The organism is Silanimonas lenta DSM 16282, assembly GCF_000429065.1.
In the GTDB taxonomy this organism is placed as follows: Bacteria; Pseudomonadota; Gammaproteobacteria; order Xanthomonadales; family Xanthomonadaceae; genus Silanimonas; species Silanimonas lenta.
Window position 1 is genome coordinate 164,321 of the sequence record NZ_AUBD01000005.1, and the last position, 56,543, is coordinate 220,863.

The window sequence follows — 56,543 nt, forward strand, 5'->3', positions numbered from 1 at the left end:
GTGACCTCGCTGATGCTGCCGGTGGCCTCGCGGCTCTCCGGCCGCACCGGCATCGCACTGGCCCGCCTGCTGCTGCCGATCGCCGCCGCCATCATCATGGGCGGCACCCTCACCATGGTGGGCAGCTCGCCGCTGATCCTGCTCAACGACCTGCTGGCCGCCGCCAACCGCAACCTGCCGCCGGGCGCGGCCGCGCTCCACCCGCTGCCGATGCTGGCGCCGCTGCCGATCGGCCTGCTGCTGGTGGCGGCCGGACTGGCCTACTGGCACTTCGGCGCCCGCCGCTGGCTGCCGGAGGAGGACGCCAAGGGCGTGGCCCCGGGCCGCACCGACAGCTACTTTGCCCAGACCTACGGCATCAGCGGCGAGCTGTGGGAGCTCACCCTCACCGCCGAAAGCCCGCTGGTGGGCAGCTCGGTGGCCGAGGCCGAGCAGCAGCCCGATGCCCCGCTGCTGCTGGCGCTCGCCGCCAACAACGAGACCCGCCTCGCCCCGCCGGGCGACGAACGCCTCTGGGTGGGCAGCGTGATCGGGGTGATGGGCGAGCGCCAGGCCATCCACGATTACGCCCAGCGCAACCTGCTGCGGGTCTCGAGCCGCCTCAGGCACTTCGCCGATCTCTTCAACCCGGCGCGCGCCGGCATCTCCGAGGCGGTGATCCCGCCGACCTCGCGCTTCATCGGCCGCCCGCCGGAGGAACTGCGGCTGCGCAAGCGCGCCGGCATCAGCCTTCTTGCGATCAACCGCGAGGGCCAGGTCTGGCGCGAGAACCTGCGCCGCATCCCGCTCAAGGCCGGCGACATGCTGGTGTTCCACAGCATCTGGTCGGACCTGGCGCAGGCGGCGGAATCGCGGGATTTCGTGGTGGTCACCGACTATCCCAAGGCCGAGCAGCGGCCGCACAAGCTGTGGTGGGCGGTGGGCATCTTCGTGGCCACCATGCTGCTCGCCTTCAGCACCCTGGTGCCGGTGCCGCTGGCCCTGATGACCGGCGCCACCGCCCTGCTGGTGACTGGGGTGCTGGACATGGACGAGGCCTACCAGGCCATCAGCTGGAAGACGGTGTTCCTGATGGCCTGCCTGATCCCGCTGGGCTGGGCCATGGACTCGACCGGCGCCGCGAACTGGGTGGCCCAGCACACCCTCGCCCGACTCGGCGAGGGCACCCCGGTCTGGGCCCTGGAGTTCGCGCTGGGCCTGCTCACCGCGCTGTTCGGGCTGGTGGTGGGCAATGTGGGAGCCACCGTCATCATGGTGCCGATGGCAATCAACCTCGCGCTGGCCGGCGGCGGCAGCCCGGCGAGCTTCGCCCTGATTGCCGCGCTCTCGGCCTCGAACAATTTCCTCTCCGCCTCGAACCCGGTGCTGGCCATGGTGACCGGCCCGGCCGGCTACACCCCGCGCGACTACCTGCGCACCGGCCTGCCGCTGATGCTCGTCTACCTCGTGATCGTGGTGGCGGCGGTGAACGTGCTGGAGCGCTTTTTCTGGCCGGGGTGACGAAAGCGCGAAGAACCGTGCTAGGGTCGGCGCATCGCCCGCTTCACGCGGCTGTCACGGAACGCCCATGGCCCGGCCCGGCCCCGACAGGCTCCGCCGTCTCGAGCTCGCCCTGCTCGGGCTCGGCGCGCTCGCCTCGGCCGCCCTGCTTCTGGTGAAGGCCTGCGGCGGGCTTGCGCCGCTCGCCGGGCGGATGGAGCTGCCCGGCGTGCAGCTCACCCTGTACGCCGCGAAACTGGCCCTGACCGAAACCGCCCTGCTCGCGCCCTACCTGGTGCTCGGCCTGCTGGGCCGGGCCCTGCTGCGGGAAACCCGGCAGCGGCGCTACCGCTGGGCCGGGCTGCTGCTCTCGGCGGTGGCCAGCCTGGGCGTGGTGGCCATGCTGGCGGCTGGCCTGGTGGCGATCGACCTCGAGGATGCGCTGGACCGCCTGGTGGCCGGGGTGGTGCCGGCCCTGGTGCTGCTGGCCGGCTGTGCCCTGGGCTACGGCGCGCTCATCTGGCGGGCCCAGCACGCCCGGCTGGAACCCTTCAGCGCCCCGGAACCCTGACCCGCCAGCCCTCCGGCACCGGGCGCACCTCGAGGGCGGCAAGCGCCCCGCCGCGGCCCGGCCCGTCCACGCAGGCCCCGTCCTCGAGGCGGATCTGGGCGCCGTGGGCGGCGCAGACCAGGCGGTTCGCCTGGCGCAGGAACTTCCCCGGCACGTAATCCAGCCGCCGCCCGGCATGCGGGCAGGCGTTGTGCCAGACCCGAAGCTCGGCCCCGCGCCTCAAGGCGATCACCGGGCAGGAACCGTCCGCCGCCGGCAGCTCGAGGGCCACCGGCTGGTCCTCCGGCACGCTGGCCGGCTCGATTAACACTTCGCTTACGTCCGCCCCCATGGCTCCGTCCATACTCCGCAGCCCGCCCATTGTCGCATTCCTGACATGCACGGTTTCTTCGCCCGCTTCCACCGCTTCCGCCCCAGCCGGCCGCGCCACCCGCTGCTGCGCCTGCTGCTGGCCGTACTCGGCATCGCCCTCTTGATGCTGCTGGTGCTGGGCGGGGTGCTCGTGGGCCTCGGCATGCTGGCCTTCCGCGCAATGCAGTCGCTGCTGCGCCGCCGTGCCGCCGCGAAGCCGGCCGGTTCGGTGCTCGAGGGCGAGTACCGGGTGGTCGAAGCCCGCAGCCTGCCCCAGGCCCGGTGAGCGCCCTGGCCTTCCCGGCGCCGGCGCTGCCCTGCCTGCCGGTTCTCGGCGGCCAGGCGGGCTTCCCGGTGCACCGTATCTACTGCGTGGGCCGCAACTTCGCCGACCACGCCCGTGAGATGGGCGCCCCGGTGGAGCGCGGCACGCCGACGATCTTCATGAAGCCGGCCGATGCCGCCTGGCTGGCCGCCGACGTGCCCTACCCGCCCGGCACCGCCGACCTGCACCACGAGGTGGAGATGGTGCTGGCCCTGGGCCGCGACGCCGGGGGGCCGATCCGCCGCGAGGAAGCCCTGGAATTCGTGTACGCCCATGGCGTGGGCCTCGATCTCACCCGCCGCGACCTGCAGGCGGTAGCGAAGGAGAAGCGCCTGCCCTGGGACGTGGCCAAGGGCTTCGATGCCTCGGCCCCGGTCTCGCCCCTGCGCCCGGTGGCAGGCCATGGCCACCCGGGGCCGGACACCGTGCTGTCGCTGGAAGTGAACGGCGAGCTGCGGCAGCGCTCGACGCTGGGCGAGATGCTGTTCGGCGTCGAGGACATCCTCGTGCACCTCTCCGGCCTGTTCCGGCTGCGCGCGGGCGATCTCGTGTTCATGGGCACCCCGGCCGGAGTGGCGGCCCTGCAGCGTGGCGACCGCTTCCACGCCCGGCTGGAAGGCGTGGCCGAGCTCGCCGGCCGCATCGTCTGAGCAAACTGCCCGGGCGGCACGCGTCGCCCGGCTGGCCCACCCGCGGCGCAATCGCTACCCTCGCCCAGGCGCCCCGCAAGGCGCTTCCCTTCCCGCACGAGGACACCCCATGGGCATGCTGTCGGAGTTCAAGGAATTCGCCATGCGCGGCAACGTCGTCGACCTCGCGGTCGGCGTGGTGATCGGCGCCGCCTTCGGCAAGATCGTCTCCAGCCTGGTCAGCGACGTGATCATGCCGCCGATCGGCTGGCTCATCGGCAACATCGATTTTTCCGAGCTCGAATGGGTGCTGCAGGCGGCCGGTACCGCCGCCGACGGCAGCGAGATCGCCGCGGTCTCGATCAAGTACGGCCTGTTCCTGAATGCCGTGGTGCAGTTCACCATCGTGGCCTTCGCCATCTTCCTCGTGGTCAAGGCGATCAACCGCCTGCGCAATGCCACACCGCCGGCCCCGGCCGCTCCGCCCGAGCCGAGCGAGGAAGTGAAGCTGCTCTCCGAGATCCGCGATGCGCTGAAGGCGAAGTAAGCGCGATGCGGTGCGCCCTCCGCTCCCTGTGCGGCGGCCTGCTGCTGGCCGGCCTGCCGCTCTTCGCCCCCGCCCTGCCCACCGCGGAGGCGGCGAGCGGCCTCGATGAGGCCGCGCTGCGCACCGCCGAAGCCCTGCGCGATCGGGCGCTGGCGGGCAGCCCGGCCTTCGCCCTCGCCGAGGAGATCACCCTGATCGGGCCGCGGCTGGCCGGCACCGAGGCCGACCACCGCGCCGTGCGCTGGGCCGAGGCGCGGATGCGGGCCCTGGGCTTCGACCGCGTGGCGTTGCAGGAGGTGCAGTTCCCCTTCTGGCAGCGCGGTTACGAGCACGGCGAAATCGTGGCCCCCGCGCCGCAGCCGCTCGCTCTCACCCTGCTCGGCGGCTCGGTGGGCACCGGCGGCCGGCCGCTGGAGGCCGAGGTGGTGGCCTTCGACAGCCTGGCCGCACTGGAGGCCGCGCCAGAGGGCAGCCTGGACGGCAAGATCGCCTTCATTGCCTACCGCATGGGTCGGGCGCGCGATGGCGCCGGCTATGGCCCGGCGGTGGGCGCGCGCTCGAACGGCGCCTCGGTGGCGGCCCGCAAGGGCGCGGTGGCCCTGCTGATCCGCTCCATCGGCACCTCCAGCCGACGCTTCGCCCATACCGGGCAGATGCGCTATGCCGAGGGCGTGCCGAAGATCCCGGCCGCGGCGCTCTCCAGCCCCGATGCCGACCAGCTGCTGCGCCTGCTGGCCCGCGGCGAGGCGGTGCGGGTGCGCCTCGACCTGGTGGCCGGCGTCGGCGGCACGGGCCGCAGCTGGAACGTGATCGGCGACGTGCTGGGCCGCGAGCGCCCGGACGAATTCGTGGTCATCGGCGGCCACCTCGATTCCTGGGACCAGGGCACCGGCGCGCTGGACGATGCCGCCGGCGTGGCCATCACCCTGGCCGCCGGTGCCGCCATCGCCGCCCTGCCCGAGCGCCCGCGCCGCAGCGTGCGGGTGATCGCCTGGGCCAGCGAGGAGAACGGCCTCTGGGGCGCGCGCGAGTACGCCCGCAGCGTGGGCAGCCGCTGGCCCGGCCACCAGGTGGCGGCGGAAAGCGATTTCGGCGCCGGGCGCATCTATGCCCTGCGCGCCGGGGCGGCGCCCGAGGCCTGGCCGGTGCTGCGCGCCATCGGCGGGGTGCTCTCGCCGCTCGGCATCGCGGTGGAGGAGACCGGCGGCGGTCCCGGGCCGGATGTCGGGCCGCTGGTGGCGCTCGGCGTGCCCTGGGCGCAGCTGGCGCAGGACGGCAGCGACTACTTCGATTTCCACCACACCCCGGACGACACCCTCGACAAGCTCGAGCCGGCGGCGCTCGACCAGCAGGTGGCGGCCTATGCGGCCTTCGCCTACCTCGCGGCCGAGACCTCGGTGGACTTTGGCGAGGCGCCGAAGACCGCGCCATCGCCGCCCCCGGCGGCTTCGCGCTGAGGCCCCAAGGCCTTCAGCGCCGGGCGCGCAGGGCCCAGAGCCCGTAGAAGCCGAGCTCGGGGGCGAAGCTGCGCACCCATTCGGCGCGGCGGAAGCCGGCCTCGCGCAGGGCCCCGAGCAGGTCCCAGCCGAAGTGGTAGTAGCAGAGTACGCCGCCGGAGACCGGATCGCCGTGGATCTCCGGCGGCAGCAGGTGCTCCACGCTGCCGTCGGCGCGCAGGCGCGCCCGCACGAGGGTCTCGGCCTCGGTTTCGAGGAAGGGCACGGTGAGCACCAGTCGCCCGCCCGGCACCAGCACGCGGGCGAACTCGCGCAGCGCGGCGCGGTAGTCGGGCACGTGCTCCAGCACGTCGAAGCTGCCGATGGCATCCAGCGAGCCATCGGCATCGGGCAGGCGGGTGACGTCGGCCTCGACGAGCTCGCCCTTCCCGCCCAGGGCATGGAACCAGCCGGTGAGGCGCTGTCGGCGCCCGGCGTCCAGCCCGAACTCGCTGCCGCGGGCGTGGGCGTAGCGCTGCTGCAGCCAGACGAAGCCCGGCGAGGCCTGCTCGGTGAGGTAGAGCCGCGCCGTGGCCGGATCGAGGCCCTCCACCAGCAGGCCGAGGGCCTGGCGCATGCGGGCGTTGAGCCGGCAGGCCGCGCAGGCCAGGCCCTCCCGCACATCGAAGCTGGAGGGCGCGGCAGGATCGCCGAAACGGGTGAGGATGCCGCAGCAGGCGCAGAGACCGGACAGGCCCTGCCCGCTGGCGGCGGCCGGTAGCTGCTGGGCCATCCGCCACTGCGCCTTCAGCCGCTCATGTGCCTCGCCCTCGCGGACCGCCATGAAGGCCGCGTGGGAGTCCCAGGCCTCGGCGGGAAGGGCGGCCCCGGGCCCGAGGCCGGGCACCGGCGTGCCCGGGACGAAGGCACGCCGCAGCCGCCCGGCGAAACGCGCGAGGCGCATAAAGCGCCTCATCGCAGCAGCGGGGTGTCGAGCACGGCGGAAGGCCGGCCGGTGAGCTCGCGCACCACCTCCGCGAGGTCCTCGCGCGAGACGGTGCGGATCTCCACCAGGCGCCGCATCACGTCGTCCAGCGACTTCTCGCCGCGGCTGCGCTGCTGGATCTCGCGGTCGAGGGCGCGGAACAGGGTGACGGCGCGGGCGGTGACCGGCCCGGCCGAGCGGTCGCCGAGCAGGCTCTTCACGTTGCGGCCATGGTTCTCCATCCAGGCAAAAGCGCGGTCGCGGCGGTTGTCGCTGAGCAGGCCGGCGCGGTGCATCAGGGTGATGGAGTAGAACTCGGCCGTGCCCTCGGCGATCCAGTCATCGCCCTCGGCGCCGCGGATGCGGGTGACCATGTGCACCAGCTCGTGCACCAGGGTAGAGGTGCCGTTCTCGCTGATCAGCGGCCGGGAGGAATGCACGTAGAGCGAGCGCGGGCCGGAAAGGCCGCCGCGCCACATCGGATCGCCGGCGCTGACGATCAGCACCTTCTCCGGCAGTGTGCCGAAGGCGCGCTCCATCTCCGGAGCCACGAGATTGATGAAGGCCAGCGCCTCGTTGCGCCGCACGGGGCCTTCGCGCGGGCCGGCGATGCTCACCTCCATGCCGCTCGCCACCTCGCGGCGGGTACCCACGGCACCGGCGATCATCCAGCCCACCGGGCGCTCGAAGCGGCGTTCGGGGTTCTCGACGATGAATTCGCGGCGGTCGCGGCCATGCGGATAGGGCGTGTCGACATTGGTCCAGCCCTCGGGCAGGTCGAAGCGCAGCACGGTGCGCGATTCGGCACCGCCCGGAGCCACCACGCGGGCGGCGGGGAAGAGGTTGTCGCCGCGCACGATGACCCAGTCGCGGGTCAGGCGGGCGTCGTAGCCGCCGCCGCGGCGCTGGCGGTTCACCACATGCTCCCAGTGCAGGGTGGAGGGCCGCCGGGCATCCGGAGTCCAGGTCCAGGTGCGACCCTTGCGCTCGAGCGTACCGCCCTCGGCGCGCAGGGCGCGGTAACGCTCCGGGTCGAGGTCCATGCGCAGGCGGCTGATGCGGCCGGTGCGCGGCGTGTGGGTCAGGCTGACCAGCGCCACGCCGCGGGCCGGCGCGAAGCCCGCCCGGTATTCGAGGTCGTAGACCGGTGGCGCCTCGCCGGCAATGGCGCGGCCAGAGCCGGCGAGGAGGACGAGCAGGCCCAGCAGCAGGGCGACGAGGCAGGAAAACGATCGGTTCGGCATCGGCTTTGCGGGTCGGGCGGCGGGCCCCATCGGGCGCCCCGGCGCGGAAGCCCGAGTATGCCAAGGCTCAGCGGCGGCGCCGTTGCCACTCCGCGAGGAAGACCGCCGTGGCCGAGGCCACGTTCAGACTTTCCACCCGGCCGCTGCCGGGAATGCCCACCCGTGCCTCGCAGGCGGCGGCAAGCACGGGGTCGAGGCCCTCGCCCTCGGCGCCCAGCACCCAGACGCAGCGTTCCGGCAGGGCGGCGCGGTAGAGGTCCTCGCCTCCGCGCACCACGGTGGCGAAGAGCTGGAAGCCCTGGGCGCGCAGCAACGGCACGGCCTCGTCGGCCGTGCCGAGGCGCACCAGCCCGACGGCCTCGGCGCCGCCCTCGGCCACCCGCGCGGCCGCGCCGGAGAGCGTGAGCGGCGAGTCCTTCGGCAGCAGCACCGCCGGCGCCCCGAAATGCGCCGCCGAACGCAGGATGGCGCCGAAGTTGTGCGGGTTGCCCACGCCATCCAGCCACAGCAGCTGGCAGGGACCCGCGGGCAGGCCGGCGAGGAAGGCCGCCAGCGTGGCCTCGGGGCGGCGGCGCACGGCCATCACCACGCCCTCGTGGTGGCGGGTGCCGGCCAGCCGGTCGAGGTCGTCTTCCTCCACCACGGTGTAGCCACGACGCTGGGCCACGCACCAGGCCAGGAGCTCGCGCAGTTCGCCCATGCGCGAGCCGAGCAGCCAGAGCTTGCGCAGGTCTTGCGGGCGGGCGGCGAAGGCAGCCTTGCAGGCATTCAGCCCGAACAGGCGCAACTCGTCCTCGGCGCGCGGCGGCCGCACGCCGCCCTGCCCGCCCCGGGAGGCCGGCCTCATGCCTGGGCCTCGGCGTCCGGGTGCAGGGTTTCCAGCCGCTCCAGCTCGCGGGTGCGAGCCTGAGGCGCCGTGGTGTAGGGCGCCACCCGCAGGTAGAGCGCGGGGATGACGTAGAGGGTGAGGAAGGTGGAGAGCACCACGCCGAACACCACCACGATGCCGATGGCATTGCGCGAGGCCGAGCCGGCGCCGGTACCGAGCATCAGCGGCAGGGCGCCGGCGGCGGTGGCGATCGAGGTCATCAGGATCGGCCGCAGGCGGATCGAGGCGGCGTCGAGGATGGCGCGCCGCACCTCGCGGCCCTCGTCACGCAGCTGGTTGGCGAACTCGACGATCAGGATGCCGTTCTTCGCCGCCAGCCCCACCAGCATGATCAGGCCGATCTGGCTGAACAGGTTGAGGCTGGCTCCCGGCCCCCAGAAGCCGGCCGCCGAGACCAGGCTCATGGCGAACAGCCCGAGCAGGGCGCCGAGCACCGCCAGCGGCACGGTGAGCATGATGACGAAGGGATGGGCGAAGCTCTCGAACTGCGCAGCCAGCACGAGGTAGACGATGAGCAGGGCCATGGCGAAGGCGAACAGCACGGCCCGGCCGCTTTCGCGGGCCTCACGGGCCTCGCCCTTGAAATCGACCTGGGCATTCGGCGGCAGCACCCGGCGCGCCGTCTCCTCGATCCAGGCGGTGGCCTCGCCCATGGTGTAGCCGGGCGCCAGCGAGGCCGAGAGGGTGATGGCACGCAGGCGGTTGAAGCGGTTGAAGCTGCCCGGCTCGGCCAGCTCGCGCACGGTGACCAGCGAGGCCAGGGGCACCAGCTGGCCGCTGGCGCTGCGCACGAAGAGCCCCTCCATGGCCGCCGGCGAGGCGCGGTCCTCGCCGCGGGCCTGGACGATCACGTCGTACTCCTCGCCGCCATCGACGAAGGTGCCCACGCGCCGCGACCCCATCATGATCTCGAGGGTCCGGCCGATCTCCTGCACCGACACCCCGAGTGCCGCGGCGCGCTCGCGGTTGATGTCGATACGCAGCTGGGGCCGGGTCTCCTTGAAATCGGAATCGGCGCCGAACAGCTTCGGGTTGGCCTCGATCTCGGCCAGCAGGGCATCGCGCCACTGCGCCAGCTCGGCGTAGTCGGGGCCGCCCAGCACCACCTGCAGGGCCTGGCCGCCACGCGAGCGGGTCAGGCCGGAGCGGGCCACCGGCCGCGAAGTGACGCCGGGCACCACGGCGAGCTGGCCGCGCACCGCATCGACCACCTCGTTGGTGGTCACGTCGCGCTGGTTCCAGGGCTGCATCAGCACGATGGCGTTGGCCGTGTGCATGTCCTCGTTGCCGCCGCCGAAGCCGCCCGGCACGCGGGCGATCACCCGGTGGATGGCGCCCCCCTCACGGGCGTTGTCGAGCAGGATGGCCTCGACCTGCTTCATCTGTTCTACGGTGTAGTCGAAACCCGCGCCCTCCGGCGCCGAGACCTGCACGAAGAAGCTGCCCCGGTCCTCGGGCGGCGCCAGTTCGGAAGGCACCAGGCGCAGCAGCACCAGCACCAGCACCACCGCGGCCACCACCACGCCGGCGAAGGTCCAGGTGCGGTCGACCATGCGCTCCAGCGAGCGCCGGTAGGCCGCGGTCACCCGAGCGAGCAGGGCGTCCACCCGGGACGCAAAGCCCCCGCTGCGCGGCTGGTGCGGCTCCAGCAGCAGTGAGCACATCATCGGCGTCAGGGTCAGGGCCACGAAGGCCGAGATCACGATGGCGCCGGCCAGGGCCACGGCCAGCTCGCGGAACAGCCGGCCGTTGTTGCCCTCGAGGAAGGCCATCGGCACGAACACCGCCACCAGCACCGCGGTGGTGGCGATCACCGCGAAGGCCACCTGGCGGGTGCCGCGGGTGGCGGCCACGATGCGCGGCTCGCCCATGTCCACCCGGCGCTGGCAGTTCTCCAGCACCACGATGGCGTCGTCCACCACGAGGCCGATCGAGAGCACGATGGCGAGCAGGGTGAGCAGGTTGATCGAGTAGCCGAAGGCCCAGAGGGCGATGAAGGCGGCGGTAAGGCAGACCGGCAGGGTCACCGCCGGCACCAGGGCGGCACGCACGCTGCCGAGGAAGGCCCAGATCACCAGCAGCACCAGCACCAGGGCCTCGGCCACCGTCTTCCAGACCTGGAACACCGCCACCTCGATGAACTGGGTGGAGTCGAAGGCCACCCCGAGGCGGATGTCCTCCGGCAGCCCGGCGGAAATCGCATCGACCTCGGCGCGCACTGCCTTGGCCACGTCGATGGAGTTGGCGGTGGAGGTCTTGATGATCTGGAAACCGACCTGCGGCTCGCCATTGCCGCGGAACCAGGCCCGGCGCTCGGCGGCCTCGCGGTTCACCGTGGCCACGTCGCCGAGCCGCACCGGGCGGCCATCGCCCCCCCGGGCCACCACCATGGCCGCGAAGTCTTCCGGCGTCTGGTAGGCCCGCGACATGCGCAGGATGAAGTCGCGGGTGGTGGATTCCAGACGGCCGGCCGGCAGCTCGACGTTCTCGCGCCGCAGCGCCGCCTCGATGTCGTTCACCGTGAGCCCGCGCGCCGCCATGGCGCTGCGGTCGAGCCAGATGCGCATGGCATAGCGCTGGCCGCCGCCGAGGCGCACGCTGGCCACGCCCGGGATGCTGGCGAAGCGGTCGACGAGATAGCGCTCGGCGTAGTCGGTGAGTTCGAGGATGTCGCGGTTCGGCGAGGCCACGAACAGGAACATGATCGGCTCGGCATCGGCCGACTGCTTCGCCACCTGCGGCGGATCGGCATCCACCGGCAGGCGGTTGGCCACGCGCGAGACTGCATCGCGCACGTCATTGGTGGCCGACTCGATGTCGCGGCTGAGGTTGAATTCGAGGTTCACGTCCGAGCGGCCGTTGCGCGAGGAGCTCTCGATGAGATCGACGCCCTCGATGCCGGCCACCGCATCCTCGATGATCTGGGTGACGCTGCTCTCCACCACCGCGGCCGAGGCGCCAGGGTAGTTGGTCTGCACCGAGACCACCGGCGGGTCGATGTCCGGCAGCTCGCGCAGGGTGAGGCGAGAGAAGGCGATCAGACCCAGCACGATGAGCAACAGGCTCATCACCGTGGCCAGTACCGGACGGCGGATGCAGAGCTCGGACAGGACCATGGGAATGCCTCAGGCGCCGGCCGGGGAACCGGGCGTGGTGCCAGCACGCAGGGCGGCAGCGGCCTCCACCGCCGGCCTGGCCTCGGCCACCCGCTGGCCCGGGCGCAGCTTCTGGGTGCCGTCCACCACGATGCGGTCGCCGGCCGACAGCCCTTCGGCGATCGCCACGCGGCCCGGCTCGCGCCCCCCCAGCACCACGTTGACGCGCTCCACGGTGCCGTCCTCCTTCACCCGGAACACGAAACTCTGGCTGCCGGCCTGCTGCACCGCGATCTCGGGCACCGCCAGTACCGGGCGCTCCTCCTGCAGCACGGTCACGGTGAGCAGCATGCCGGGCAGCAGCTTGCCCTCGGGGTTCTCAATGGCGGCGCGCACGTTCACCGAGCGGGTGGCCACGTCCACCCGCGAGTCCACGCTGATGACGCGGCCGGTGAACACCTCGCCGCGCCAGGCGTCGCTGCGCGCCTCCACCACCAGGCCCTCGCGCAGTTTCGAGAGCTGCACCTCGGGCACGGCGAAATCGACCTGCATGGTGTCGACGGCATCCAGGGTGGTGATGACGGTTCCCGGGCCGAGCAACTGCCCCGGACTGACCTCGCGCAGGCCGAGCACGCCGGCGAAGGGGGCGACGATGGCGCGGTCGGAGACCCGCGAGATGGCGAGCTGCACCCGGGCCTGCGCGGCGTCGCGGGCGGCGCGCTGGGCGTCGAGCTGGCTCGTGGGGATCAGGCGCTCGGCGGCCAGCTGGCGCTGGCGCTCGAACTGGCGCTGCGCCTCGGCATAGGCGGTGCGGGCGGCGTCGAGTTCGGCCACATCGCCCCCCACGTCGAGCTCCACCAGCACCTGCCCGGCCTCCACCCGCTGGCCGCTCTCGAAGCGCACCCGCCGCACCCGCTCGGACAGCTTGGAGGTGATGGCGATCGACTCGCTGGCGCGGGCCGTGCCGATGGCCTCGAGGCGCTCGATCCAGGGCGACTCGACGACCACGGTGGTGGTGACCACCGCCGGCGGGCCACCCGGCCCGCCCCCGGGGGCGCTCCCGCCCGAACCGCCGCAGGCGGCGAGCAGCAGGCTGGCAAGGAAGAGACAGGAACGGGCGAGGCGGGGTGCGCGAGGGATCATCCGGGGTCCTTGGTCCGTGGCCCGGCCGTCCGGGCCGGCGGGCATGGCAGCGCAGAGGATGCGTGAAGGCGTGTCAGCGTCGCATGGATGGGCGTCCCAGCTTTGCAACGCAGCATTCCCCTGCGCCGAAACGACGACGCCGGCCCGCAGGCCGGCGTCGGGAGCAGGCGCTGGCCCGGAGGATCAGCCCTGCCACTCGCCGAGGGCGGCGAGGCCGTTCTCCCTGGCGCGGGCATACACCGTCTTCTGCGCCTCGGCCACGTTGTTCACCGGGTCCTTGGCCCAGATCTTCAGCGCGGCGGCCTGCATGGCGCGGCCATAGCTGAAGGACAGCGGCCAGGGATTGCCTTCGAGCTGGTTCATCTCATTGAGGTGGCGGGTGGCCTGCTCGTCGCTCTGGCCGCCGGAGAGGAACACGATGCCCGGCAGGGTGGCCGGCACGGTGGCCTTCAGGCAGTGCACCGTCTGCGCCGCTACCTCCTCGGCATCGGCCTGCTCCGGACAGTCCTTACCGGAGATCACCATGCTGGCCTTCAGGATGCAGCCCTCCAGCATCACGTTGTGCTCGTACAGGGCGGCGAACAGGCTGCGCAGCACGGCTTCCGTCACGTCGTAGCAGGTATCGATGTCATGGTCGCCGTCCATCAACACCTCCGGCTCCACCATCGGCACGATGCCGGCCTCCTGGCAGAGCGCGGCATAGCGCGCCAGGGCATGGGCGTTCGAGTCGATACAGGTGCCGGTGGGAATGTCCTCGCCGATGGTGATCACGGCGCGCCACTTGGCGAACTTCGCCCCCAGCTTGACGTACTCGGCCAGGCGCTCGCGCAGGCCGTCGAGGCCCTCGGTGACGAGCTCGCCCGGGCAGCCGGCCAGCGGCTTGGCGCCGGTGTCCACCTTGATGCCGGGCAGGATGCCGGCGTCCATCATGATCTTGGTGAAGGGCACGCCGTCCCGGGTGCTCTGGCGGATCGTCTCGTCGTAGAGGATGGCGCCGGAGATGTAATCGGAGAGGTTCGGCGTGGTGAGGAGCATCTCGCGGTAGGCGCGGCGGTTCTCCTCGGTGTTCTCCACCCCCACCGAGGCGAAGCGCTTGGCGATGGTGGCGGTGGATTCGTCGATGGCGATGATGCCCTTGCCCGGGGCGACCATGGCCTGGGCGATGTCGGCAAGTTCTTCGATGCTCATTGCGGGGGCTCGGCGGGGGTGGAAAGCCCCGGATTATAGCCGAGGCCCCGGCCCCGGCCGCCCACAGGGCCTCAGAGCTCGCCCAGCCCCTCGACGTGCCCGCCCTCGCCGATCTCCAGCAGGCGCAGGGTGTTGGTGGCGCCGCGGCGCTCCATGGAATCGCCGTTGGTGACGATGATGCGGTCGCCCACCGCCAGCAGGCCGAGATCATGCAGCTGCTTTGCGGCGCTGCGGGCCGCCACCCCGGGCGAGAGCCCGCGGGTATCGAAATGGATCGGGTAGACGTCGCGCATCAGCGACATCTTGCGCCGCGCCTCGTCGAAGCGGCTGAGCGCGAACACCGGCGAGGCGGCGCGGTAGCGCGAGAGGTAGCGCGCCGTGCCGCCAGACTCGGTGAGCGCCACGATGGCCTTGAGCTCGATGTGCTCGGTGAGGAACATCGCCGCCATGGCGATCGCCTCGTCGGCGCGGGTGAGGCCGCGGCGCGCCGCCTCGAAATCGGTGTCGTGGCGGAACTGGCGCTCGGCCCCGAGGCAGATCTGCGCCATCGCCTCCACCGCCTTCACCGGGTACTGCCCGCTCGCCGTCTCGGCCGAGAGCATCACCGCGTCGGTGCCGTCGATCACCGAGTTGGCCACGTCCAGCACCTCGGCACGGGTCGGGATCGGGTTGTCCACCATCGACTGCAGCATCTGGGTGGCGGTGATCACCAGCCGGTTGCGGGCCACGGCCTCGCGGATGATGGTCTTCTGCAGGCCGGGCAGTTCGGCGTAGCCGATCTCCACCCCGAGGTCGCCGCGCGCCACCATCACGATCTCGGCCGCCTCGACGATCTCGACGAGGTTGTCGATCGCCTCGGCGCGCTCGATCTTGGCCACGATCTGCGCCTCCGAACCGGCCTCGCGGGCAAGGCGGCGGGCCAGTTCCACGTCCTCGGCGGAACGGCAGAAGGAAACGGCGATGAAATCCACCCCGAGCCGGGCCGCAGTGCGGATATGCGCACGGTCCTCCTCGGTGAGTGCCCCGAGGCTGAGGCCGCCGCCCAGGCGGTTCAGGCCCTTGCGGTCGGAGAGCACCCCATCGGTGAGCACCTCGGTATGTACCACCTCGCCCTCCACCCGCCGCACGCGCAGGGCGATCAGGCCGTCGTCGAGCAGCAGGGTGTCACCGGGCCCCACGTCGCCGGGCAGGCCAAGGTAGCTGCACCCCACCTGCGTGGCGTCGCCGGCCGGCGCGTCGGCCCGGCAGACCAGGGCGAAGCCCTGCCCCGTCTTCAGCGACACCCTCCCCTCGGCGAAGCGCTCGATGCGGATCTTCGGCCCCGGCAGGTCGGCCAGTACCCCGATCTCGCGCCCGGTACGGGCCGCCACCGCCCGTACCGCGGCAATGCGCCGGGCGTGCTGGTCGGCGTTGCCGTGGGAGAAGTTGAGGCGCACCGCGTTCACCCCGGCATCGAGCAGGGCCTCGATGACGCCGGGGGCGTCGGTGGCCGGGCCGAGGGTGGCGAGGATCTTGGTGCGGCGCAGCGCCTGGCTCATGGGAAGCGGGATCGAAAAGGACACGGCTACGCTAGCAGAGCGGCGTAACGGGCGGGGATGCAGACGTTTGCAGGGCTGTGGGCACCGCCCGCGGGCTGCCGCTTCGCACCAAGGGGACCGCGACGGGAGAGCCTGCCTCGTGCGGGCGGCGGTTGTGGGCGAGCCTGCCTGCCGCGTGCGGCCCTTCTCTGGGGCGCCTGCCTCGTGCGGACGCGGGGTTCAGCCCCCCCGCGCCTCGAGCGCCGCCACCGCCGGCAGGGTCTTGCCCTCGAGGAACTCGAGGAAGGCGCCGCCACCGGTCGAGATGTAGCCCACGTCGCCGGCCACGCCGTACTTGTCGATGGCCGCCAGGGTGTCGCCGCCGCCGGCGATCGAGAAGGCGCTGGAGGCGGCGATGGCCCGGGCCAGGGCCTCGGTGCCCTTGCCGAAGGCATCGAACTCGAACACCCCCACCGGCCCGTTCCACACCACCGTGCCGGCCCGGGCGATCAGGTCGGCGTAGCGGGCGGCGGTCCTGGGGCCGATGTCGAGGATCATGTCGCCAGGCTGGACCTCGGCCACGCCGCGCACGCTGGCCGGGGCGTCGGCGGCGAAGGCCGGGGCCACCACCACGTCCTCCGGCAGCGGGATCGAGGCGCCGCGGGCCTCGGCCTTGGCCACGATGGCCCGGGCAGTATCGAGCAGGTCCGTCTCCACCAGCGACTTGCCCACCGGGTGGCCGGCGGCGGCGATGAAGGTGTTGGCGATGCCGCCGCCGACGATCAGCTGGTCGACCTTCTCCACGAGGTTGCCCAGCAGCTCCAGCTTGGTGCTGACCTTGGAGCCGGCGACGATGGCGAGCAGCGGGCGCGCCGGGTGCGCCAGGGCACGGGCCAGCGCGTCGAGCTCGGCCATCAGCAAAGGCCCGCCGGCGGCGATCTTCGCCGCGCGGATCACCCCGTGGGTGGAGGCCTGGGCGCGGTGCGCGGTGCCGAAGGCATCCATCACGAACACGTCGCAGAGCGCGGCGTACTTCGCCGCCAGCGCCGGGTCGTCCTTGGCCTCACCGACGTTCATCCGGCAGTTCTCCAGCAGCACCACCTCGCCGGGCCGCACGGCCACGCCGTCCACCCAGTCGCGCACCAGCGGCACCGGCCGGCCGAGATGGACCGAGAGCCGCTCGGCCACTGGAGCCAGCGAATCCTCGGCGCTCCACTGCCCTTCCTTCGGGCGGCCGAGGTGCGACATCACCATCACCGCCGCCCCCTGCTCCAGGGCCCGCCGCAGTGTCGGCAAGGAGGCGGTGATGCGCTGCTCCGAGCTCACCCGGCCATCCTCGATCGGCACATTGAGGTCCTGGCGGATCAGCACCCGCTGGTCCTTGAGGTCGAGGTCGGTCATGCGAAGGATGGCCATGGCGTCTCCGGGTTGGGATGGGGGTTGGGGGGCGCATTGTCGCACCCGGGGCGCGCGGCTAGCATGGCTGCATGGACGGGAAATCCACGCGCCCCCCCACCCTGGACGACGCCCTCGCGGCTCTACGCCGCGGCGAGCCGATCGGCCTGCCCACCGAAACCGTCTATGGCCTCGCCGCCGATGCCCACGATCCGGTGGCGGTACGGCGCATCTACGCGCTGAAGGGCCGGCCCTCCGACCATCCCTTGATCGTGCACGTGGCCGATGCGCTGGCCGCCTCGCGCTGGGCCGGCGACTGGCCGGAGGCCGCCGAGGCCCTGGCCGAGGCCTTCTGGCCCGGCCCGCTCACCCTGATCCTGCCGCGCGCCGCCAACGTGCCCGACGAGGTGACCGGCGGCCAGGACACCGTGGGCCTGCGGGTGCCCGCGCATCCGGTGGCGCAGGCCCTGCTCAGGGCCTTCGAGGGCGGCGTGGCCGCCCCGTCGGCCAATCGCTTCGGCCACATCAGTCCCACCACTGCCCAGCACGTGCGCGACGAATTCGGCGATGCCGTGCCGGTGGTGCTGGATGGCGGCGAGTGCGAGATCGGCCTGGAGAGCACCATCGTCGATCTCTCCGGCGAAACCCCGCGCATCCTGCGCCCGGGCAAGATCAGCCGCCCCGAGATCGAGGCCATCATCGGCCCGGTGGCCGAGGGAGCCGACGGCGACAGCCCGCGCGCCTCCGGCACCCTGGCCTCGCACTATGCGCCGCGGGCGCAGGTGGAGGTGCTGGCCCGCGCTCCGCTGGTGGCGCGCTACAAGGAACTGCAGAAACGCGGCCAGCGGGTGGCCGCCCTGCTGCGCGGCCAGCCCTTCAAGGACATCGAAGGCGAGGTGCTGCCCGCCGACCTCGCCGGCTATGGCCACGCCCTCTACGCCGCGCTGCGGAGGCTCGATGCCCGCGGCTTCGAGGTACTGCTGGCCGAACTGCCGCCACATACCGCGGCCTGGGCGGCGGTGAACGACCGCCTGCGCCGCGCCTCGGCGCCGCGCGACGCCGACGGCACCTGAGCCGGGCCCGGGCGCCTCATTCCGCCCGCAGGCAGACCTCGGCCCGGCTGAGCCGCCGCAGCGCGGACCGTCGCTGCCGGTGCTCCCAGGTATCGAACAGCACCCACTCCACCGGCCGCCACAGGGCCACCCAACCGAGGATCAGCAGGCCCTCGCGCAGGACCTGGGCCATCTCGCTCGTCTCGACCTCGAACAGCCGGCGCAGGCCAAGGGCGGCCAGCAGCACTCCGAGCCCCAGCACCATCGCCACGCGGTGCACCCGGCCGCGGGCGATCCGGCGGCGCTCGGCCCGCTCCCACAGCCAGCCGAAATGGGCATGGATCGCGGCGGCCACCTCCGGCTGGCGATCGACCAGGGCCGCGGGCACGGTGATGCGCACCCGCAGGGCCGCATCGCCCGGCGCATCCTCGGCGCATTCCAGCAGGTAGGCCTCGGCGGCGCGGTCGAGCGCCTTGTCGCGGAACGGCGCCGGGTCGAGCCCGTCGTAGAGCTGCTCCAGGCGGTCGAGGCGGATCTCGATGTCGGCCATGCCGGCGATGCTGGGGCGCGTTTCCGGAAAAGGGAAGGGGCGGTCCGTGCCCCCTGAAAAAGGAAGGGCCGGTCGGCGACCGGCCCTCCGTCCGCGCGCCGCGGCAGGCGGCTTACTTCGCCGCCATCAGCGCCAGGGTGGTGTCCAGCATGCGGTTGCTGAAGCCCCACTCGTTGTCGTACCAGCTGAGCACCTTCACCAGGGTGCCGCCCATCACGCGGGTCTGCGTGCTGTCGTAGACCGAGCTGTGCGGGTCGTGATTGAAGTCCACCGACACCAGCGGCTTCTTGTTGAAGCCGAGGATGCCCTTGAGCGCGCCCTGCGAGGCCTCGAGCACGGCGGCGTCGATCTCCTCCTTGCTGGTGGGGCGGGCGGCGACGAAGCTCAGGTCCACCACCGAGACATTGATGGTGGGCACGCGCATGGCAAAGCCATCGAGCTTGCCATTGAGCTCCGGCAGCACCAGGCCCACCGCGGCGGCGGCGCCGGTCTTGGTCGGAATCTGGCTCATGGTGGCCGAGCGGGCGCGGCGCAGGTCCGAGTGGTAGACGTCGGTCAGCACCTGGTCATTGGTGTAGGCATGGATGGTGGTCATCAGGCCATGCACGATGCCGATCTTCTCGTGCAGCACCTTGGCCAGCGGCGCGAGGCAGTTGGTGGTGCAGCTGGCGTTCGAGATCACGGTGTCCGAAGCCTTGAGCACGCCGTGGTTCACGCCATAGACCACGGTGGCATCGACGTCGCTGCCGCCCGGGGCCGAGATCACCACCTTCTTCGCGCCACCGGCGAGGTGCGCCGAGGCCTTGGCCTTGCTGGTGAAGATGCCGGTGCACTCCAGCACCACGTCCACGCCGTTGGCGCCCCAGGGCAGCTTGGCCGGATCGCGCTCGGCGAACACCTTGATGCGGTCGCCGTTCACCACGAGGTCGCCGCCATCCACCGAGACCTCGCCGGGGAACCTGCCGTGCGCCGTGTCGTACTGGGTGAGGTGGGCGTTGGTCTCGGCATCGCCCAGGTCGTTGATGGCGACGATCTGGATCTCGTGGGTACGCCGGGCTTCGTACAGCGCACGGAGGATGTTGCGACCGATACGGCCGTAGCCGTTGATGCCAACCTTGATGGCCATGGAGCGCTCCTGTGGGCGGGAGGGGGAAAGCGCGGTAGTTTACCCGCCCCACCCCTGCCCTGCGCCCTCCGATGCCCTGGCCCGCCTGCATTCCCCGCATTTCCCGTCCCCTGCGCCTGGCCCTCCTCACCCCCCTGCTCGCCCTGGCCCTCGCCCCGCCCGCGGCGCTGGGCTGGGGCCGGGAGGGCCACCGGGTGATCGGACATCTCGCCGAGGCCCGGCTCTCGCCGGCGGCACGGGCCGAGGTGGAGCGCCTGCTGGCCGGCGAGCCGGAGCCGAGCCTGGCCGGCGTGTCGGCCTGGGCAGACGAGGTGCGCGACCTGCCGGAGTGGCGGCACACCGCCTCCTGGCACTGGGTGAACCTGCCGCGCGAGACGCCCTGCCAGTTCGAGGCCGAACGCGACTGCGCGCCTCGGCAGTGCATCGTCGGCGCCATCCGCGAGCAGCTCGCCCTGCTGGCCGACCGCGGACAGCCGCCGGCCCGCCGCACGGAGGCCCTGAAGTTCGTGGTGCACTTCGTCGGCGACGTGCACCAGCCCTTCCACGCCGGCTTCGCCGACGACCGCGGCGGCAACCTCGCCCAGGTGCGCTGGCAGCGCCAGGGCTGGAACCTGCATGCCGTCTGGGATTCGGCCCTCGTGCGCCATGCCGGGCTGGAGCCCGAGGCCTACGCCCGCCAGCTCGCCGGCGGCCCGTCCCTGCCGGAAGACCACAGCCTCGGCCTCGCCCAGCCGGAAGTGGAATGGGCGCTGGAGAGCTGCCGCATGATCGGCGAGGCCTCGCTCTATCCGGAGCGCCCCTTCATCACCCAGGCCTACATGGAAGCCAAGCGGCCGCTGGCGGAACAGCGCCTGCGCCAGGCTGGAGAGCGGCTCGCGGCCCTGCTGGAACAGGCGCTCGCGCCTCCGCCTTGATTGCCGTCAAGCCGTCGCTTGGCGCCGATCAAGGGCCACAGCGGCCATCGCGATGACACTGGCGGAGCCCCGCTTCGTGCGGGTCCCTTCGTCACTGGAGTCATCCGATGAACCGCTTCACCCCCACCCTGCTTGCTTCCGCCCTGTTCCTCGCCAGCGCCCCGGCCTTCGCCGGCGACTGGTGGATCCGCGGCGGCGCCACCCATGTCGATCCGAAGTCGGACAACGGCCGCCTCGCTGCCGGCGCCCTGCGCGTCGACATCGACAGCAATACCCAGCTCGGCCTGAGCCTGGGCCGTTTCCTCACCGACCAGTGGGCGATCGACGTGCTGGCCGCCACGCCCTTCAGCCACACCGCCAGGCTCAATGGCGCGGAGTCGGTGCGCTTCAAGCACCTGCCGCCCACCGTCAGCCTGCAGTACTACTTCGGTGGGCGCGATGCCGCGGTGCGCCCCTTCCTCGGCGCCGGCGTGAACTTCACCTGGGTCTACGACGAGCAGGAACGCGGCCCGGTGGCCGGCGCGCGGGTCGACCTCGAGAACAGCTGGGGCGCGGCCGCGCAGGCCGGCCTGCTGTTCCGGCTCTCCGACTCCTGGCATGCCACCGCCGACCTGCGCTGGATCGACATCGACTCCAAGGTCCGCCTCAACGGCACCCGCATCGGCACTGCCAACGTCGACCCGCTGGTGTTCAGCCTGATGGTGGGCACCACCTTCTGAAGCCCCTCGCCGCGGCACGGTCCGGGCTAGGCTGTATGCCACCCGGGCCGATGCCGCGCGCCATGAGCAATCCCCTGTCCCCTCCGGCCTCCCGCGCGTCTGGCGCGGAAACGGCCCGCTCCGATCCGGCGCTCGAGGACGCCATCGAGCGCCTGCTCCGGCACGCCGGTCCCCATCTGGTGGTCGGCGCGCCACTCGGGCTCGGCAAGCCTCACCGCGTGCTCAACGCGCTGTATGCCCGCATCGCCGCCGATCCGTCGCGCCGGCTCACGATCCTCAGCGCCCTGTCGCTGGCACGCCCACGGGCGAAGGCGGGCCTGGAACGGCGCTTCCTCGGCCCCTTCGTCGAACGCCACTTCGGCGCCGCTTTCGAGGATCCAGCCTGGTTCCTCGCCCAGCAGCGCGATGCGCTGCCGCCGAACATCGAGGTCGAGGAGTTCTACCTGCCCTCCGGCGCCCTGCTCGGCTCGCGGCAGGCACAGCAGCACTATGCCAGCCTGAACTACACGCATGCCGCACGCGGGATCGCGGCACGCGGCTGCAATGCCATCGTGCAGTCGGTGGCCCGCGGCCCAGGCGGCCGGCTCTCGCTGAGCTGCAACCCCGATCTCACCTTCGACCTCGTCGACGCCCTGGCCGCACGCGGCCTGCCGCGCCCCTTGATGCTGGCCGAGGTCCATCCCGAGCTGCCCTATGTGGAGCGCGGCGCCTCGGTCGATCCCGGCTTCTTCGACATCGTGCTGACGCCTGCGCGACTGCCACCCCTGTTCGCCGTGCCGCGCCAGCCGGTATCACTGGCGGAGTTCGCGATCGGCCTGTACGCCAGCACGCTGGTAAAGGACGGCGGTACCCTGCAGATCGGCATCGGCGCACTGTCGGATGCCCTGACCCATGCCCTCGTGCTGCGACACACGCGCAATGCCGACTACCGGCGGATCCTCGAAGCCCTCTGGCCCGAGGCCGGCACCTCCGCCCTGGTGCGCGAGACCGGTGGCCTTGCCCCCTTCGAGCACGGCCTGTTCGGCTGCAGCGAGATGGTGATGGACGGCTTCCGCGTGCTGGCCGAGGCCGGCGTGCTGAAGCGCGCCGTGGTGCCGGATGCCGCCGCGCAAGCCCGGCTCGATGCCGGAACCGCCACGCCCGCCGACCTCGCCCTGCGCGAGGCCGAGGGCGAGCTGCTGCACGGCGGCTTCTTCCTCGGCAGCCACAAGCTCTACGGCTGGCTGCGGCAGATCGGCGGCGCCGACAGCCCTTTCCGCCTGCGCATGACGCGGATCAGCGAGATCAACCAGCTCGGCACCGAAGACGCCCCGCTGCGGGCCGCGCAGCGCCGCCACGCCCGCTTCATCAATACCACGATGATGCAGACGGTGCTGGGCGCGGCGGTGTCCGATGCACTGGAAGACGGCCGCGTCGTCTCCGGCGTGGGCGGCCAGTACAACTTCGTGGCCATGGGCCATGCCCTGCCGGACGCACGCTCGATCCTGCTGTTCCGTGCGGTGCGCGAGAGCGGTGCGATGGTCTCGAGCTCCCTGCTCTGGCACTACGGCCACGCCACCATCCCACGGCATCTGCGCGATCTCGCCATCAGCGAATATGGCATCGCCGACCTGCGCGATCGGAGCGATGCCGACTGCATCCGCGCCATGCTGGCCATCGGCGATGCCCGCTTCATGCCAACACTCGCGGAAAAGGCTGTCGCCGCCGGCAAGCTCGACCGCGCGGATGCGGGCACGTGGGCTCGCAACACCCCAGAGGCGATCGACGCGGCGCTGGGCCCCTTCCGCCGCGAGGGCCTGCTGCCCGAGTACCCCATGGGCAGCGATTTCACGCCCACCGAGCAGGACCTCGTGCGCGCGCTTGGCCGGCTGAAACGTGACACCGCGACGCGCGTCGGCAAGGCCAGCGCCCTGTGGAAGGCACTATGGCTCGACGAAGCCCGCGCCACCCCGCGCGAAGCTGCCGCCCTCGCCCGCATGGGTTACGACGGCCGCGAAGGATGGCGCGAGGCGCTGGAGCGCAGGCTGCTGCGGTCGGCCTTGCGCGCGACCGCCCACACTCTCAGCGCAGGGCCTTCGCTGCCGCCACCACATTCTCCACGGTGAAGCCGAAGTGCTTCATCAGCACCTCGCCCGGGGCCGACTCGCCGAAGCGGTCGATGCCGACCACGGCGCCATCGAGGCCGGCGATGCAGCGCCAGTGCTCAGTGCTGCCGGCCTCGACGACCACCCGCTTGCGGCACCATGAAGGCAGCACGCCCTCGCGGTACTCCAGCGGCTGGCGCTTGAAGACCTCGAAGCAGGGCATCGAGACCACACGGGCCTGGATGCCTTCCTCCGCGAGCTTCACGGCGGCCAGGCGCGCCAGCTCCAGCTCCGATCCAGTGCCGATCAGGATCAGATCGAATTTCGCCGAGGCAGGATCACTGAGCACATAGCCGCCGCGCGCAATGGCGGCCACCTGCTCGGGCGTGCGCTGCTGGTGGGCGAGGTTCTGGCGCGAGAACACGAGGCTCGAGGGCCCTTCGGCGCGCTGCAGGGCACAGGCCCAGGCCACGGCCGACTCCACCGCATCGCCGGGGCGCCACACGTCGTGGTTCGGGATCAGCCGCAGCGAGGCGAGGTGCTCGATGGGCTGGTGCGTCGGGCCATCCTCGCCGAGGCCGATCGAGTCGTGCGTGTAGACGTGGATCGAACGCACCGGCAGCAGCGCACTCATGCGCACGGCGTTGCGGGCGTAGTCCGAGAACACGAGGAAGGTGGCATCGAAGGGGATGAAGCCGCCATGCAGCGCGAGGCCGGAGCCGATCGCCGTCATGCCGAACTCGCGCACGCCGTAGTGCACGTAGCGGGCGTCGGCATCCGCGGTGGTCACGGCCTTCTGGCCCTTCCAGGTGGTGAGGTTGGAGTGCGCGAGGTCGGCCGAGCCGCCCACCAGCTCCGGCAGGTGCGGAGCGAAGGCCTCGATGGCCATCTGCGAGGCCTTGCGCGAGGCCACCACCGGGCCCTCGGCCTGCAGCCTGTCGATGTAGTCCCGGGCGATCTTCGCGAAGTCTGCCGGCAGCTCGCCGGCCATGCGGCGTTCGAACTCGGCGGCGAGCGCCGGATGGGCAGCCTTGTAGGCAGCGAAGCGGGCATTCCAGTCGGCTTCGGCCTTGGCGCCACGCTCGCGGGCGTCCCAGGCCGTGCGGATCTCCGCGGGAATCTCGAAGGGCGCATGAGGCCACTTCAGGGCCTCGCGGGTCAGCGCCACCTCGTCCTTGCCCAGCGGCGCGCCATGGCTGCTCTCCTTGCCCTGCTTGTTCGGCGAACCAAAGCCGATGTGCGTGCGACAGCAGATCAGGGTCGGACGCTGCGTCTCGGCCTTCGCCGTGGCGATCGCCTGCTGGATCTCGTCGGGGTCATGGCCATCGACATTGCGGATCACCTGCCAGCCATAGGCTTCGAAGCGCTTCGGCGTATCGTCGGTGAACCAGCCCTGCACCTCGCCGTCGATGGAGATGCCGTTGTCGTCCCAGAAGGCGATCAGCTTGCCCAGGCCCCAGGTGCCGGCCAGCGAGCAGGCCTCGTGCGAGATGCCTTCCATCAGGCAGCCGTCGCCCATGAAGCAGTACGTGTAGTGATCGACGATCGCGTGGCCTTCGCGGTTGAAGCGCTGCGCCAGCAGCTTCTCGGCCAGCGCCATGCCCACGGCATTGGCAATGCCCTGCCCCAGCGGCCCGGTGGTGGTCTCGACCCCCGGGGTGATGTGCCGCTCCGGATGGCCGGCGGTCTTCGAATGCAGCTGGCGGAAGCGCTTCAGCTCGTCCAGCGGCAGGTCATAGCCGGAAAGATGCAGCAGGGCGTACTGCAGCATCGAGCCATGGCCATTGGAGAGCACGAAGCGGTCGCGGTCCGGCCATTTCGGGTTCGCCGGGTTGTGCCGGAGGTGGTCGTTCCAGAGCACTTCGGCGATGTCGGCCATGCCCATGGGCATGCCCGGGTGGCCGGATCTGGCGGCCTCCACGGCATCGATGGCAAGGAAACGGACGGCGTTCGCGAGATCGCGGCGGGCAGGACGGGTCATCGGCGGCAGGCCTTGGGCGGTGGCGGGCGGAAGGGCCGGCGCCCCGCAGAACGCGCGACGCGGCCGCCCATTCTCCCATCCCCGGCCCGGTGCCGTCGCCCTTGAAGGCTCGGCCGCGGCCTGCTAGCCCTGCCCCGCCTCCACGGCAGGCGCCTCCGGCGGGTCCGGAGCCTCGCCGCGCGAGACCACCACGGTGCCCACGAGATCGCCGGTCACGTTCACCACGGTACGGCACATGTCGATGAAGCGGTCGACGCCGAGGATCAGGGCGATGCCTTCGGCCGGGATGCCGAACATCACCAGGATCGAGGCGATCACCGGCAGCGAGCCACCGGGCACGCCGGCGGCGCCGATGCCGCCCAGCACGCACATCAGCAGGACCAGCAGCTGCTGGGCCAGGCTCAGCTCCACGCCGAAGAACTGGGCGAGGAACAGCACGGTCACGCCCTCGAACAGGGCGGTGCCGTTCATGTTGGCCGTGGCCCCGAGCGTGCACACGAAGCGACCGATACGGCGCGGCGTGCCGAGGTTCTCCTCGGCGATCTTCAGCGTGGTGGGCAGGGTGGCCGAGCTGGAGGAGGTCGAGAAGGCCGTCAGCATGGCCGGCTGGGCCCGGCGGAAGAAGTCGAGCGGCGACATGCCGCCGAACACCCGCACCAGGATGGGGAACACCACGAAGAGGTGCACCGCCAGCGCCCCCACCGCCACCAGCACGAACTTGCCGAGCGGAATGAGGGCGCCGAGGCCCCGGGCGGCGATCAGGCTGAACAGCAGAGCGGCCACCGCGTAAGGCGCCAGGCGGATGACCCACTGGATCAGCTTGATGCTGATGTCGTACACGCCCTGGACGGCGGCGAGGAAGGCATTCACCCCCGGCGTGCGCAGCACCGCCGCGGCCACGCCGAACATCAGGGCGAAGAACATCACGCCGATCAGGTTGCCCTCGACCCCGGCCGCCAGCACGTTGCGCGGCACGATGCCCATCAGCACCGCGAGCGCCGAGGCCTGCTGGCCCTTGGCGGCGATCTCCCCGGCCTGCCCCGCCGACTGCTGCATCAGGGCCTCGGCCACGCCGGCATCGATGCCGGCCCCGGGCTTGAACAGGTTCACCGCCAGCAGGCCGAGCAGCACCGCCAGCGCGCTCACCGAGAGGATGAAGCCAAGCGTCTTGAGGCCGATGCGCCCCAGCGACTTGGGATCGCCGATCTCCACCACGCCCAGCACCAGGGCCGAGAACACCAGCGGCAGTACCAGCATGAAGAGCAGATGCAGGAACACCTGCCCGACCGGCCCGGTGACGTAGGTGATGAGTGCCGTCAGCCAGCCGGCCTGCACCAGGGCGCCGTCGGCGCCCGTGGCGTGGCCGAGCGGGAAAGCGATGGCGCCGGCCACGGCCCCCGCGAGGAAGCCGAGCAGCATCTTCGTGTGCAGGGCAAGCCCCCGGCCTTCGCTGCCGCCCATGCCTGTCTCCTCAGCTCCGGGTGGCGCGGATCTCGCCCGACTTCAGCTTGGCAAAGTAGTCGTCCACCTCCTCGCGCACCACCGGCAGCAGCAGGTACACGCCGATCAGGTTGGGAATGGCCATGAGGAAGATCAGGCCATCCGAGAGGTCGATCAGCTGCCCCAGGTTCATGGTGCAGGCCACCACCGCCGCGCCGAGGTAGACGAGGATGTAGGTATTGGTCACCCAGCGGCGCTCGCCGGTGATGTAGGTGGCCGCCTTCGCCCCGTAATAGGCCCAGGTGAGCATGGTGGAGAAGGCGAACAGGAACACCGCCACGGTGAGCAGGTAAGGAAACCAGCTGAACACGGTGGCAAAGGCGCTGGAGGTGATGGCCACGCCCTCGAGGCCTTCGAGCTTGTAGGCGCCGGTCACCACCACCATCAGGGCGGTCGCGGTGCAGACGATCACGGTGTCGACGAAGGGCTCCCAGAGCGCGACCAGGCCCTCGGTGGCCGGGTGCTTGGTCTTCACCGCGGAATGGGCGATCGCCGCCGAGCCGAGGCCCGCCTCGTTCGAGAAGGCCGCGCGCTGGAAGCCGGCCAGGAGGGCGCCGATCACGCCGCCGGCCGCGGCCTCGCCCGAGAAGGCGGCGCGGAAGATGATGGCGATGGCCTCGGGCAGGGCCGCGATGTTCACCGCCAGCACCGCAAAGCAGCCCAGCAGGTAGAGCACGATCATCGAGGGGATGAGGCGGGCGGTGACGCTGCCGATGCGGGTGATGCCGCCCAGCACCACGAGGCCGGCCAGCACCGCGATGCCGATGCCGAAGGCCCAGCCATAGCCCTCCAGCGGGCCGTTCACGCCGCCGGTGAGGGCGTGGAACTGGGCATAGGCCTGGTTGGCCTGGAACATCGAGCCGGCGCCGATGCCGCCCAGCATGCTGCAGATGGCGAACACCACGGCCAGCACCTTGCCCACGCCACCAAGGCCGCGGTAGCGCTCGGCGAGACCGCGCGAGAGGTAGTACATCGGGCCGCCGGAGACCGTGCCGTCCGGGTTCTCCTGCCGGTACTTCACGCCGAGCGTGCATTCGGCGAACTTGGTGCTCATGCCGAGCAGGCCGGCCACGATCATCCAGAAGGCCGCGCCGGGGCCGCCGACGGTGATGGCGAGCGCCACACCGGCGATGTTGCCGAGGCCCACCGTGCCCGAGACCGCCGAGGTGAGCGCCTGGAAATGCGAGACCTCGCCCGGATCGGAGGCCACGGCGTAGTCGCCGCGCATCAGCCGGAAGCCCTGGGCGAAGCCGCGGAAGTTGATGAAACGGAAATAGAGCGTGGTGACCACGCCGCCCAGCAGCAGCCAGACCACGATCAGCGGCACGCCGGTCTGGCCCTCCGCGCAGCCGGACATCGAGAGCGAAACGCCATCACCGATGCAGGCCCGGGAGAAGATCGCGCCGCCCAGCGCCTGGGCCACCGGCTGCACCGCCTGGTTGATGCGCTGGTCGATGCTCGGCGCCGCTTCTTCCGCCGCCATGGCCACCGTCGGGCCGAACACCAGGGCCATGCCCGTGAGAACGCCTGCAAGGCGCGACCGCCACGTCCGTACCACGCCCGAGGCCGGGCCACCCGCCTTGCTCATCGTCCGCTCACTCCCCAGGTGAAAATGAGGCCTGAGCCTAGCAAAGACTCAGGCGAACAGGGGCGATCCGCGGGCCAGCAGTTCTTCCCGGGTCTGCGGCCGGCCCACCAGCCAGCCCTGGGCGTAGTCGCAGCCCAACCGCCGCAGCACGTCCAACTCAGCCTCGCTCTCGACCCCCTCCACGACCAGCTCGGCGCCCAGGCGCTTGGCCATGGCGACGATGGCCTCGACGATGGCCATGGCCCGCGGCTCGGCGAGCATGCTGCGGACGAAGGCCTGGTCCACCTTCACCGTGTCGAAGGGCAGGCGGTGCAGCTGGGTCAGATGGGAATAGCCGGTGCCGAAGTCGTCCAGCGCCACCTTCATTCCGTGGGCGTGACAAAGCTCGATGAAGCCCTGCACCACCACCGGGTCCAGGGCCTGGCTCTCGGTGATCTCGATCTTGATGCTGCCCCGCGGCAATCCGGCGCCGTCCACGCGGGCGATCACCCGTTCCAGCAGACCGGGCTCGCGGAGCTGCTTCGCGCTGACGTTCACGGCGACGAAAAGCGGCCGCCCGGCGGCCTCGATGAAGGCCCGGGCCGCCGCGCAGGCGGTGTCGAACACATACTCGCCCACCGGCACGATCAGCGAAGTTTCTTCCGCGAGGGCCACGAACTCGGCCGGCGAGACCGGCCCGCGCTCGGGATGGGTCCAGCGCACCAGGGCCTCGAACCCGGCCACCTTCCCGGACGCCACGTGCAGCAAGGGCTGGTAGCGCACGTCGAGCCCTCCGGTCTGCAGGGCCTCGCGCAACTGGCTTTCCAGCCGCATCTTGCCGACTCCGGCGGCTTCCGCCGCGTCCTCCGTGATCCTGGCCACGGCCTCGCGCCGCCCCTGCAGGGCCGCGAGTGCGCTGCGGTAGCGCTGCAGGGTGCCCTGCAGCAGGGCGCGCAGGATGGGATCGGCCTGGGCGAGGCGCTCGGCGATCTGCGAGCGCTCCAGCACCCGCAGGCGACAGGGCGCCAGCGCCAGCGCCGTGGCCGTCCGCGGCGCCTCGTCGATCACCGCCATCTCGCCGACGATCGATCCGGGGCCGAGCACCGCCAGCACCACCTGCCGCCCTCGCTGGGTGGCGCGGATCTCGATCTGCCCCTCCTCGAGGATGAAGGCCGTGGTCGGCGGGTCGCCCTCGCGGAACAGCACCCCGCCCGTGGCCAGCTGCAGCGTCGCCCCGTCCATCGCCCCCTCCGGCCCGCCCGGATCCCGGCGCCAACGCTACAACGAAAAACGGGGCCCGTGGCCCCGTTTTCCGATGCGGCACGCAGCGCAGCTCAGCGCTGGGCGCCCGCCACCTGCAGGATGCGCGGGGTGACGAAGATCAGCAGCTCGGCCTTCTGGTTGCGGCGGTTCTTGTTGCGGAACAGGTTGCCCAAGGCCGGGATGTCGCCGAGGAAGGGCACCTTGGCAAGGTTCTCGCGGCGCGAGAACTCGTAGATGCCACCCACCACCACGGTCTGGCCGTTGTTCACCAGCACCGCCGTGGTCACTTCGCGCTTGGTGATCTGCGGCACGCGGCCGCCGCCCGGCACGTCGATGAAGCCGGCCACCTCGTCCTTCTTCACCCCGAGGGTCAGGAAGACGCGGTTGTCCTGGGTGATGGTCGGGGTGACCTTCAGCTCCAGCAGGGCCTCCTTGAACTGCACGGTCGCCGTCTGCTGGCCGGAGGTGCCGGTGATGGTGACATAGCCGATCTCGTCACCCTGCTTGATCACCGCCTCACGCTGGTTGGCGGTGATCACGCGCGGATTGGCCACCACCTCGCCACGCCCCTCCTCCTGCAGGGCCTGGAGCTCGATGTCGAGATCCAGGTTGTTGCCAAGGATGGTGAAAGCCAGGGCCGACGCCGTGTTGTTGGCGAACCGGGTGTTCAGGACGTTGGTGAAGGTGGGCAGCGGCGTGTTCGGCAGCGTCGGCCGGGTCGCCTGCTCGCCGTTGGCGATGGCCTGCTCGTAGAGGGCCAGCTCGGCGTTGTAGCGGGCGAGCGCCGCGTTGGCGTTGGCCACCCCGTTGAGGTAGTTGCGGTTGCTCTCGGTGCTGCCGGAGACGATCACGTCGCTCTCCTGGCCGCTGATGCCGAAGCGGGTACCGATCTCCCGGGCGAAGCTCTCCTGGGCGATCACGATGCGGGCCTCGATCAGCACCTGGTCGACCGGACGATCGAGCACGGCGACGAGTTCCTTGATGGCCTGCACCTTCCGCGGGGTATCGGCGACGAGAAGGGTATTGCTGCGGGTGTCGAAGCTCACGCTGCCGCGGGCGGAGAGGAAGCCGCGATCGCCCTCGGCGCCCGAGCCGCTGGAAGCGCCGCCGCCCTGCGAGGACTTGCTGCCCTCGGTGAGCAGGGTCGCGATCTCCTCGGCATTGGCGTAATTGATGGCGATCATCTCGTTGACGAGTTCCGCCTTGCTCTCGACGTCGATGCGGGCCTGCTCGCGGGCCTTCTCGAAGTCGGCGATCTCCTTCTGCGGCGCCACCCACACCACGTTGCCGTCGCGGCGCTTGTCGAGCGAGCGGGCGCGCAGCACCACGTCGAGGGCCTGGTCCCAGGGCACGTTGATCAGGCGCAGGGTCAGGTTGCCCTGCACCGTGTCGGCGGCCACGATGTTGAGGCCCGATTCCTCGGCGATCAGCTGCAGGATGGTGCGCACCGGCACGTCCTGGAAGTTGAAGGTCACCGGCTTGCCAGTGTAGCGCTGCTGCTGGGCCGCCGCCCCCACCTGGCCGACGCCGGCACGCTGGGCGGCCACCTTCGGCACCACTTCCAGCACGTACTCGTTGCCGGTCTGGTAGGCACTGGTCTCGAACAGGCCCTCGGCCGCCACCACGAGCTGGGTACCGCCGTCCTTGGCCACCGGATCGAGGCGGGTCACCGGGGTGGCGAAGTCGGTCACGTCGAGACGCCGCTGCTGCTCGGCCGGGAGCTGGGCATTCTCGACATCGACGATGATGCGGTTGCCGTCGCGGCGCAGGCTGGCCTGCGCTCCCTCGCGGTTGAAGCGGAGGATGACGCGCCCGGCGCCGTCGTCACCGCGGCGGAAATCCACCCCGGCGACCCGGATGCCGCTGTCGATGCGCTTGGCCGGATCGGGCGAAGCAAGCCCGGTGGCCGCGGCACTGCCCGAGCCCTCGAGGGTCAGCACCAGCAGGTTGCCGTTGCTGCGGGTGGTATAGCCGGCGCTGCGGAAGAGGTCGACCACGGCCCGGGTACGGCCGCCGGCCTCGACCACCGAGACCGCCGAGGCCGCACCGCTGCCCACCGTCACCCGGCGCCCGGCGAAAGCGTTGCGGGTCTCCGGAAAATCGATGGCGATCCGCGGCGGCACGTCGGTGGTGAAGGCATTGACATCACCCACCGGCTGTTCGAACTCGAAGGTGATGTCCACCTTCCCCCCGCTGCCCGTGGCGTAGCGGATGTCCTTGAGCGTGTTGGCAGCCCAGGCCGGGAGCGCCGCCATCCACAGCAGGCCCGCGGCCAGGGCGGCACGCGCCGCGAAAGTCTTCGTGCTCATCCGTGCGCCTTCAGTCGTCGTGGTAATCATGCGCGTCCCCATCACTTTTCATCCAAGGCCAAGGCGGCCTGCCGTTCGAGCCAACCGCCCGCACCGTCCGAGACCAGCTCGACGATCTCGATGCGGTCGGGGCTCACCGAAGCGACGCGGCCGTCGCTCTGCCCCAGGTAATTGTCCTTGCGGACCCGGTAGGTGACCTTGTCCGGTGCCAGCACCAGCGCCACCATCCCGGGGCCGCTGCCGATCGTGCCGACCATGCGCAGCGCATCGAGCGGGAAGGCCTCGAGCGCCTCCTTGCGGCGGTTCGGATCGGGGCGCGGCCCGGAGGCGTCGCGGCTGCCCACCGGCGCCGAGAAGGGATCACGCAGGCCATCGGCGGTGTATTCGATCACCGGAAAGCTCTTCAGCGCCGGCAACGGGTCGAGCGGCGGGGCCGGACGGGCCTTGACCTCCTCCACCCAGGCCGAGAGATCCGCCGTGCCACGGCCACAACCCGCCAGGGCCAGGGATGCCAGGAGGCCGAGGGAAACGGACCGGACAAGCCGGGCCACGGAGAACTGTCGTTCGATGCTCATCGGGCTCCCCCCTGCGGAACCGCCTGCTTGGCCTCCGCCTGGGCCGCGATTTCCGACTCGTCGAGATAGCGGTAGGTCTTGATCGTGCCTTTCAGGCCGAGCACGCCGGGCGGCAGGGCGGGCTCGCCCTGCTTGCGCTCCTTGGGCGCCAGCGAGATGTCGTGGAAGGTCATGATCACCACCCGGGGCAGGGAGGCCACGCCGCTCACGAAGCGGCCGAACTGGTGGTAAGTACCGTTCATCTCGAGGCTGATCGGCTGCTCGGCGTAGAAGTCCTTGCCGACCTCGGCGCCGGGCTGGAACAGCTCGGTGTTGATGCCGGTGGCGCGCGCCGTCTGCGAGATGTCGACGATCAGGTCGGGCATCTCGGTCTTGGAGGGCAGCTGGCGCAGCATCTGCCGCAGCATCGTCTCCATCTCCGCGAGCTGCGCCTTGAGCGGCTCGAGGTTCGCCGCCTTGGCCGCTTCCTGCTCGAAGGTGCGGCGCAGTTGCTGCTCCTGGGACTCCAGCCCCTCCAGTTCGGCCTGCTTGTCGCTGATCACGAAGTACCAGCCGAGCAGGACGATGAGGACGACCAGCAGCACGCAGGCACCGATCTTGGCCTCCCTGGGCCAGGCCCCGGTGTTGTTGAAGTCGAGGTTGTTGATGTCGCTGAGCTTGAAGGCTTTCTTCGCCATGGGGGGATCCTCAGGAAGCCTGCGCCGCGGCCGGGGCAGGCGCCTGGTTCTCCGCGCCCGTGCCCGCCTCCGCATCCGACTCGGAAGCCGACTTGAGCGCGACCCGCATCTCGAACTCGAAGGGCAGCGCCCGGTCCTCGGCCTTGACCTCGCCGGCGCGGATGACGTTGAGCCGCGGGTTGGTGATGAGGCCGCTGGCCTCGAGGTTGCGCATGTAGGCGCTGACCCGCGACTCGGACTGCGAACGCCCGTTCAGGGTGAGCTCGGCGCCGTTCTGCTTGATGCTCACCAGGCGCACCCCATCCGGGATGGTGCGCACCAGCTCCTCGAACAGCTTGACGTTCTGCGAGCGGGCGGCCTGCAGGTCCTCGATGACCTTCTTGCGCTGCAGGAGGCTCGCCTTCTGCGCCTCGAGGCCCTCGATCTCCTTGATCTGCGCCTGCACCTTGGTGATTTCCTGCTGCAGCAGCGCATTGCGGGCGTTCTGCCCTTCGATGTGCCCGTTGTAGTAGGCGCTGCCGAGGAACACCAGGGCCACGCCGGCGACGAAGGCGCCGCCCAGCATGGTCATGAATTCCTTCTGCCGCTGCTTGCGGCGCTCGGCGCGCCACGGAAGGAGGTTGATGCGTGCCATCAGTCGAAGCTCCTCAGGGCGAGGCCGCAGGCGATCATCAGGGAGGGGGCGTCCTGCTGCAGGGAATGCGCCTGCACGCGCGGCCCGAGGCCCATGTTGGCCAGCGGGTTGGCGACCACGGTGGGGATGCCGAGGTGCTCCTCGACCATGCGGTCGATGCCGGCGATCGAGGCGCAGCCGCCGGCCAGCACCACCTGGTCGACCTTGTTGTACTCGCTGCCGGCGTAGAAGAACTGCAGCAGTCGGCTGACCTGCTGGACCATGGCTTCCTTGAAGGGCTCGAGCACCTCGGGCTCGTAGCTCTCGGGCAGGCCGCCCTGGCGCTTGGCGGCCCCGGCCTCCTCGTAGCTCATGCCGTAGCGGCGCATGATCTCGTCGGTGAGCTGCTTGCCGCCGAAGACCTGCTCGCGGGCATAGATGCTGCGGCCGCCCTTGATCACGTTCAGGGTGGTCATGGTCGAGCCGATGTCGACCAGGGCGACGATCGCGTCCTTGCCGATGCCGAGCTGCTCGGCCACCAGCCGGAAGGCGTTCTCGAGGGCGAAGACCTCGACGTCGACGACCTTGGCGGTGAGCCCGCCGAGCTCCAGGGCCTGCTGGCGCAGCTCGACGTTCTCGGTGCGCGAGGCGGCGAGCAGCACGTGCACGTTCTCGGGGCTGGAGGGCACCGGGCCGAGCACCTCGAAGTCGAGGCTCACCTCGTCGATCGGGAAGGGAATGTAGTTGGCGGCCTCCAGCTGCACCTGGTCTTCCATGGCGTCATCGTCCAGGTCGGCCGACATGCTGATCACCTTGGTGATCACCGCGGCACCGGACACCGCCACCGCGGCATGCTTGGCCTTGCTGCCGGAACGGGCCAGGGCGCGCTTGATCGCCTCGCCCACCGCCTCGACCTCGACGATGTTCTTCTCGACCACGGCATTGGGCGGCAAGGCCTCCACGCCGTAGTGGTCGACCCGGTAGCGGTTGCCGACCTGGCTTAGCTGGAGCAGCTTGACGGCCGTCGAGCTGATGTCGATCCCGACCAGCGGAACCCTGGATGGACTGAACAAACCCATCGGTTTCTCCCCTTCCCACGGGCGCTTACGTGAGATTAATGCGCTGCGACATTAAAAACAGAAAACTGTGTCAACCGCAACGCCTGCTTAACACGCCCCCTGCCGACCGGCCCTCCGGACGGGGGCCGGCCGCCCTCCCCCGCCCCGTATACTCCGCCCCTCGCTTTCCGGAAACCCCACCCGATGCGCCCCTGGTTGCGCTGGCTGCGACGCCTGTTCCTGCTTGGACTCTCCCTCGGCCTGCTCGGCCTCGCCGCGGCGGCGGCCGTCCTCTGGACGGTCTGGCCGCAACTGCCGGACGTCTCCGAACTGCGCCGGGTCGAGCTGCAGCTGCCGCTCACCGTGCAGTCGGCCGACGGCAAGCTCATCGCACTGTTCGGTGAGACGCGCCGCTACCCGGCCTCCATCGACCAGATCCCGGAACGGGTGAAGCAGGCCTTCCTGGCCGCCGAGGATGCCCGCTTCTACGAGCACGAGGGGCTCGACGTGCAGGGCATCCTGCGCGCGGTGTGGCTGCTCGTCTCCACCGACCGGGCCCGGGTGCCCGGGGGCAGCACCATCACCCAGCAGGTGGCGCGCGACTTCTACCTCAGCAACGAATACAGCTTCGTGCGCAAGTTCCGGGAGATGCTGCTCGCCATCAAGATGGAGCGCGAGCTGAGCAAGGACGAGATCCTCGAGCTCTACCTGAACAAGATCTTCTTCGGCAACCGCGCCTACGGCGTGGCCGCGGCCGCCGAGTTCTACTACGGCAAGACCCTGGACCAGCTCACGCTGGCCGAGGCGGCGATGCTGGCGGGCATCCCGAAGTTCCCCTCCAGCGCCAATCCGATCAGCAACCCGGCGCGGGCCATGGAGCGGCGCAACCACTACGTACTGCCGCGGATGCACGAGCTCGGCATGATCTCGGCCGAGGAGCTGGCCGCCGCGCTCGCCGAGCCCAACACCGCCTCGCCGAACGAGCCGAAGGTGGAAGTGGATGCCCCCTATCTCGCCGAGATGGTGCGCCAGGCCATGGAGGAGCGCTTCGGCGCCGATGCCCTGACCCGTGGCTACCGGGTGACCACCACGGTGCGCTCCTCCGACCAGAACGCCGCGGTGGCGGCCCTGCGCGCCGGCCTGTTCGAATACGACCAGCGCCGCGGCTGGCGCGGGCCCGAGGGGCATATCGAGCATGCGGCCAGCCTGCCGGCGGACGCGCTGGCGCGGCAGGTGGGCAGCTATGTCGCCCTGCCGGAACTGCGCGCCGCGGTGGTGCTGGAGACGGGGCCGCAGGGCGCCCGCCTGCTCACCGCCCGTGACGGCGAGGTAAGCCTGCCCGCCGCCGGCACGCGCTGGACTGGCCGCAGCCCGGCGCAGCTGCTGAAGCCCGGCGACGTGGTGCGCCTGCGTACCCTCGCCGATGGCACGCTGGTGCTGGCCCAGGCCCCGCAGGCCCAGGCCGCGCTGGTGTCGCTGGAGCACGAGACCGGCGCGGTGCGCGCCCTGGTCGGCGGCTACAGTTTCGCCCTGAACAAGTTCAACCGCGCCACCCAGGCGCAGCGCCAGCCCGGCTCCAGCTTCAAGCCCTTCGTCTTCGCCGCCGCCTTCGAGCGCGGCTACCACCCGGCCTCGATCGTGATGGACGCCCCGGTGGTGTTCCGCGACCGCGCCGGCAACGTCTGGCGGCCGCAGAACGACAAGGGCGACTTCGCCGGGCCGATGCGCCTGCGCGAGGCCATGGTGCAGTCGCGCAACCTGGTCTCGGTGCGCCTGCTGGATGCCATCGGCGTGCAGTTCGCCCAGCGCTACATCACCCAGTTCGGCTTCAGCCCGGAGAGCCTGCCGCCCAACCTCTCGATGTCGCTCGGCACCTCCTCGCTCACCCCGATGGCGATGACCGCGGCCTATGCCGTGTTCGCCAATGGCGGCTACCGGGTGGAACCCTATTTCATCGCCCGGATCGAGGACCGCTTCGGCCAGGTGCTGGAAGAGGCCCGCCCGCGCCGCGCCTGCCCGGCCTGCGGCGGCGTGGGCGGCGAAGCGGCCGGCCAGCCGGCGGTGGTGGACGGGTTCGACTTCGGCGAGGTGCCGCGCCCGCTGGCGGCGGCCGGCGGCGAGGCCTCCACCGCCCCCCTGCCGCCGGGGCCGGACGAACTCGCCCCCCGGGCCATCGACGCCCGCACCGCCTTCATGGTGCGCTCGATGCTGCTCGACGTGGTGCGGCGCGGCACCGGCGCGGCGGCGCGCTCGATCGGCCGCGAGGACATCGGCGGCAAGACCGGCTCCACCAACGAATACCGCGATGCCTGGTTCGCCGGCATGGGCGGCGACCTCGTGACCACCGCCTGGGTGGGGCGCGACGACTTCACCAGCCTCGGGCGCGGCGAGTATGGCGGCCGCGCCGCCCTGCCGATCTGGATCGGGTACATGAGCGCGGCGCTGAAGGACGTGCCGGTGGACCGCCGGCCGCCGCCGGCCGGCCTGGTGACGGTGACCATCAACCCGGCCACCGGCGCCCTGCTCCCGCCGGGCACGCCGGGGGGCATGGTGGATTACGTGAAGGCCGAGGACTACGACCGCATGCTGGCCGCCGGCCTCGGCAGCGAGACGCCGGAATTCGAGGAAAAGGCCTTCGACATCTTCTGACGCCCGCGTCGCGGGCGCCGGCCCCGGAAACTGCCCCCTGAAACACGAAGCCCCGCGTCGCCGCGGGGCTTCGTTCTTTCCTTCGCCGCGCCGTGCCGGCAGGGCCAGGCGCTGCGGGGAGTGCCGGCTTCAGCGCTTGTCGAAGGGCACGTAGTCGCGCGGGGTGGCGCCGGTGTAGATCTGCCGCGGGCGGCCGATCTTGGCCTCCGGATCGACCTGCTGCTCCAGCCAGTGGCTGACCCAGCCGGCAGTGCGGGCCAGCGCGAACATCACCGTGAACATCTCGGTGGGAATGCCGAGCGCCTTGTAGATCAGGCCGGAGTAGAAGTCGACGTTCGGGTAGAGCTTGCGGGCGACGAAGTACTCGTCCTTCAGCGCCGCTTCCTCGAGGCGCATGGCCACCTCGAGCAGCGGGTCGTTGACCCCCAGCTCGGCCAGCACCTTGTGGCACATCTCGCGGATGATGGCGGCGCGCGGGTCGTAGTTCTTGTACACGCGGTGGCCGAAGCCCATCAGGCGGAAGCCGGAGTTCTTGTCCTTGGCCTTCTCCACCGCCTTGGCCACGTCCTCCGGACGGCCGATCTCCTCCAGCATCTTCAGCACCGCCTCGTTGGCGCCGCCATGCGCCGGCCCCCAGAGGGCGGCGATGCCGGCGGCCACGCAGGCATAGGGGTTGGCGCCGGTGGAACCGACCAGGCGCACGGTGGAGGTGGAGGCGTTCTGCTCGTGGTCGGCGTGCAGGATGAACAAGAGGTCGAGGGCCTTGGCCGCCACCGGCTTCAGCTGCAGGGGCTCGCTCGGCACCTCGAACATCATGTGCAGGAAGCGGGTGGTGTACTCGAGGTTGTTGCGCGGGTAGCGGATCGGCCAGCCGATCGACTGCCGGTAGCAGGCGGCGGCGATGGTGGGCACCTTGGCAATCAGGCGCACCGCGGCGAGGCGGCGCTGCTCCGGGTCGTCGAGGTTCAGGGTGTCGTGGTAGAAGGCCGAGAGCGAGCCGACCATGCCGCAGAGCATGGCCATGGGATGGGCGTCGTGGCGGAAGCCCCCGAGGAAGGTCTTCAGCGCCTCGTGCATCATCGTGTGGTGCGTGACCTCGTGCTCGAAGGCATCGAACTGCGTCCGGGTGGGCAGCTCGCCATGCATCAGCAGGTAGGCCACCTCGAGGAAGCTCGACTGCTTGGCGAGCTGCTCGATCGGATAGCCGCGGTAGAGCAGCACGCCCTCGTCGCCGTCGATGTAGGTGACGGCGCTGCGGCAGCTGGCGGTGGCCATGAAGCCCGGGTCGTAGGTGAAGTGGCCGGACTCCTTGGCGAGCTTGCCGATGTCGATGCACGGCGCCCCGAGGCTGCCGCGGTGCACGGGCAGGGACACGGCCTTGTCGCCGATGTTCAGGGTCACACTGGTGGGATCGCTCACGGTTCGCACTCCTTGGGACGGGGCGCGTGCCGGAGGCTCCACGCCACAGATGAAGACGGGCCGGGCACGGGGCCCGGATCTTCACAAGTATCGCATAGGCCCCGGAGACGAGGGTGGCGGCAGCGCGAAGGCGCGCGGCGGCGGGGGTGGAATCGCGTCAACGCGGAGGCCGGAAACGGCGAAGGCCGGCGATGGCCGGCCTTCGGGATGCCTGCGGCGCGGGAGCGCAGAAGCGGCTTACTTGCCGTAACGCTTGCGGAAGCGGTCGACGCGGCCGGCGCTGTCGAGGATCTGCTTGCTCTTGCCCGTGTAGAAGGGGTGCGAGGCCGAGGAGACTTCGATCTTGATGAGCGGATAGGTCTCGCCGTCCTCCCACTTGATCGTCTCCTTGGAGCTGAGCGTGGAGCGGGTCAGGAACGCGAAATCCGTGGTCACGTCCTGGAACACGACCGGCTGGTAGTTGGGGTGGATACCTTCTTTCATGGCGGGTCCCAAGAAGCGGTGGGTCGGGGAAAGGAAAGGCGGGAGTCTAGCCGGCCCAAGGCCTCGGGTTCAAGGGGCCGCCTTGCCCCGGTTCAGCCGGCAGCCGCGGCGCCCCGGCTCAGGCCAGGGCGAGACGCAGCCAGTGGTGGAAGCGCGCCGGATCGACGCCCTCGAGGATGCGGGCCCGGGCCGGGCGGCCGGAGCGGTTGCCCCAGTCGACGATGGTGGCGCCGCGGGCGAGGCGGCCGCCGGTCTCGACGGCCACCGGCCGCCGCGCCCAGCCGGTGACCGCCTCCGGCTCGAGGGCGGCGAGCATGGCAAGGCCGTCGGCACAGTGCCAGAGCTGGCCGCGGCGGTCTTCCGACCACTCCCGGGTGCGGCGCGAGATGGCGGCGTAGAAGGCCGCCTTCGGGCCACCCTCCGCGAACCAGCGCTCGACCTCGTCGTGCGGCAGGCCGTGGCGCAGCACCGCCTCCCAGTCCACGAGGTCGAAGGACTCGAAGGCCTCGAACACCACGTGGGCGGCCTCGGGATCGAAGCCGATGTTGAACTCGGCGCTGACCGAGGTATTCCCCTGCCCCGTCACCGCCCCGCCCATCACCACCAGCCGGCCGATGCGCGCGGGCAGGCCGGGGTCGAGGCGCAGGGCGAGGGCGAGGTTGGTGAGCGGCCCCAGGCAGACCAGCAGCAGGCCCGGATGGGCCCGGCTCAGGCGGATCATGGCCAGCGCGGCATGCTCGGCCTCGGCCGGGCGGGCGGGCGGCAGGTAGCCGGTGTCGCCGAAGCCGTCGCGGCCGTGCACGTAGGCCGCGTCCCCGGCCGGATGCACCAGCGGCACCGGGCAGCCCGGGAACACCGGCAGCTCGACCCCCGCCACCTCGCAGAGCTTCAGCGCATTGCGCACGGTGTGGTCGAGACCGACGTTGCCGGCGGTGACGGTGAGCCCCAGCAGCCGGTGCGCCGGGCTGGCGAAGGCCATCAGCAGGGCCCAGGCATCGTCCACGCCGGGGTCGGTGTCGATGAGCAGGGGAATCCGGTCAGGCATGGCGGGCGGGCGCGGAAGGGGGCGGCAGTGTGCCGCGCCCGCCGGCGCCGGCCAAGCGCCGGCGCTCAGGCTGCGGCGTAGCGCGCGGCGCTGCCCACCCAGCGGGCGATCAGGGCCTCGGCGAGGGCCGGCGTCTCGGCCAGCAGGCGCTCGGCCACCCCGTGCACCGCCGGCAGCAGGTGGGCATCACGGACGAGGTCGGCGATGCGGAAGGCGGCAAGCCCGGTCTGGCGGGTGCCGAGCAGCTCGCCGGGGCCGCGCAGCTCGAGGTCCTTCTCGGCGATGACGAAGCCGTCGCTGCTCCGCCGCATCACCTCGAGGCGCTCGCGGGCGATGGCGCCGAGCGGCGGCTGGTAGAGCAGCACGCAGCTCGAGGCGGTGCTGCCCCGCCCCACCCGGCCGCGGAGCTGGTGCAGCTGGGCCAGGCCCAGGCGCTCGGCGTTCTCGATCACCATCAGGCTGGCATTGGGCACGTCCACGCCCACCTCGATCACGGTGGTGGCCACCAGCAGCTGCAGCCCGCCCTCCTTGAAGCGGCGCATCACCGCCTGCTTCTCGGCCGGCTTCATGCGCCCGTGCAGCAGGCCCACGCGCAGCTCGGGCAGGGCCTCGGAGAGCTGCTCGAAGGTGGTCTGCGCGGCCTGCGCCTCGACCTCCTCGCTCTCCTCGATCAGCGGGCAGACCCAGTAGGCCTGCCGCCCCTCGGCACAGGCCGCACGCACCCGCGCCACCAGTGCCGGGCGGCGGTCGGCGGCCATTGCCACCGTGGTCACCGGGCTGCGGCCCGGCGGCAGCTCGTCGATCACCGAAAGATCGAGGTCGGCATAGGCGGTCATGGCCAGCGTCCGCGGGATGGGCGTGGCGGTCATCACCAGCTGGTGCGGCACGCGCTCGCCCTCGAGGCCCTTGTCACGCAGCGCCAGGCGCTGGTGCACGCCGAAGCGGTGCTGCTCGTCGACGATGACGAGGCCAAGGCGGGCGAAGGCCACTCCCTCCTGCATCAGGGCATGGGTGCCGACCACCACCTGGGCGTGCCCCAACGCCAGCTCGGCGAGGGTCTCGCGGCGCGCCTTCCCGGTGACCTTGCCGGCCAGCCAGCGCACCGCGATGCCATGGGGTTCGAGCCAGCGCCGGAAGTTCTGCAGGTGCTGCTCGGCGAGCAGCTCGGTGGGCGCCATCAGCGCCACCTGGCGCCCCGCCGCCACCGCCTGCATGGCCGCCAGCGCCGCCACCACGGTCTTGCCGCTGCCGACATCGCCCTGCACCAGGCGCAGCATCGGCTGCGGCCGGGCGAGATCGGCCGCCACCTCGGCCAGCACCCGCTCCTGCGCGCCGGTGAGGGCGAAAGGCAGGGTCGCACGCAGGGCGGCGAGCGCCGCCGGTGCCGGCGGCAGGGGCGTGGCGCCCTGCTCACGCAGGGCGAGGCGCTGGCGGCGCAGGCTCAGCGCATGGGCGAGCAGCTCCTCGAAGGCGAGGCGCTGCTGCGCGGGATGGGTGCCGGAGAGCAGGGCGGCGGTATCGGCATCGGCGGGCGGCCGGTGCACGGTGAGGAGGGCCTCGCGCAGGCCGGGCAGCCCCCCCGGTCCGGCTCCCGCGGGCAGGAGCTCCAGCGCTGCGGAGGCCGGCAGCCGCTCGAGGGCAAGCCGCACCAGCCGGGCCAGGGTGCCCGGGCCAAGGCCCTCCACCGCCGGATAGACCGGGGTCAGGCGGTCATCGAGCGCGGGCGCCTCCTGTTCGCCCAGCAGCCGGTAGCCCGGGTGCACCATCTCCCAGCCCTGTGGGCCGGGACGCACCTCGCCGAATACCCGCACCCGCCGCCCCGGCTGGAAGGCCTGCGCCTGCTGGGCGCGGAAGTGGAAGAAGCGCAGCTGCAGCAGGTCGCCGTGCCCGTCGTCGAGCACGACCTTCAGCACCGGCCGGCCGCGGAAGGTGCGCTCCACATGGCGCACCCGGCCCTCGGCCTGCAGGGCGGCACCGGGGCGAAGCTCGCGGATCGGCGTGAGCCGGGTGCGGTCCTCGTAGCGCAGTGGCAACAGGAACCAGAGGTCCTGCAGGGTGGAAAGACCGCGGGCGGCGAGCTTCTCCGCCACCGCCGGGCCGACGCCGGGCAGGACCGTGACGGGCGCCTCTCCCCCGGCCAGTGCGGGCGCCGGCGTCGCCTGGCGCGGCATCGGGCGTCAGTCGAGGACGAGGATGCCGTCCACCTCCACCTCGGCGCCCTTCGGCAGGCCGGCCACCTCGATGGTGGAGCGCGCCGGGTACGGGGCCTGGAAGTACTCCGCCATCACCGCGTTGACGGTGGCGAAGTGCGAGAGATCGGTGAGGTAGATGCCGATGCGCACCAGCCGGTCGAGATCGCCGCCGGCGGCCTGGCAGACCGCGCGCAGATTGTCGAAGACGCGCCGGGTCTGCTCCGCCACATCGCCGCCGACGAGGTTGCCGGTAGCCGGATCGAGCGGGATCTGGCCGGAGAGGAACACGGTGTTGCCGGCGCGCACGGCCTGCGAGTAGGGGCCGATGGCGGCCGGGGCATTCGGGCTGGTGATCGGGGTACGGGACATGGCGGCCTCGCGTCGTCGGGGGGGGCCATTGTAGGCGCGGCGCCGCACCGGGCGGCAGCCGCAGCCGCCCGCCTCAGAGCCGGCGCACCACGTGCACCACCTGCAGGCGGCGCACCCGCCGCATCACCTCGGCGAGGTGCTCGACGTCGCGCACCTCGATGCCGAACTCCATCACCGAGAGGTTCACGTCGCGCTCACGGTATTCCACCGAGTCGATGTTGGAGTCGCTCTCGGCGATCGCCGCCGCGACCTGGGCCAGCGCGCCCGGGCGGTTGTCCACCTCCACCCGCAGTGCCGCCATGAAATCACCCTTGACGTCGCGGTCCCAGTCCATCACCAGGCAGCGCTCGGGGGTACGGGCGAAGGCCTCGACATTGGGGCAGTCGAGGCGGTGCACGACGATGCCCTTGCCCGCCGAGAGATACCCCATGATGGCGTCGCCGGGCAGCGGGTGGCAGCAGGTGGCGAAGGTGAGCACGCCGCGCTCGCTGCCGTTGATCAGCAGGCGCTCCGGACTGGCCGGCGCCGGCGCGCCGCCGGCCTGCCCCTTGCTGGCGGTGAGGGCCTGGGCCACCTGCACCGGCATGCGGTTGCCGAGCGCGATGTCGGCCAGCAGGGCTTCGAGCCGCGGGTAGCGGTGCTCGGAAAGGAACTTCTCGACCCGCTCCGGCGGCACCCGCTCGAGCGAGGTCTCGAGCGCTTCCAGCGCCCGGTCGAGCATGCGGTGGCCGAGGCTCACCGCATCCTCGTGCTGCAGCTTCTTCAGGTTGGCGCGGATCGCGGTACGCGCCTTCGAGGTGACCACGAACTCCAGCCACTGCGGTCGCGGGGTGGCCGAGGGCGCGGTGACGATCTCCACCGTCTGCCCGCTCTGCAGCCGGGTGTGCAGGGGCACCAGCTTCTTGTCCACCCGGGCAGTGACGGCGCGGTCGCCGATGCTGGTATGCACGGCATAGGCGAAATCCAGCGCGGTGGCATTGCGCGGCAGGGCGAGGATGTCGCCCTTGGGCGTGAACAGGTAGACCTCGGCCGGGAACAGGTCGACCTTGACGTTCTCCACGAACTCCAGCGAGGAGGAGGCCACGGCCTGCTCGCTGCTCATCAGGCCGCGGATCCAGTCCTGGGCGCGGGCCTGGGCGCTGCTCGCGCCGCCGGCGGAAGCAGAGGTATTGGCCTTGTAGGCCCAGTGCGCGGCAATGCCGCGCTCGGCGATCAGGTCCATCTCCTCGGTGCGGATCTGCACCTCGATCGGCGAGCCATGGGTGCTGAACAGCACGGTGTGCAGGCTCTGGTAGCCGTTGGCCTTGGGGATGGCGATGAAGTCGCGGAAGCGGCTCTCCAGCGGCTTGTACAGGGCGTGCACGGCACCCAGGGCGTGGTAGCACTGCATCACCTTCTGCACCACCACGCGGAACCCGAATACGTCGAGCACCTGTTCCAGCGTCTTGTGCTCCTGGCGCATCTTGGAATAGATGCTCCACGGCGATTTGACCCGGCCGACGATGCGGAACGGCAGGCCCTCCAGGGTGAGGCGCTGGGCGATCTGCGCCTCGATGGTGGCCATGGCCTCGCGGCGCATCACCGGCTGGCCGGCGATGTGCTTGGCGATGACGGCGTACCGCCGCGGATACAGGGCCCGGAACCCGAGATCCTGCAGCTCGGCCTTGAACTTGTTCATGCCGAGCCGCTGGGCGATCGGGGCGTAGATCTCGAGGGTCTCGCGGGCGATGCGGCGGCGCGCCTCGTCGGACATCGAGTCCAGCGTGCGCATGTTGTGCAGCCGGTCGGCGAGCTTGATGAGGATGACCCGGAGATCGGTGGCCATCGCCAGCATCATCTTGCGGAAGCTCTCGGCGGCGGCCTCCTGGCGGCTGGCGAAGCGGATCTTGTCGAGCTTGGTGACGGCATCGACCAGCGCCGCCACGGTCTCGCCGAAGGCCTCGACGATCTCGGCGCGCGGCAGCGGGGTGTCCTCGAGGGTGTCGTGGAGGATGGCGGCACAGAGGGTCTCCCAGTCCACCCGCAGCTCGGCGAGGATGCCGGCCACCGCCACCGGATGGGTGATGTAGGCCTCGCCGCTCTTGCGCACCTGGCCATCATGGGCGCGCGCGCCCATCACGTAGGCGGCGCGCACCCGCGCCACCTGCTCCGGCGGCAGGTATTCGGCCAGTTTCGCCGCCAGCGCATCGACCTGCTCCGGACAGGGGTCCGGGGCAGTCGGGGCGGCGACGGCGGGAGCAGCACTGGCACTCATGCAGGCAATGTAAGGGCGCCCCGGTGGCCCGGCAACCGCACCGGCGGCGCCGAAGTGGACCCTCGCGGCCATGAAAAAGGCCCGCTGCCGCGGGCCTCGTCTTCACGCCACGGTGAAGGCGGCGGGGCTCAGTCGTCGCCGCCCTTCAGGTCGTCGTCCACCACCTCGGCGGCGGCCCACTCCAGGGCCTCGCGCTCGCGACGCTCGCGCTCGGCCTTCTCCACCTGCTCGATCAGCTCGTTGTCGATGCGGCGGGCGGCAATCTCGCGCAGGGCGAGCACGGTCGGCTTGTCCTCGTTCTCGCTGTTGTCGAGCATCGCCTCGGCGCCCTTCGCCAGCTGGCGGGCACGCCTGGAGGCCATGAGCACGAGCTCGAAGCGGTTGTCCACGACGTCCAGGCAGTCTTCAACGGTGATGCGGGCCATGCGGTACTCCGGCGCGGCGGACGTAGGGGTCCGCCTTCAAAGACCGTGCAGGATAGCGGCCAGGGCCCCGGGCAGCAAGGAAGAGTCCGGCTGCCGGCTGAACGCCCGCCCGGGCGGAACAAGGAAAATCAATGACTTGCCAGAGCCCTGCCGGGCAGGGGGACGGCTCAGCCCCCGGCCAGCAGCCCGGCGTAGAGGCCGGCATGGCGCCGTGCCTGGGCCTCGCGGCGCAGGCGGTGGGCGATGAAGATCGAGCGCAGCTCGTTGGCGGCGGTATCGAAGTGCTCGTTGACGATCCAGTAGTCGAACTCGGGGGCGTGCGACATCTCCTCCCGGGCGGCGGCGAGACGCTGCGCGATCACCGCCTCGCTGTCCTGCCCGCGGTTGCGCATGCGGGTTTCCAGCGCCTCGCGGGAAGGCGGCAGGATGAACACGCTCACCGCCTCGGGGATCTTGGCCCGCACCTGCCGCGCCCCCTGCCAGTCGATTTCCAGCAGCACGTCCTTGCCGGCGGCGAGCTGCGGCTCGACCGACTGCCGGGCGGTGCCCTTGTAGTCGCCATGCACCAGGGCGTACTCGAAGAAGTCGCCGGCGGCGATCATCCGCTCGAACTCCTCCTTGCTGACGAAGTGGTAGTGCTGGGCGTGGCGCTCGCCGGGACGCGGGGCGCGCGAGGTGTAGGAGATGGAGAGCGCGATGCCCGGCTCGCGGGCCAGCACGGCGTTCACCAGGCTCGACTTGCCGGCACCGGAAGGCGCGGCCACCACGAACAGGGTGCCGCGGCCGGACGGAGTGTTCTCGATCGGATGGCTCATGCGGGTCGGGCTCCGGCCTCACTCGATGTTCTGCACCTGTTCGCGGACCTGCTCGATCAGCACCTTCAGCTCCACCGCGGCCTGGGTCAATCGGGCATCGACCGCCTTCGAGCCCAGGGTATTGGCCTCGCGGTTGAACTCCTGCAGCAGGAAATCGAGGCGGCGTCCCACGGCCTCGCCGCGCCGCATCGCATGACGCGCCTCGGCGACATGGGTGGCGAGACGGTCGAGCTCCTCGTCGATGTCGGCGCGCTGGAGCAGCAGCACCAGTTCCTGCTCGAGCCGGGCGGGATCGACCTCGAGCTTCAGCTCGGCAAAGCGCGTCTCGATGCGCTGGCGCAGGGCGGCGCGCAGTTCCGGCAACAGGACGCGCAGTCCCGCCACGATGGCCTCGATGGCCCGCAGCCGCTCCTCGATCGCTGCCGCCAGGGCCGCCCCCTCGCGCTCGCGGTGGGCAAGGAAATCGGCGAGCAGGGCATCGACCAGGGCCGCGGCCTCGGCGCGCAGCGCCTCCGGATCGAGCCCGGCGTCGACCAGCACGCCGGGGAAGGCGAGCAGCTCGGTGAAACCGCTTCGCAGCCCGGGGAAGCGGGCGGCGAGGGCCTCGTGCAGCGCGGCGAGCTGGGCCAGCCGCGCCTCGTCCACCGCCAGTGGCCGCATGCCGTCGCTGCGGCTGCGCAGGCGCAGGCCGAGGTCGAGCTTGCCGCGTGATACCCGGGCCGCCACCTTCTCGCGCAGCATCGGCTCGAGCAGGCGCAGTTCGTCGGGCAGGCGCAGCGAGAGCTCGAGGTAACGGTGGTTCACCGCCCGCAGCTCGCCGGCGAGGGTGCCGGCGGCGGTGGCGCGTTCAACCGCGGCGAAGGCGGTCATGCTGCGGATCATGGCGGTCCGGGCACGGGGCTGGGGAAAGGAGGCGGATGGTAAACTCCGCGCCCTTTCGCCACCACCGGCCAGCCCATGAGCCCCTTCTCCCGCCCCAGCGGACGCCAGCCCGACCAGATGCGCGAGGTGCGGATCGAGCGCGGCTATACCAAGCATGCCGAAGGCTCGGTGCTGGTGGCCTTCGGCGATACCCGCGTGCTGTGCACCGCCAGCATCGAGGAGCGGGTGCCGGCCTTCCTGCGCGGCAAGGGCGAGGGCTGGGTCACCGCCGAGTACGGCATGCTGCCGCGCTCCACCCACTCGCGCATGGGCCGCGAGGCGGCACAGGGGCGGCAGGGAGGCCGCACCCTGGAGATCCAGCGCCTGATCGGCCGCAGCCTGCGCGCCTGCGTGGACCGCGGCGCGCTCGGCGAACGCACCATCACCCTCGACTGCGATGTGCTGCAGGCCGATGGCGGCACCCGCACCGCGGCGATCACCGGCGCCTACGTGGCGCTGGTGGATGCATGCAGGACCCTGAAGCTGCCGCGCAGCCCGGTCCTGGGCGCGGTGGCGGCGGTATCGGTGGGCCTGTACCGCGGCGTGCCGGTGCTCGACCTCGACTATGCCGAGGACAGCGACTGCGATACCGACATGAATGTGGTGATGAACGACGGCGGCGGCTTCATCGAGGTGCAGGGCACGGCCGAGGGCCATGCCTTCCGCCGCGCCGAGATGGACGCGATGCTGGCGCTGGCCGAGAAGGGCATTGCCGAACTCGTGGCCGCGCAGCGCGCGGCGCTGGGGGCGTGAGGCCTACGCGGCCCGGCAGCGCCCATCCGTGACGGCCCACCGGAGCACCCCCGCATGAAGCTCGTCCTCGCCAGCGGCAACCGCGGCAAGCTCGCCGAGCTGGGCGAACTGCTGGCCGGCAGCGGCATCGAGCTGGTGCCGCAGGGCGCGCTGGGCATCGCCGATCCGGTCGAGGATGGCCAGACCTTCGTCGAGAACGCCCTGATCAAGGCGCGGAATGCATCGCGCCTCTCCGGCCTGCCGGCGCTGGCCGACGATTCCGGGCTGATCGTCGATGCCCTGGGCGGCGCGCCGGGCCTGATCAGCGCGCATTACGCCGGCGTGCATGGCGATGCCGCGGGCAATATCGCCAGGCTGCTGCGGGAACTGGAAGGCGTGCCGGCAGCGCGCCGCACGGCGCGCTTCTACTGCTGCCTCGTGCTGCTGCGCCATGCCGGCGACCCGCAGCCCCTGATCGCCGAAGGCGAGTGGCCGGGGCTCATCCTCGAGGCGCCGCGCGGCACGGGCGGCTTCGGCTACGACCCGGTGTTCTTCGATCCCGCCACCGGCCTGGGGGCCGGCGAGATGCCCCCCGAGAGGAAGAACCCCATCAGCCACCGCGGCCGCGCGCTGGCGGCACTCAAGGCCCGGCTGGGTGACTGGATGGCGCGCGGATGAGCCTCGTCCCGGGCCCGCTGGCGCTCTACATCCACATCCCGTGGTGCGTGCGCAAATGCCCGTACTGCGACTTCAACTCGCACGCCAGGCCCCAGGAACTCCCGGTGGCCGAGTACGTCGCGGCCCTGGTGCGCGACCTCGAGTTCGACCTGCCGGATGTCTGGGGCCGCACGGTGCACAGCGTGTTCTTCGGCGGCGGCACGCCCAGCCTGTTCCCGGCCAGTGCCATCAACGAGATCCTTGCCGCCTGCAGCGCCCGCCTGCGCTTCGCCCCCGGCGCCGAGATCACGCTGGAATGCAACCCGGGCACCGCCGAATACGACCGCTTCGAGGGCTATCGCGAGGCCGGGGTGAACCGGCTGAGCTTCGGCGTGCAGAGTTTCGACGACGGCTGCCTTGCCGCCCTCGGCCGCATCCACGGCGGCGCCGAGGCCGAGCGCGCAGTGAGGCTGGCGCAGGAGGCCGGCTTCGACAATCTCAATCTCGACCTGATGTATGCCCTGCCCGGCCAGACCCCGGCCATGGCCCTGCAGGACATCGATCGCGCCATCGCCCTGCAGCCGGCGCACCTCTCGCATTACCACCTCACCCTGGAGCCGAACACCCTGTTCGCCGCCCGGCCACCCGCCGGCCTGCCGGACGAGGACCTCGCCTGGGCGATGCAGGAGGCCTGCCAGCAGCGCATCGCCGAAGCGGGCTTCGGCCACTACGAGATCTCGGCCTATGCGAGGCCCGGCCGGCAGTGCCGGCACAACCTCGCCTACTGGACCTATGCCGACTACCTCGGCATCGGCGCCGGCGCGCACGGCAAGCTCAGCTTCGGTGCCGATGGCCGCATCCTGCGGCGCTGGAAGAAGAAGAACCCACGCGAGTACCTCGCCGCACTGGCGCCCGGCGCCGCCCGAGGAGCCCACATCGGCGGCGAGGAGGACGTGCTGCTGCCCGCCCGGCCCTTCGACTACATGCTGAACCGCCTGCGCCTGCACGCGCCCTTCTCGCTTTCCGAGTTCGAGCAGGCCACCGGCCTGCCGCGCCACGCCATCGCCGCCGAACTCGCCACTGCCGAGGAGCGCGGCTGGCTCGAAGGCAATGGCGAGGTCTACGCCCTCACCCGGCTCGGCCGCGATTTCAACAACGACCTCGTCAGCCTGTTCCTGCGCGACTGAAGCCCCATGCCAGCCGGGCGGGCATGAACTGATGCCGGACAGGCATCGGCGAGACTCCCACCGCCTTCACCGAACCGTTACACTCCCGCCCGCTGAAGGTGTTCGGGAAGCCGGTGGAACTCCGGCACTGCCCCCGCAACGGTAAGCCGCGGCAACGCCACCACGACGCCACTGGGCCTGCGCCCGGGAAGGCGGTGGCGCCGCAGGGCCCGGCCCTGCCCGCGACGAGTCCGGAGACCGGCCTTCAGACCGGCGGCGCGTGTGATCCCGGCCGCGCCGGTCCGGCCATGGCGCGCTGCGGTGGGCGGCGAGGCGTGAAGGCCACCGTGTCTCCGCGGTGGCGTCCGTCCTTCCCTGCCGCCCTCGCGCCGTCCGCGGGTGTGCGTTCCGTTCGAAGGACTTCCATGCGACCGACTTCCCTCGCCCTGGCCCTTGCGCTCGGCCTTCCCGCCCTGGCCGGCGCGCAGAGCACTGCCCGCCAGCTCGATGCCGTGGTGGTGACGGCCACCCGCTCGCCAGATGCCAGCCTCGCCCCGCTCGCCGCCACCACGGTGCTGACCCGCGAGGACATCGAGCGCTCGCAGGCCCCCGATCTCATCGACCTGCTGGCCCGGCAGGCCGGCGTGGATGTCTCGCGCACCGGCGGCCCGGGCTCGGTGAGCACCCTGTTCCTGCGCGGCAGCAACTCGAACCACACCCTGGTGCTGATCGACGGCATCCGGGTGAACGCCGCCCAGCAGGGCCTCTATGACTTCGCCAACCTGCCGCTGGAGCGCATCGAGCGCATCGAGATCGTGCGCGGCCCGCGCGCCGCGCTCTGGGGCTCGGACGCCATCGGCGGCGTGATCCAGATCTTCACCCGTGACGCCACGGCGCGCGGCGTGCAGCTGCGCGCCGGCAGCTTCGAGCGCCGCGAGGCTGCGGCGCAGTGGGGCTTCGGCGATGGCGAGCGCGCCTTTGGCATCGGCGCCGGCCTGATCGACATGGAGGGATACAACGCCAGCACGCCGGCCAATTTCAGCTTCGATCCCGACAAGGACGGCTTCCGCAACCGCCACCTCGGCCTCGCCGGCCGCACCGCACTCGACCGCCAGACGCTGGCCGGCCGCGCCCTGTTCACCCGCGCCGATGTCGAGTTCGACCGCGGCGAGAGCGAGGTGCGCAACCGTCAGCTCGGCGCCACCCTCGCAGGCCCGCTGGCCGACCGCTGGTCGCATTCGCTGGCCGTGGGCCACGACCGCCAGGACCTGCTCACCCGCTCCAGCTTCGGCAGCCGCTTCGACAGCCGCCGCGCCAGCCTCGACTGGGTGAACGACGTGGCCCTGGGCCGCGGCCAGGCCCTGCTGTTCGGCCTCAACCACAGCGAGGAGGACGCCACCTCGAAGGCGGCCAGCGGCAGCGTGGTCTACGACCGCAGCCGGCGTAACACCGGCCTGTTCCTCGCCTGGCGCGGCCAGGCCGGGGGCCAGTCCTGGGACCTCGCCGCCCGCCTCGACGACAACAGCCAGTTCGGCAGCACCACCACCGCCCAGGCCGCCTGGGGCTTCGAATGGGGCCAGGGCTGGCAGGCCCGCCTCGGCTGGGGCCAAGGCTTCCGCGCTCCCAGCACCAACGAGCTGTATTCGCCGGGCTTCGGCGGCTTCTTCGCCGGCAACCCGGCGCTGCGGCCCGAGCGCTCGCGCAATCTCGAGGCCGGCCTCGGCTGGCAGGGCGGCGACAGCCGGGTGGCCTTCTCGGCCTACCGCAGCCGGGTGGCCGACCTGATCGCCTTCACCGGCCCCCTGTTCCAGGCGGTGAACGTGCAGCAGGCCGAACTCGACGGCGTGGAACTGGAAGGCCACACCCGCCTCGGCCGGCTTGCCATCACCGGCCATCTGGGCTGGCAGCGCGCCGAGAACGCCAGCACCGGGGCCGCCCTGCTGCGTCGCGCCCCGCGCAAGGCCGCCCTCAGCCTCGACCTGCCGCTGGGCGAGACCTTCAGCCTCGGCCTCGACACCACCGCCGCCGCGCGCCGCCAGGACTTCGACGGCCCGCTGGGCGGCTATGCCCGGGTGGACCTGCGTGCCGAGGCCCGGCTCGGCGGCGGCTGGGTGCTGCGCGGCCGCCTCGAGAACCTGCTCGACCGCGACTACACCCTGGCGAGCGGCTTTGCCACCCCGGGCCGCAGCGGCCTTCTCGAGCTGGCCTGGCAGCCCCGTTCCTGACTGCCCTCCCCCCGGCACCCGCTCCCCCGCCGCTCCCGCCCCCTCTCCACCGGGGGCGGCGGGGGCCGCGGCACGCTGCTATCCTCTATTGACTTTTATTGCAATGGATAGTGCGCATGAGCGGTCCGGCCTCGTCCAGTCCGACCTCCCCCCACGGCCTCGCGAGGAGCGCGCTGCCGCGGAAAGTGCGCCACATCCTGCAGGGCTTCCAGGAGCTGGTCGCCGACGCCTTCGAGCGCGAGCTTGGCATCACCCTCAACGAATTCGAGCAGCAGGCCTTCCAGAACGCCGAGCAGGCCCGCAGCAATGCCATCCAGGTGCGCTGGCTGGAAACCCTGCGCACCGTGCGCCGCACCCGCAGCGACATGGTGCCGCGCTTCCTCGAGCACATGGAGGCCGGGCTCGCCGCGATCCGTGACCCCGCCCCGGCCGGCGACAGGGCCGCCGCTTCCCTGCGCGGTGCCGGCGAGCTCTCGCTGATCGAGGCCTCGGAAATGGAGGAGAGCACCACCCTGGCCGAGATCAGCAGCCGCATCGAGATGCGCCACAGCCTGCCGATCTACCTGCTCGGCCAGCGCTTCGGCGTGCTGGCCGGCAAGCCGGCCTTCGACTCCGAGAGCCTGCCGGTAGGGCCGCAGATGATCGCCCGGGCCCTGCGCCATGCCGCCGGCAATCTCGAGATCTCGCCCGAGCACCGGGTGCTGCTCTACCGGCTGTTCGAACGCCGGATGCTGGTGGAATACGGGCGCCTGCTGGAAGCCCTGAACGCACACCTCATCAAGCACGGCGTGCTGCCGGGCCTGCAGTACATGCCCTTCCGCGCGCCCGCCAGCCCGCAGAACCGCGGCAGCGAACGCCAGGACGGACGGACCACCGGCCAGCAGCCGGCCCTGCCCCAGGAAGCCGCCCAGGACGCCGCCGGCCGCAGCACCGGTTCGCGGCCGGCCCATGGCCGGGGCGCCCCCGGCGGCCCGGAAGCCGCCGCGGCCGCGGCGCCGCCGGCCGGCCCGGGCGCCCGCGCCGCAGGCGCCGCCGAGGGCGAGGCCCCCCTGCCCTGGCTGCTGCCCGGCGAGCCCTCCGCACAGGCCATGCCTGGCCCGGCCAGTGCCGCGCCGGCAGGCCTGCCCGGCTTCGAGCAGATCCGCGACCTGCTGAGCGCCAGGCGCAGCATGCTCTCGAAGCTCTCGGGCGCGGCTCCGGCCGCGCCCAGCGGCCCGATGCACCAGCCGGCGCCGCAGGAAGTCCAGCATGCGCTGAGCCTGCTGCAGCCCAGCACCGCCACTTCGGTGAACATGGGCGGCCGCATCGTGCCGCGCACCGTGGCGCACCTGAAGCAGGACCTGCTGGCCCAGCTGCGACGCAGCGCGCCGCCCGGCGAGACCCCCAGCCTCTCCGACGAGGACAACGACACCTTCGATCTCGTCGGCATGCTGTTCGACGAACTGGTGAAGGACGTGCGCCCGGCCAGCCAGGCCGCCACCCTGCTCACCAAGCTGCAGGTGCCGCTGCTGCGCGTGGCGCTCTCCGACAAGCGATTCTTCAACGACAGCCACCACCCGGCACGGCAGATGCTGAACGCGGTGGCCGAGACCGGCGCCTACTGGCTGGGCGACGACGATGCCGACGGTGCATTGGTGGCGAAGATGCAGGGCCTGGTCGATCGCACCCTGCGCGATTTCGACGGCGACATGTCGCTGTTCGAATCCCTGCTCAAGGACCTGAGCTCGCACCTGCAGACCATCGCCCGCAAGGCGGAAGTAGCCGAGCGCCGGCACGTCGAGGCCGCGCGCGGCAAGGAGCGCCTGGCGCAGGCCCGCGAGCGCGCCGCCGAGGCCGTGAAGGCCATCACCGAAGGTAGCGAGCTGCCGGTGTTCACCCGCACCCTGCTCAACCAAGCCTGGACCGACGTGATGGCGCTGACCTCGCTGCGCCATGGCGAGGAGTCGCTGGCCTGGGCGCAGCAGCTGGAAACGGCGCGCCGGCTCGCCAGCCTCGCCCGCCCCGGCGCCGGCAGGCTCGGCGAAGCCGAATCGCTGGCGCTGCAGAAGGAGGTGGCCGATTCGCTGCGCCAGGTGGGCTACCACGAGGCCGAGTCCGAGGCCATCGCCAAGCGCCTGATCGCCCCCGGCACCGATGCCGCGGCCGACGATGCCGCCAGCCGCACCGAGCTGCTGATGCGGATGAAATCGGCTAGCCGCCTCGGTGCGGTGGAGAAGCCCGCCAAGCCCTCGCCGGAGCTGCTCACCCCCGAGGTCATGGCGCGTGTGGCACAGATCAAGACCCTGCCCTTCGGCGCCTGGTTCGAGTTCACGCTCAATGCCCAGGGCGACAAGGCGCGCCGCCGCCTGTCCTGGTACTCGCCGGTGAGCGGCACGGCGATGTTCGTGAACCACCGCGGCCAGAAGGTGGGCGACACCAGCATCGAGCATCTCGCCATCCAGATGGTGAATGGCCAGGCCCGGCTGGTGGAGGAAGAGGCGAAGGTGAGCCTGCTCGACCGCGCCTGGAACGCCGTGGTGAAAACCCTGTCCGGCTTCGGCGGCGGCAACAAGGCCAAGGAGGCCGTGGCATGAGCCAGCACAACGAGTACCGGCGCGCCAAGCGGCGCCGCGCCACCCTCGACATCGCGGTGATCGACGCGATGACCGACCAGGTGGTGGGCAAGATCGGCAACCTCTCGGAATCCGGCGTGCTGCTGATTCTCGGCGCACCGCCCTGTGCCGATGCGCTCTACCAGTTCCGCTTCGACCTCCCGGTGGGCACCGGCCGCCCGCTGGAAGTGGAGGTGGGCGCGCACGAGCTGTGGCAGGACGATGCCGCCGCGCCGGGCCAGGTCTGGGCCGGCTTTCGTTTCATCGATGTCTCGGCCAATTCGCTGGCCAACATCCGCCAGTGGGTCGAACAGCCCGGCAGCGACTACGTCTGAGCGCCCGCATCCGGCCCGGGTTCATCGGCATGCTGCTGGCCGCGCTGCTCGCGGCCTGCGCCGTCGAGGCGCCACGGCAGGAGCGTTGGGTCGCCTTCGGCAGCCTTGCCGCCGTGCAGTTTCCTCCCGGAGCCGAAACCGCGGCGGAGCGTAAGGCACTGGCCGACGTGGCCGGGCTCTGGGCGGCGCTGGAGCGGGACTGGCATGCCTGGCAGCCCTCCACCCTCACCCGCTTCAATGCGGCACTCGCCGGCGGCGCGACGGTGACGGCCCCCGAGGCCCTGCGCCTGCCCATCGCCCGCAGCCGGCCCCTGCTCGCCGAGAGCGCGGGCTGGTTCGACCCCGGCATCGGCCGGCTGGTGGCGCTCTGGGGCTTCCACACCAGCGACTATCCAATCACCTCGCTGCCACCGGACGCCGCCGCGCTGGCCGCCTGGGCGGCACGCCCGGATTCGCTCGCCGATCTCGACTGCGATGCGGACTGGCGCTGCCGCAGCCGGGCCCCGCAGCTCCAGCTCGACTTCAATGCCATGGCCGAGGGCCTGGCGCTGGAACTCGCGGCCGCGCAGCTTCGCGCACAGGGCGTGCGGCATGCCCTGCTCGACCTCGGCGGCGACATGCTGGCCCTGGGCGAGCGGGCCGGCCGCCCCTGGCGGGTGGGCCTCGACGATGGCAGGGGCGGCGTGCTCGGCGGCGTGGAACTGCGCGATGGCGAGGCCTTCATGAGTTCCGGCAGCTACGCGAAATGGCGTCCCGCCCCGGACGGCGGGCGCTGGCCGCACGTGCTGGAACCCGCAAGCGGCCAGCCGGCCCGCGGCGCCCGGCTGGTGGCGGTGCTGCACCCCGACCCGGTGCGCGCCGATGCCGCCGCCACCGCCCTGCTCGCCGCCGGCCCCGAACGCTTCGCCCGGCTGGTGGATTCCCTGCGCCTCGGCTGCGCCCTGCTGGTGGACGAGGCCGGAACGGCCTGGCTCACCCCGGGCATGGCCGCACGCTTCCAGTGGCAGCAGACCCTGCCGCAACGCCGACTGCCCGGCCCGGCGGCCGGCTGCGCCCCGGATCGCCCGCCATCCTGAGCCCGGCCCGCGGCCACTGCGGCACAATCGGCTTTTCCTGCCACGCCCCGCGCCGCCATGTCTTCGCTGTACGCCGAGCACCTTTCCATCCTGATGCAGCGCGCCGATGCCGCGCTCGCCAAGGCCGGTTTCGACCACCTCCTGATCGCCTCGGGCGTGGAGAAATACCAGTTCCTCGACGACCGCCCCTATCCCTTCAAGCCCAACCCGCACTTCCGGCACTGGGTGCCGCTGCAGCAGCACCCGCACAGCTGGATCGCCTACACCCCGGGCCAGCGGCCGGTGCTGGTCTACCACCAGCCCGACGACTACTGGCACGTGCCGCCGGCGCCACCCGAGGGCGCCTGGGTGGAGCACTTCGACATCCGCATCATCCGCGAGCCGCAGGAAGCCGCCGCCCATCTGCC

At 71.6% G+C, this 56,543-nt stretch carries 48 protein-coding genes and 1 riboswitch (2 of these 49 running past the window's edge); of the genes, 19 read left to right on the forward strand and 29 right to left on the reverse strand.

Annotated features, from left to right (window positions below):
• A protein-coding gene (locus tag G408_RS0103400) for an SLC13 family permease (RefSeq protein WP_028769944.1) crosses the window boundary here: on the forward strand, positions 1-1,500 show its 3' portion. The gene continues 360 nt to the left of window position 1, outside the view; 1,500 of the gene's 1,860 nt are visible here — the last part of the coding sequence; the start codon falls outside the window, past its left edge; the stop codon is at positions 1,498-1,500.
• 67 nt (positions 1,501-1,567) lie between these two features.
• Complete coding sequence (locus G408_RS0103405; RefSeq protein WP_028769945.1) at positions 1,568-2,050, forward strand: hypothetical protein; 483 nt, start codon at positions 1,568-1,570, stop codon at positions 2,048-2,050.
• Here G408_RS0103405 and G408_RS0103410 read toward each other — a convergent pair.
• Positions 2,031-2,360: a Rieske (2Fe-2S) protein gene (locus tag G408_RS0103410; RefSeq protein WP_028769946.1), complete on the reverse strand. Its 330-nt coding sequence runs from the start codon at positions 2,358-2,360 to the stop codon at positions 2,031-2,033. The two genes, G408_RS0103405 and G408_RS0103410, sit on opposite strands and share 20 nt — an antisense overlap.
• A gap of 66 nt (positions 2,361-2,426) precedes the next feature.
• Here G408_RS0103410 and G408_RS0103415 point away from each other — a divergent pair, with 66 nt between their 5' ends.
• The 4 genes from G408_RS0103415 (at position 2,427) to G408_RS0103430 (ending at position 5,359) form a co-directional block, all read left to right on the forward strand.
• Positions 2,427-2,687, forward strand: coding sequence for a hypothetical protein (locus tag G408_RS0103415; RefSeq protein WP_028769947.1), 261 nt, complete (start codon positions 2,427-2,429; stop codon positions 2,685-2,687).
• Between the two features lie 5 nt (positions 2,688-2,692).
• A complete protein-coding gene (locus G408_RS0103420; protein WP_037412179.1) occupies positions 2,693-3,376 on the forward strand; it encodes a fumarylacetoacetate hydrolase family protein in 684 nt (227 codons plus the stop codon).
• A gap of 109 nt (positions 3,377-3,485) precedes the next feature.
• A complete protein-coding gene (mscL, locus tag G408_RS0103425) occupies positions 3,486-3,902 on the forward strand; it encodes a large-conductance mechanosensitive channel protein MscL (protein WP_028769949.1) in 417 nt (138 codons plus the stop codon).
• 5 nt (positions 3,903-3,907) lie between these two features.
• Positions 3,908-5,359: a M20/M25/M40 family metallo-hydrolase gene (locus G408_RS0103430; RefSeq protein ID WP_028769950.1), complete on the forward strand. Its 1,452-nt coding sequence runs from the start codon at positions 3,908-3,910 to the stop codon at positions 5,357-5,359.
• Between the two features lie 13 nt (positions 5,360-5,372).
• On the opposite strand, the gene G408_RS14710 is transcribed toward G408_RS0103430, so the two are convergent.
• From G408_RS14710 to G408_RS0103470, 8 genes are all read right to left on the reverse strand, one after another.
• A complete protein-coding gene (locus G408_RS14710; RefSeq protein WP_051282567.1) occupies positions 5,373-6,302 on the reverse strand; it encodes a class I SAM-dependent methyltransferase in 930 nt (309 codons plus the stop codon).
• A gap of 8 nt (positions 6,303-6,310) precedes the next feature.
• Positions 6,311-7,567, reverse strand: coding sequence for a M61 metallopeptidase family protein (locus G408_RS0103440; RefSeq protein ID WP_037412068.1), 1,257 nt, complete (start codon positions 7,565-7,567; stop codon positions 6,311-6,313).
• A gap of 67 nt (positions 7,568-7,634) precedes the next feature.
• The gene (locus tag G408_RS12975; protein WP_051282568.1) at positions 7,635-8,414 is read right to left on the reverse strand and encodes a TrmH family RNA methyltransferase; all 780 of its coding nucleotides are present in this window, start codon (positions 8,412-8,414) and stop codon (positions 7,635-7,637) included.
• Positions 8,411-11,572, reverse strand: a complete 3,162-nt coding sequence (locus G408_RS0103450) for an efflux RND transporter permease subunit (RefSeq protein WP_028769952.1) — start codon at positions 11,570-11,572, stop codon at positions 8,411-8,413. The genes G408_RS12975 and G408_RS0103450 overlap by 4 nt, the downstream gene beginning before the upstream one ends.
• A gap of 9 nt (positions 11,573-11,581) precedes the next feature.
• On the reverse strand, positions 11,582-12,694 hold the full coding sequence (locus G408_RS0103455; RefSeq protein WP_028769953.1) for an efflux RND transporter periplasmic adaptor subunit: 1,113 nt from the start codon (positions 12,692-12,694) through the stop codon (positions 11,582-11,584).
• 183 nt (positions 12,695-12,877) lie between these two features.
• The gene (locus tag G408_RS0103460; protein WP_028769954.1) at positions 12,878-13,882 is read right to left on the reverse strand and encodes a class I fructose-bisphosphate aldolase; all 1,005 of its coding nucleotides are present in this window, start codon (positions 13,880-13,882) and stop codon (positions 12,878-12,880) included.
• Between the two features lie 71 nt (positions 13,883-13,953).
• A complete protein-coding gene (pyk, locus tag G408_RS0103465; RefSeq protein ID WP_028769955.1) occupies positions 13,954-15,420 on the reverse strand; it encodes a pyruvate kinase in 1,467 nt (488 codons plus the stop codon).
• Positions 15,421-15,639: 219 nt separating this feature from the next.
• A complete protein-coding gene (locus G408_RS0103470; RefSeq protein WP_028769956.1) occupies positions 15,640-16,815 on the reverse strand; it encodes a phosphoglycerate kinase in 1,176 nt (391 codons plus the stop codon).
• 71 nt (positions 16,816-16,886) lie between these two features.
• Between G408_RS0103470 and G408_RS0103475 the strand changes: the two genes are divergently transcribed.
• Positions 16,887-17,867 carry an L-threonylcarbamoyladenylate synthase gene (locus G408_RS0103475; protein ID WP_028769957.1) on the forward strand — a complete coding sequence of 327 codons (981 nt, stop codon included), beginning with the start codon at positions 16,887-16,889 and terminating at the stop codon, positions 17,865-17,867.
• 16 nt (positions 17,868-17,883) lie between these two features.
• Here G408_RS0103475 and G408_RS0103480 read toward each other — a convergent pair whose 3' ends face one another.
• Both G408_RS0103480 and gap read right to left on the reverse strand, forming a co-directional pair.
• A complete protein-coding gene (locus G408_RS0103480; RefSeq protein ID WP_037412073.1) occupies positions 17,884-18,396 on the reverse strand; it encodes a hypothetical protein in 513 nt (170 codons plus the stop codon).
• Positions 18,397-18,508: 112 nt separating this feature from the next.
• Entirely contained in the window at positions 18,509-19,522 is a 1,014-nt protein-coding gene (gap, locus tag G408_RS0103485; RefSeq protein WP_028769959.1) for a type I glyceraldehyde-3-phosphate dehydrogenase, read from the reverse strand.
• Positions 19,523-19,593: 71 nt separating this feature from the next.
• On the opposite strand from gap, the gene G408_RS0103490 reads away from it, so the two are divergent.
• From G408_RS0103490 to G408_RS12980, 3 genes are all read left to right on the forward strand, one after another.
• Positions 19,594-20,436: a S1/P1 nuclease gene (locus G408_RS0103490; RefSeq protein WP_051282569.1), complete on the forward strand. Its 843-nt coding sequence runs from the start codon at positions 19,594-19,596 to the stop codon at positions 20,434-20,436.
• Positions 20,437-20,543: 107 nt separating this feature from the next.
• Entirely contained in the window at positions 20,544-21,155 is a 612-nt protein-coding gene (locus tag G408_RS0103495; RefSeq protein WP_028769961.1) for an OmpW/AlkL family protein, read from the forward strand.
• Positions 21,156-21,217: 62 nt separating this feature from the next.
• Positions 21,218-23,260, forward strand: a complete 2,043-nt coding sequence (locus G408_RS12980) for an acetyl-CoA hydrolase/transferase C-terminal domain-containing protein (RefSeq protein ID WP_084628054.1) — start codon at positions 21,218-21,220, stop codon at positions 23,258-23,260.
• On the opposite strand, the gene tkt is transcribed toward G408_RS12980, so the two are convergent.
• The 9 genes from tkt to G408_RS0103545 all read right to left on the reverse strand — a co-directional run bounded on the left by tkt (position 23,217) and on the right by G408_RS0103545 (position 34,803).
• A complete protein-coding gene (tkt, locus tag G408_RS0103505; RefSeq protein WP_028769962.1) occupies positions 23,217-25,220 on the reverse strand; it encodes a transketolase in 2,004 nt (667 codons plus the stop codon). The genes G408_RS12980 and tkt overlap by 44 nt on opposite strands.
• Positions 25,221-25,343: 123 nt before the next feature.
• A complete protein-coding gene (locus tag G408_RS0103510) occupies positions 25,344-26,681 on the reverse strand; it encodes a dicarboxylate/amino acid:cation symporter (protein ID WP_028769963.1) in 1,338 nt (445 codons plus the stop codon).
• A 10-nt stretch (positions 26,682-26,691) separates the two neighbouring features.
• Entirely contained in the window at positions 26,692-28,308 is a 1,617-nt protein-coding gene (locus G408_RS0103515; RefSeq protein ID WP_211226642.1) for an alanine/glycine:cation symporter family protein, read from the reverse strand.
• Between the two features lie 48 nt (positions 28,309-28,356).
• A complete protein-coding gene (locus G408_RS12985) occupies positions 28,357-29,529 on the reverse strand; it encodes an EAL domain-containing protein (RefSeq protein ID WP_051282570.1) in 1,173 nt (390 codons plus the stop codon).
• A 92-nt stretch (positions 29,530-29,621) separates the two neighbouring features.
• Positions 29,622-31,859, reverse strand: a complete 2,238-nt coding sequence (locus G408_RS12990) for a type IV pilus secretin PilQ (protein ID WP_245584249.1) — start codon at positions 31,857-31,859, stop codon at positions 29,622-29,624.
• Positions 31,860-31,900: 41 nt separating this feature from the next.
• Positions 31,901-32,434: a pilus assembly protein PilP gene (locus tag G408_RS0103530; RefSeq protein WP_037412077.1), complete on the reverse strand. Its 534-nt coding sequence runs from the start codon at positions 32,432-32,434 to the stop codon at positions 31,901-31,903.
• A complete protein-coding gene (locus tag G408_RS0103535; RefSeq protein ID WP_028769966.1) occupies positions 32,431-33,111 on the reverse strand; it encodes a type IV pilus inner membrane component PilO in 681 nt (226 codons plus the stop codon). Before G408_RS0103535 ends, G408_RS0103530 begins: the two co-directional genes overlap by 4 nt.
• A gap of 10 nt (positions 33,112-33,121) precedes the next feature.
• Complete coding sequence (locus G408_RS12995; RefSeq protein WP_051282571.1) at positions 33,122-33,745, reverse strand: PilN domain-containing protein; 624 nt, start codon at positions 33,743-33,745, stop codon at positions 33,122-33,124.
• Positions 33,745-34,803, reverse strand: coding sequence for a pilus assembly protein PilM (locus G408_RS0103545; RefSeq protein WP_028769967.1), 1,059 nt, complete (start codon positions 34,801-34,803; stop codon positions 33,745-33,747). The genes G408_RS12995 and G408_RS0103545 overlap by 1 nt, the downstream gene beginning before the upstream one ends.
• Positions 34,804-34,986: 183 nt before the next feature.
• Here G408_RS0103545 and G408_RS0103550 point away from each other — a divergent pair, with 183 nt between their 5' ends.
• On the forward strand, positions 34,987-37,431 hold the full coding sequence (locus tag G408_RS0103550; RefSeq protein WP_028769968.1) for a penicillin-binding protein 1A: 2,445 nt from the start codon (positions 34,987-34,989) through the stop codon (positions 37,429-37,431).
• A gap of 129 nt (positions 37,432-37,560) precedes the next feature.
• Here G408_RS0103550 and G408_RS0103555 read toward each other — a convergent pair whose 3' ends face one another.
• From G408_RS0103555 to G408_RS0103595, 9 genes are all read right to left on the reverse strand, one after another.
• Positions 37,561-38,850, reverse strand: a complete 1,290-nt coding sequence (locus G408_RS0103555; protein ID WP_028769969.1) for a citrate synthase — start codon at positions 38,848-38,850, stop codon at positions 37,561-37,563.
• A 237-nt stretch (positions 38,851-39,087) separates the two neighbouring features.
• Positions 39,088-39,333 carry a type B 50S ribosomal protein L31 gene (locus tag G408_RS0103560; RefSeq protein ID WP_028769970.1) on the reverse strand — a complete coding sequence of 82 codons (246 nt, stop codon included), beginning with the start codon at positions 39,331-39,333 and terminating at the stop codon, positions 39,088-39,090.
• Positions 39,334-39,451: 118 nt separating this feature from the next.
• Positions 39,452-40,378: a nucleoside hydrolase gene (locus tag G408_RS0103565; protein WP_028769971.1), complete on the reverse strand. Its 927-nt coding sequence runs from the start codon at positions 40,376-40,378 to the stop codon at positions 39,452-39,454.
• 65 nt (positions 40,379-40,443) lie between these two features.
• The gene (gene recG / locus G408_RS0103570) at positions 40,444-42,549 is read right to left on the reverse strand and encodes an ATP-dependent DNA helicase RecG (protein WP_028769972.1); all 2,106 of its coding nucleotides are present in this window, start codon (positions 42,547-42,549) and stop codon (positions 40,444-40,446) included.
• A 6-nt stretch (positions 42,550-42,555) separates the two neighbouring features.
• Positions 42,556-42,939 (reverse strand): RidA family protein, encoded by a 384-nt coding sequence (locus G408_RS0103575; protein ID WP_028769973.1) that lies wholly within the window; start codon positions 42,937-42,939, stop codon positions 42,556-42,558.
• A 73-nt stretch (positions 42,940-43,012) separates the two neighbouring features.
• Positions 43,013-45,193, reverse strand: a complete 2,181-nt coding sequence (locus G408_RS0103580; protein WP_028769974.1) for a RelA/SpoT family protein — start codon at positions 45,191-45,193, stop codon at positions 43,013-43,015.
• A gap of 128 nt (positions 45,194-45,321) precedes the next feature.
• Positions 45,322-45,618, reverse strand: a complete 297-nt coding sequence (gene rpoZ / locus G408_RS0103585; RefSeq protein WP_028769975.1) for a DNA-directed RNA polymerase subunit omega — start codon at positions 45,616-45,618, stop codon at positions 45,322-45,324.
• Positions 45,619-45,785: 167 nt separating this feature from the next.
• Positions 45,786-46,433, reverse strand: coding sequence for a guanylate kinase (gene gmk, locus G408_RS0103590; RefSeq protein WP_028769976.1), 648 nt, complete (start codon positions 46,431-46,433; stop codon positions 45,786-45,788).
• A gap of 18 nt (positions 46,434-46,451) precedes the next feature.
• Entirely contained in the window at positions 46,452-47,315 is an 864-nt protein-coding gene (locus G408_RS0103595; RefSeq protein WP_028769977.1) for a YicC/YloC family endoribonuclease, read from the reverse strand.
• Between the two features lie 75 nt (positions 47,316-47,390).
• Between G408_RS0103595 and rph the strand changes: the two genes are divergently transcribed.
• From rph to pepQ, 8 genes are all read left to right on the forward strand, one after another.
• Positions 47,391-48,107 (forward strand): ribonuclease PH, encoded by a 717-nt coding sequence (gene rph / locus G408_RS0103600; RefSeq protein ID WP_028769978.1) that lies wholly within the window; start codon positions 47,391-47,393, stop codon positions 48,105-48,107.
• Between the two features lie 54 nt (positions 48,108-48,161).
• Entirely contained in the window at positions 48,162-48,764 is a 603-nt protein-coding gene (rdgB, locus tag G408_RS0103605) for an RdgB/HAM1 family non-canonical purine NTP pyrophosphatase (RefSeq protein ID WP_028769979.1), read from the forward strand.
• Positions 48,761-49,930 carry a radical SAM family heme chaperone HemW gene (gene hemW / locus G408_RS0103610; RefSeq protein ID WP_037412080.1) on the forward strand — a complete coding sequence of 390 codons (1,170 nt, stop codon included), beginning with the start codon at positions 48,761-48,763 and terminating at the stop codon, positions 49,928-49,930. The genes rdgB and hemW overlap by 4 nt, the downstream gene beginning before the upstream one ends.
• Positions 49,931-50,022: 92 nt before the next feature.
• Positions 50,023-50,179: riboswitch (cobalamin riboswitch) on the forward strand.
• Between the two features lie 155 nt (positions 50,180-50,334).
• Entirely contained in the window at positions 50,335-52,134 is a 1,800-nt protein-coding gene (locus G408_RS15220; protein ID WP_051282572.1) for a TonB-dependent receptor domain-containing protein, read from the forward strand.
• Positions 52,135-52,250: 116 nt separating this feature from the next.
• Positions 52,251-54,707 (forward strand): DUF1631 domain-containing protein, encoded by a 2,457-nt coding sequence (locus G408_RS0103620; protein WP_028769981.1) that lies wholly within the window; start codon positions 52,251-52,253, stop codon positions 54,705-54,707.
• Positions 54,704-55,060: a PilZ domain-containing protein gene (locus G408_RS0103625; RefSeq protein WP_028769982.1), complete on the forward strand. Its 357-nt coding sequence runs from the start codon at positions 54,704-54,706 to the stop codon at positions 55,058-55,060. The genes G408_RS0103620 and G408_RS0103625 overlap by 4 nt, the downstream gene beginning before the upstream one ends.
• A gap of 29 nt (positions 55,061-55,089) precedes the next feature.
• A complete protein-coding gene (locus tag G408_RS13005) occupies positions 55,090-56,136 on the forward strand; it encodes an FAD:protein FMN transferase (RefSeq protein ID WP_051282573.1) in 1,047 nt (348 codons plus the stop codon).
• 57 nt (positions 56,137-56,193) lie between these two features.
• Positions 56,194-56,543, forward strand: the 5' portion of a protein-coding gene (pepQ, locus tag G408_RS0103635) for a Xaa-Pro dipeptidase (protein ID WP_028769983.1). The gene runs 949 nt beyond the window's last position; only the first 350 of its 1,299 coding nucleotides appear in the window; the start codon lies at positions 56,194-56,196; its stop codon lies off the right edge, out of view.

Bases quoted from the DNA above. Each gene is read 5' to 3' on its own strand.
- G408_RS0103405 (WP_028769945.1), top strand. From the start codon at position 1,568: ATGGCCCGGCCCGGCCCCGACAGGCTCCGCCGTCTCGAGCTCGCCCTG.
- G408_RS0103415 (WP_028769947.1), top strand. From the start codon at position 2,427: ATGCACGGTTTCTTCGCCCGCTTCCACCGCTTCCGCCCCAGCCGGCCG.
- mscL (WP_028769949.1), top strand. From the start codon at position 3,486: ATGGGCATGCTGTCGGAGTTCAAGGAATTCGCCATGCGCGGCAACGTC.
- G408_RS0103430 (WP_028769950.1), top strand. From the start codon at position 3,908: ATGCGGTGCGCCCTCCGCTCCCTGTGCGGCGGCCTGCTGCTGGCCGGC.
- G408_RS14710 (WP_051282567.1), bottom strand. From the start codon at position 6,302: ATGCGCCTCGCGCGTTTCGCCGGGCGGCTGCGGCGTGCCTTCGTCCCG.
- G408_RS0103440 (WP_037412068.1), bottom strand. From the start codon at position 7,567: ATGCCGAACCGATCGTTTTCCTGCCTCGTCGCCCTGCTGCTGGGCCTG.
- G408_RS12975 (WP_051282568.1), bottom strand. From the start codon at position 8,414: ATGAGGCCGGCCTCCCGGGGCGGGCAGGGCGGCGTGCGGCCGCCGCGC.
- G408_RS0103450 (WP_028769952.1), bottom strand. From the start codon at position 11,572: ATGGTCCTGTCCGAGCTCTGCATCCGCCGTCCGGTACTGGCCACGGTG.
- G408_RS0103455 (WP_028769953.1), bottom strand. From the start codon at position 12,694: ATGATCCCTCGCGCACCCCGCCTCGCCCGTTCCTGTCTCTTCCTTGCC.
- G408_RS0103460 (WP_028769954.1), bottom strand. From the start codon at position 13,882: ATGAGCATCGAAGAACTTGCCGACATCGCCCAGGCCATGGTCGCCCCG.
- pyk (WP_028769955.1), bottom strand. From the start codon at position 15,420: ATGAGCCAGGCGCTGCGCCGCACCAAGATCCTCGCCACCCTCGGCCCG.
- G408_RS0103470 (WP_028769956.1), bottom strand. From the start codon at position 16,815: ATGGCCATCCTTCGCATGACCGACCTCGACCTCAAGGACCAGCGGGTG.
- G408_RS0103475 (WP_028769957.1), top strand. From the start codon at position 16,887: ATGGACGGGAAATCCACGCGCCCCCCCACCCTGGACGACGCCCTCGCG.
- G408_RS0103480 (WP_037412073.1), bottom strand. From the start codon at position 18,396: ATGGCCGACATCGAGATCCGCCTCGACCGCCTGGAGCAGCTCTACGAC.
- gap (WP_028769959.1), bottom strand. From the start codon at position 19,522: ATGGCCATCAAGGTTGGCATCAACGGCTACGGCCGTATCGGTCGCAAC.
- G408_RS0103490 (WP_051282569.1), top strand. From the start codon at position 19,594: ATGCCCTGGCCCGCCTGCATTCCCCGCATTTCCCGTCCCCTGCGCCTG.
- G408_RS0103495 (WP_028769961.1), top strand. From the start codon at position 20,544: ATGAACCGCTTCACCCCCACCCTGCTTGCTTCCGCCCTGTTCCTCGCC.
- G408_RS12980 (WP_084628054.1), top strand. From the start codon at position 21,218: ATGAGCAATCCCCTGTCCCCTCCGGCCTCCCGCGCGTCTGGCGCGGAA.
- tkt (WP_028769962.1), bottom strand. From the start codon at position 25,220: ATGACCCGTCCTGCCCGCCGCGATCTCGCGAACGCCGTCCGTTTCCTT.
- G408_RS0103510 (WP_028769963.1), bottom strand. From the start codon at position 26,681: ATGGGCGGCAGCGAAGGCCGGGGGCTTGCCCTGCACACGAAGATGCTG.
- G408_RS0103515 (WP_211226642.1), bottom strand. From the start codon at position 28,308: ATGAGCAAGGCGGGTGGCCCGGCCTCGGGCGTGGTACGGACGTGGCGG.
- G408_RS12985 (WP_051282570.1), bottom strand. From the start codon at position 29,529: ATGGACGGGGCGACGCTGCAGCTGGCCACGGGCGGGGTGCTGTTCCGC.
- G408_RS12990 (WP_245584249.1), bottom strand. From the start codon at position 31,859: ATGAGCACGAAGACTTTCGCGGCGCGTGCCGCCCTGGCCGCGGGCCTG.
- G408_RS0103530 (WP_037412077.1), bottom strand. From the start codon at position 32,434: ATGAGCATCGAACGACAGTTCTCCGTGGCCCGGCTTGTCCGGTCCGTT.
- G408_RS0103535 (WP_028769966.1), bottom strand. From the start codon at position 33,111: ATGGCGAAGAAAGCCTTCAAGCTCAGCGACATCAACAACCTCGACTTC.
- G408_RS12995 (WP_051282571.1), bottom strand. From the start codon at position 33,745: ATGGCACGCATCAACCTCCTTCCGTGGCGCGCCGAGCGCCGCAAGCAG.
- G408_RS0103545 (WP_028769967.1), bottom strand. From the start codon at position 34,803: ATGGGTTTGTTCAGTCCATCCAGGGTTCCGCTGGTCGGGATCGACATC.
- G408_RS0103550 (WP_028769968.1), top strand. From the start codon at position 34,987: ATGCGCCCCTGGTTGCGCTGGCTGCGACGCCTGTTCCTGCTTGGACTC.
- G408_RS0103560 (WP_028769970.1), bottom strand. From the start codon at position 39,333: ATGAAAGAAGGTATCCACCCCAACTACCAGCCGGTCGTGTTCCAGGAC.
- G408_RS0103565 (WP_028769971.1), bottom strand. From the start codon at position 40,378: ATGCCTGACCGGATTCCCCTGCTCATCGACACCGACCCCGGCGTGGAC.
- recG (WP_028769972.1), bottom strand. From the start codon at position 42,549: ATGCCGCGCCAGGCGACGCCGGCGCCCGCACTGGCCGGGGGAGAGGCG.
- G408_RS0103575 (WP_028769973.1), bottom strand. From the start codon at position 42,939: ATGTCCCGTACCCCGATCACCAGCCCGAATGCCCCGGCCGCCATCGGC.
- G408_RS0103580 (WP_028769974.1), bottom strand. From the start codon at position 45,193: ATGAGTGCCAGTGCTGCTCCCGCCGTCGCCGCCCCGACTGCCCCGGAC.
- rpoZ (WP_028769975.1), bottom strand. From the start codon at position 45,618: ATGGCCCGCATCACCGTTGAAGACTGCCTGGACGTCGTGGACAACCGC.
- gmk (WP_028769976.1), bottom strand. From the start codon at position 46,433: ATGAGCCATCCGATCGAGAACACTCCGTCCGGCCGCGGCACCCTGTTC.
- G408_RS0103595 (WP_028769977.1), bottom strand. From the start codon at position 47,315: ATGATCCGCAGCATGACCGCCTTCGCCGCGGTTGAACGCGCCACCGCC.
- rph (WP_028769978.1), top strand. From the start codon at position 47,391: ATGAGCCCCTTCTCCCGCCCCAGCGGACGCCAGCCCGACCAGATGCGC.
- rdgB (WP_028769979.1), top strand. From the start codon at position 48,162: ATGAAGCTCGTCCTCGCCAGCGGCAACCGCGGCAAGCTCGCCGAGCTG.
- hemW (WP_037412080.1), top strand. From the start codon at position 48,761: ATGAGCCTCGTCCCGGGCCCGCTGGCGCTCTACATCCACATCCCGTGG.
- G408_RS15220 (WP_051282572.1), top strand. From the start codon at position 50,335: ATGCGACCGACTTCCCTCGCCCTGGCCCTTGCGCTCGGCCTTCCCGCC.
- G408_RS0103620 (WP_028769981.1), top strand. From the start codon at position 52,251: ATGAGCGGTCCGGCCTCGTCCAGTCCGACCTCCCCCCACGGCCTCGCG.
- G408_RS0103625 (WP_028769982.1), top strand. From the start codon at position 54,704: ATGAGCCAGCACAACGAGTACCGGCGCGCCAAGCGGCGCCGCGCCACC.
- G408_RS13005 (WP_051282573.1), top strand. From the start codon at position 55,090: ATGCTGCTGGCCGCGCTGCTCGCGGCCTGCGCCGTCGAGGCGCCACGG.